Genomic DNA, 57,671 nt, shown 5'->3' with positions numbered 1-57,671 from the left:
GTGAACGTTTTAGTTCCAATCTGTAGTGGATCAACGTTCCACTCCTGATTCCTGTAAAAATGCCTTTGTTTTGGTTTAAACGGAAAATCAAAATTCACCTCATTAAGAGGAGGAAGATTATGCGGATTTGTGAATTATGCGGCAGTGAGCAGGAAATGGAAACAGAAGAAACTGAATCAAAAAGAATCAGAATTCTTCATGTTTGTGAAAACTGTCAGAATGACAGAGCTTTCGACTATTTTGACAATTAAAAGAAGACGTGAGAAAAGGGAATCCGATTGTGGAATTCCCTTTTTTATAGCAAGGCGGAGCAAGCAATTAGAAACACAACGATTTACGACTTTCTTTTACTTTCTGATAAGCACTTACAGCTCTCCAATTTTTTCTCGCAGTACAAAAGAAGGTGTCTTTCAGCTATGGATTCCGTTGGGTTTTATATTAGGTTTCTTTTACTTGTTACGCAGTAAAAGAAACCATCCATCTAAAATGAAAGCGTGTATTTTAGGACTTTGCATAGCCTTATATCAGTTAATTCTTCAATATGTTAGGTAGTTTTTGGTATTTCACTATCGGGTGCTTTAGCTGAAGATCGGAGTTGTCTTTAAGGCAGCTTTTTTGTATGAAAGCACATTAGTAAAAAAGCCATGCTAAAATAAACCCTCCATATTCTCATTTTTTTGATGGGGGTAAATGTACTAGTTCGTTATTTTAACTGGTTATGCAGTTTGTTGTTCAGATGGAGCGATTGTATAGCCTTACTTTTTTTGGTATTCGATCATTTTTAATTCTTTGTTATTTTGTTTTTCTTCAAGGTGATTTGAGCCTAGTTCATGATAAGGTTCTCCTGTTTTTAAGATGTTGTAAGCAATCGTTACTAGTAAATGGGCAGAAGCGATTCGTCCCTTCATTTTTCCTTGCCGTTTGGTAATCCTTTTTCGTTGTGAAGCCATTCGATTATTTTGCCTTGATGTCGCTAATACACATTCTATGGCCATCGTTTTTAAAGCTTTATTTCCTGGTGTGGTTTTACTCGTTTTTTTTTACCAGCACTTTCGTAATTTCCAGGACTCACACCAGCTCAAGAGGCAAGATGTTTAGCTGACTTAAATACGGACATATCTACACCCATCTCCGCAATAAAAGTAGCTGCGGCAGCTTTGATCACACCAGTATACCATCCCATAATTCTACTTCCTTGCGATAAGGGGACAGGAGTTGATCGATTTGTTTTTCCAATTCTTCTATGGTTTGTTCTAAATAACCTATATGCTCCCAATGGTAACGCGCAACATATCACGATGATGACGGCGAATACGGCCATTAATTGCATTGGTAATGTCAGTAATACTTGCTTTTGTTCGCCAATCCACCATTTTTCGAAGACCATCGGTCTCTATTTTTTCACCGTTTAGAATCGCTTCAAGGATACGGCGTCCCGATACACCGAAAATATCTGATAGAACGGATGTTAGCTTGATATTAAGCATCTTGAAGAATTTTGTGAATGCGATTCTGCTCTGAGGTGCGATGATGAATCAATTTTTTTAGATAACGAGTAAGATCTCGTAAATCACGAATATCCTCTGGTGGGACAAAATTGCTTTCAATAAGTCCGCATCTTAGAAGCTTGGCAAGCCATTCGGCATCTTTCACATCAGTTTTACGCCCTGGAACATTTTTGACATGTCTGGCATTGGCCAGAACAAGGTGAAAAGAACCTTCAAGTATATTCCATATTGGTCAACAGCCTAATCTTATATAGGAGTTGTTTTTATGTTTGGTATTGTCTTGATATTGCTTATAGCTTCTGCTGGGGGAGTTATTGCTATTACCGGCTTCTTCGTTATATTAGATTGTGGGGAGCATTAAAATTTAAACTCCATTCGATGATTTAAGAGAGCCTTTTGGCTCTTTTTATTTTGAAAAAGTTTTAACTTTGTAAATTTGTGTTTTGCTGTCCGAACCTACCCCTACAGGGATTATTTCTTTTAGGATCATGGTCCTTTGCTTACTCTAAGCTATATTTATATTATGTAAACTGGAGAGGATAAAGTTTTCACTTATTATAAAACGGATTTACATAAATATGGGGATGCCTTCACATAATATAGAAGGATTTAAATTCCTTAGTAATAGGGAGGTGATTAGATGTTCTTCAAAAAACGAAAGATTAGAAATAATAAAGACAAACAGGCCGTGACTGAGAATTCACAAGATATTGGCCAGCTGTTTGCTAAGGCTAAAAAATCCAGTGATTTTAAACAATTTCCACTTACGGATGAATCGGGACATTTAATCATTTCTTACTACAATACACTGGTCGATCAACAACAACTCCAACTGAAAATTTTACTGATTTTCCGAGAGACTCCTTTTAAACTAGACAGGCTAGAGAAAATTGATGACATAAAGAAAATCATCGCAATAGAAGATATTGTAATAACGGATAATGGGAACGAAGCTGAATCAAAGTTACTTAAAGGGTATGCGATACTTCAAATGAAGGAAAATGATCAAAGGGTTGCTTTAATTCTCTTATCTAATGATAAAGCTGGATTGCGTGAACAAAATAACGTTGAAAATGAGTTTAGTGTGGTGGGTCCACAAATTGGGTTTCTAGAGAATATTGATGTAAATATACATTTATTAAGACAACAAATAAATACAACTGATCTAATTACGAAGGAAGTAAACATTGGTTCTACTTCAAATACTCGAGTTATTATTGCTCATATTGATGGGATTACGAGTGAGCAGCATGTTAATACCATGACCCAACGGCTTCAAGATATTGATTTTGATGTCATTTTTGATACTTCTCAGCTGCATCAATTTATAGAAGATAATTCCCTTACACCGTTTCCTTTGCTTCTTCCAACTGAACGTGTGGATAGGGCGGTTCAATCTCTTATTAACGGACAAGTAGCTGTTTTAAGTAGTGGGTCGCCATATGTCATTACAGGTCCTTCTACGATCATTGATTATTTTATTTCACCTGAAGATTACTTTCTCCCATGGATTCTTGGATCTTTTTTTCGTTTAATACGGATATGCAGTGTCCTTTTCTCCATTTTTGGAACATCTATTTATATAGCCGTTATCACTTACCATTACGAGATGATTCCAAACGATTTATTCGGTTCACTTAGTGTTTCTCGTTATAATGTCCCGTTTCCACCGGTATTAGAGGTGATTTTTCTGGAATTCACGATTGAACTATTACGTGAAGCGGGAGTCCGGTTACCTACAAAAGTAGGACAAACATTGGGAATAGTGGGCGGTATTGTTATCGGCCAAGCGTCAGTTGAGGCGGCCCTTACAAGTAATGTCTTACTCATTATAGTCGCCTTATCTGCCTTAGCTTCCTTTACTACCCCCATTTATAAAATGTCGAACACTATACGTTTTTTACGTTTTCCTTTAATTCTCTTCGCATCTATTTGGGGGGGACTAGGTATCGTTATCGGGATTGCCTTTTTAATCACTCACCTTACACGGTTAGAATCTTTAGGAACACCCTATACCGTTCCATTTTATCCTTTTAGGCCAGAGGATTTAACGGACAGCCTGATCCGTTCCTCTTATAGTAAAACATCCAAAAGGCCAAATTATTTACGTCCTAAATCAATTTGGAGATACCACCCAGATAATCACAAAAAAAAGAAAAGTGATTTTGATGAATAATCAGGAAAGGGTCATAAAGGTGAAGTAAATGAAATTATGTTTTCTGTTAACTTTTAGCTTAACTTTCTTTTTATCAGGGTGTGGTATACATGAGAGGATCATTGATGAAGTTCAGATAATTGAAGCTCTAGGATATGATCGGGAAGAAGGCAAAGTTAAAGGAATTGCTCTTTACCCTACTTTCGCAGAACAGGGAAATATCAAATTGAAGATTTATAAAACGGTGTCTGATTCATATGAAGACATACTCCCGAGACTGAATGCAAAATCAGCCTATCCTATTGAGACAGGAAAATTAGATTTTGTATTGTTCGGCAAGGAATATGCCACACAAGGGATCGAAGATGTTATCACTAATTTTGCCCGAAATCCAAATACGGCGAGTCGAATGCAGTTGGGCATTGCTGAAAACACAGCCGAAGATATACTTCAATCCAGTAAACATGTGAATCTTTCATTCCATTTAAGTGAAAAAATCAATCAAAACATTGAAAGTGGTAATTTGCCAAAAATGAATCTGCACATGTTTTTGAACAATTTTCATCAAGAAGGGAGGGATCAAATTTTACCTTACTTTATCCTAGAGGAAAATCAAATTAAAATTGACGGGTTAGCCTTATTAAAAAACGGGAAGTACATAAATCATATTAATTTAAGACAGTCCTTAATTCTAAAAACATTAATTGATGGGTCTCAAAATGGACAATATAAAACCAAAATCACGCAAAATAAAAAGGAAGGTTTTATTCTCTTGAAAAACCTGGATGCAAAAACTACATATACGGTTGAGAAAAGCGAAGACATTCCGAGTATATTCATCGATTTAACCATCCATGCAGAGATTGAAAAAGCATCATCCTGGTTTGATTTGAAAAAAGATAAAGATATTGTAAAATTGGAACGAATTTTAAATGCACACTTTAAGGAAGAGGTCCAACGTTTAATTTCACTGGCACAAGGATACAATGTAGATCCCATTGGGTTGGGAGAAAAGGTTAGAGCCACCTCAAGAAATTGGGACTATCAACGGTTTATGGAGATATACCCAGAAGTAAAAACCACTGTACACACAAATATTGACATCCTAAATACAGGTATTGAAGAGTAAGTCTGCATGATAAGAGGAGGAACCACGTGAAATCATTACTAGACGAACGACATTTAGTATCTTCCTTTTACGTTTTCTTTCTGATCTACACGAATATTATTGGCATAGGAATCATGAGTTTTCAACGAGAAATAACGAAGGACGCAGGTTATGATGCATGGATTTCCATCATTTTATCAAGTATAAGCATTCATATACTAGTTTGGATGGTCTATCGTATTCTTGGAATTGCTAAAAATGATGTCATACATGTTCACAAATTTTGCTTTGGAAAATGGATTGGCGGACTGTTCAACATTTTTGTGATTTTCTACTTTCTTATATTAGCGTTAATTGTTTTCCGTGTTTATGTTGAAGTTGTTCAAGTTTGGCTGTTTCCCTTAATGAAGACCTGGCAAATAAGCCTCATTCTTCTAGTCCTCATTTATTACGTTGTATCCGGTGGATTCCGCGTGATTACTGGAATGTGTTTCTGGGGAACTATCATACCCTTTATTATCCTGTTTCCCCTTAATTTTTTTTCATTGGAATTTGCCAATTTTCACAATTTATTACCCGTCTTTAACCACTCTGTGAAGGAAATCGTATCATCCTCTAAAGCTATGTTGTTTCAGTATGTTGGCTTTGAGACCTTATTCATGTTCTACCCATTCATAAAAAATCCAGACAAATCACAAAAATGGGCCCATTTTGGACTTTTGTTCTCAAGCTTACTTTATCTAATAGTAGCACTCATCACATTTGTTTTCTTTAGTGAAGGACAATTAAACCATACAATATGGCCAACATTAGCTCAAATGAAAATTGCGAAATTCCCTCTAATAGAAAGAGTCGAATTTATCGTTGTTTCGATTTGGTTACTTCTCGTATTACCCAATATCAGTGTGAAAATATGGGCAGGTTGTCGTGCTATTAAGAAAGTAATAAATGTGAAACAACGTATAAGTCTGTTCATTGTACTGGTCCTATTCTTTATTATAGCTAATGTGCTCAAAGAGAGGAGTCAAATAGAGCGATTGAATGAAATGTATTCAAACATTGCTTTTTACTTTGTGTATCTATATATCCCTTTTCTCTTTTTGTACATTCATATTAAGCATAAAATAACTAAGTAGGATAGAAAGCTTCTAGAAACTTATAATACAATCTGGGCAGATCGTTTTGTAAGGATTCAACAGAAAAGGTCAGCAGTTACATTGGGGAAGGTGAACCATTCCAAATCACAGAAATTACAATGGATGATCCTAAACTAAGTGAGGTTTTAGTTCGCCTTATTGCGTCGGGGGTTTGTCACACTGATGTGGAGTTAGTATAGTTTCATGGACACATTTTAGTTAAGTCCTTACAATGATTTTTGAGAGGATGTGTCCGTCTTGGAACGTAAGAATACAGGTGAAAAATATAATAATGAATTCAAGAAGACTATTGTAGATCTTGGGTAATTCGGTCAAAGAATTAAGCGGCGAATATGGCGTATCAGAAGTTACCATTTATAAATGGGTTAAAGAATTTATCCCTATCGGTTTAGGGAAAGAGTCTATGACTCCAAAGGAATTAGCTGCCATACAGAAGGAAAACCTTCGGTTAAAGCAAGAAGTTGAAATCTTAAAAAAGGCTATGGCCATATTCGCGAAAAAGTAACCGAGACAGATCTTACCGAATTTATTGAGGAAGACAAGAAACAATATCCCATACAGAAGATGTGTGAAATACTAGAAATCCCAAGAAGCAGCCATTATCAGTCTCTTCAACTTGTCGTATCCAATCGCGAACAGGAAAACCAAGAGCTAACGCAGAAAATTCATCTCATCTACTTAGAAAGCAAGGGACGTTAGGGTGCTCCCAAGATACATAAAATCTTATTAACCAAAGGGTTTTCCCTAAGTCTAAAGCGTATTCAACGCCTAATGAACAAAGCGAGTATTCGTTCTATCAGGAAGAAAAAATACCGTCCTTATCCATCAAAAGAAAAGATTATTCAGTTAGATAATTTGCTTAAACGAGACTTTACTACCCAGACCATTAATGAGAAATGGGTAGCTGATATTACGTATATCCACACGTTAAAAGACGGATGGTGTTATTTAGCTTCTGTATTGGATCTTCATTCTAAGGAAATAGTAGGGTATTCCTTTTCACGTTCTATGGCGACAGAACTGGTCATAAAAGCTTTCGATAACGCTCACTCTTCACAAAAGCCATCGGAGGGCTTAGTTCTTCATACGAATCTTGGCTCACAATATACAAGCAGTGAGTTTACTCAACATACCCAGAATCATCATATTAAGCGAACCTTTAGCCAGAAGGGTTGCCCGTACGATAATGCAGTATTGAATCTTTTCATGCGATATTAAAGAAGGAAGAAGTCAACCATGTACAGTATCTAGACTACCAAACAGCTAAATTAGCGATATTCCAATTTATTGAAGGTTGGTAAACCGAAAAAGAATTCACAGCAGCTTAGGATATAAAACTCCACAAGCCATTGAAGATCAAATTACAAATACAGCTTAAGATTTAACTTTTTTGTGTCCAAAATATTGACTCAAATCCATGGCTTTGGTAAATCTTTAAAGTATTTAATAATTATTTATTAGGGATTTCTTAAGAATCAACTTGTCTAGCTTTTCACTATATTCAAGTGTTTCCTGATGATTTAGACCTTTCTTAACACCAGTTTCTATAAGTAATTTTCTTAGGCTCTTTATATTTAATTCTAACTCTCTATACATTTTTATTTCGCACATTTTGAATACTCCTTTGTGGGTAACTAATTTCTATTTTAGGATTATATTACAATTATGTAATTATTAAAATGTTTTTTCTTAAACTTGCTAATAAGTAGGGAAATCGACATAAAATTATACTGCAATACGTCACAGTAGAAACAAAGAAAATCGTGAATGGTTGCAAGGTCTTCGAAAGAATTTTTCCCTACAGCTTGAAGGTCATAACCTGTGTGAACGCAGATATAATCTACTCCAAGTTTATCCAGTTCTTTCGCACGACCTTCAATGTCTTTAACTGCGATCATATCAGCAAGGATTTGTTTACCTTGTTTTTTTGCTTCTTCTACAGCACCTTTAATGGACTCGTCTTCAGCTGTACCAAGAATGGTGATGATGTCAGCGCCTGCTGCAGATGCTTGGCTAACTTCATATCAGCTGCATCCATGATTTTAAGATCAGCTAAATGATAGCTATTTACTAACGGTACGATACTCAGTATACTGGGTATGTTACTAAATTGAAAGTATGCACTATTTTATCATATAGTAACAAAAAGTATACTATGGGACATAATAAGAGTTGGAGGTGAAATAAATGCCGAATCTTGGGGAAAAAGTGTTTAATTGTGAAAAAGAATTGACTCTTTCGATTATTGGCGGAAAATGGAAAATGTTGGTATTGTGGCATCTAGGAAAAGAAGGAACCAAACGTTTTGGTGAACTAAAGGCCCTCATGCCTGGTATCACTCAAAGAATGCTTGTTAATCAATTGCGTGAACTTGAAGACCATTTGATTGTTCATCGTGAAGTCTATCCTGTCGTTCCGCCAAAAGTTGAATATTCACTCACTGAGTATGGAAGAAGTCTGATGCCTATTCTGGATGCTATGTATGACTGGGGTAAAGATTATATTGAGAATGTATTAGAAAAAGAAACAGAAAACAAATCGTCTATTCAGTAAAAAAGAGTTTCTCCTAGGGGTTCGAAAAGTGTAAAAAAGTTCATATACTAACAAACCACGGTTAGCTATCTTAATAAAGATGCTGTCCGTGGTTTTTTTTGTATCTCTACGTATTTAAAAGGTTGAAAAAACACAACATATAATAAAGGAATCAGTTACTTGGTATTGGATTCATGTTTATAGTGTTATTTTTAACACTATATTATACCAATGTATCTATATGTTAATAAAGTACGTACTTTCAAAAGTATAACTTACGTAATATACTGATTTTGCTCAAGTAATAGCGAGCTTAAAGAATACTACCAAACCTTAAGAGAATACTACTACAAGCATGGTGAGATGAAGTGAAACTTCATTTAATAATTTATACATGTTGTTGCTTTTGACGAAAGGAGAGATCCGCATGGGAAAGTTCAAAACTAAGCAGCGAAAAGTTTGTGAAAGATGTCTAACCATCACCATAAATAATGAAACCTGTCCAAAATGTGGACATTCTCAATTAAGAGATATCATTATTACCGGACAAGCTGGGAGAAACAAACGAATCTTACATCCAAAAGTAGGATAACGCAATAGCGAAAACCCTTGTTGTTTTTGTAGGGAAAACGAAGAAAATCAGACATTTTTCTATTTGAAAATGTGGAGGAATGAAAAGTGGATTCTATGACGTTTGTCTTATTTGGGGCAACTGGGGATTTAGCTAAGCGGAAAATCTACCCTGCCTTGTTTAATTTATATTTGAATCAAAAATTACCAGATTCTTTTTTGATCATTGGTGTAGGAATAGACGAAATGTCTGATGTTGATTTTCAAAACCATGTAACAGACTCGCTATACACTTTTTCTAGACACTTGATAAATGATAAATCCGAAAAACAAGAATTTGTAAAGGCATTTCGTTATTGCCAGTTAGATTTCACGAATACTGAAGGGTATAAGAAGTTAGTTGAATTCGTTCAACAAAATGAAAAAGACCAGATTATTGAAGAGAATAGAATGTTCTATCTTTCTGTTGCTCCTGAATTCTTTGATGTAATTGCTTTAAACATAAAGAAGAGTGGCTTAGGTTCGACAAAGGGATGGAAACGATTGATTATCGAAAAACCATTTGGGTATGACTTAAAATCTGCTGAAGATTTAAACGAAAAATTAAGCAAAGCTTTTGAAGAAAACGAAATTTTTCGGATTGACCATTATCTCGGAAAACCAATGGTTCAAAACCTTGAAGCCTTGGAATTTGCCAATCCTGTTCTGCAATCACTTTGGAACAATCGGTTTATTGCCAATGTGCAAATTACGGCTAGTGAAACGGTTGGTGTAGAAGAGAGGGCTGGTTATTATGACCAAGCAGGCGCTATTCGTGATATGGTTCAAAATCATATGCTACAGCTGTTGATGATGACAGCCATGCATCTCCCAAAACAGATTAGTGCAAAAGATATCCGTAATGAGAAAAGAAAAGTTATGGAATCTCTGCGACCATTACAGAAAAATACTGTAGGTATCCACGTCGTTCGTGGCCAATATGGATCAGGTGAAATAAACAGTACACCAGTAGTCAGATACTTAGAAGAACCTGGCGTTGATGCTTCTTCTAAAAACGATACATTCATTGCCGCTCGTCTTTGGATTGATAATTCCTTCTGGGACGGGGTCCCATTCTATATCCGGACAGGAAAAAGAATGACGGAAAAATTAACGCGGATTGTGATTGAATTCAAAAACCCATTAAAGAATTTGTATACCAATGAAATCCAAAATGCTGAACCCAATCTATTAGTTATTAATGTAAGTCCTAATGAAGGTGTTTCGTTGCAGTTAAATAGTAAAAACCCGATAAATGGAAAGTTAGAACCTATTGTTGTTGATTTTTCAGCGAGTAAAAAAGACGTGCCCGAAGCATATGAACTCTTAATATTTGATGCTCTGCGTGGAGATTCTACCTTCTTTGCTCATTGGAACGAAGTGAAATTATCTTGGAAATGGGTACAGCCTATTTTAGAGACATTTGAGGAAAATATTGTTCCACTTCATTCATATCAATCTGGATCGATGGGACCAGAAGCTGCTCATCAATTATTGGAACAGGATGGTTATAGATGGTGGTAAAAGAAAGATTATGATTATACTTTGAATCCATTCTGCTATAGATGAAAAACTCAAAAAATATAGAAATACTCAAGGAGGATTAATGATGAAGGTCGGATTAATTGGATTAGGAAAAATGGGGCTAAACTTAGGAAAGAACCTAATTGACCATAAACATGATGTAGTAGCATTTGATCTAAATACAAATACTATTGAAGAAATTAAAAAATACGGAGTTGAAGGAGCATCCAGTTTACAAGATCTTGTTCAATCATTAGAAAAGCCACGAGTTGTTTGGATAATGGTCCCACACTCCGTCGTTGATTCAGTTATTAGTGAAATCACACCATTTCTAAGTGAAGGAGATGTCGTCATTGAAGCTGGTAATTCGCATTATAAGGAATCCATTCGTCGTTACGAACAGTTGAAGAAAGTTGGAGTTAGCTTTATGGATGCCGGTACTTCTGGGGGGATGGAAGGTGCCCGCTATGGTGCTTGTTATATGATTGGTGGAGATCCTGAAGCATGGAGCATTGTCGAGCCGATTTTTAGAGATACAGCTGTAGATAATGGGTATTTATATGCTGGGAAATCTGGTAGTGGCCACTTCTTAAAAATGGTCCACAATGGAATAGAATACGGAATGATGGCCGCCATTGGTGAAGGATTCGAAGTCCTGGAAAAAAGCGATTTCGATTTTGACTATGAAAAAGTGGCACGGGTGTGGAATAACGGTTCTGTCATCCGCTCATGGCTCATGGGATTGACAGAACGCGCATTTTCTAAAGATGCAAAATTAGATGAAATTAAGGGCATTATGCATTCTTCTGGGGAAGGGAAATGGACAGTTGAAACCGCTTTGGATCTTCAAACAGCTACCCCTGTTATCGCTATGTCTTTACTAATGCGTTACCGTTCATTAGACAATGATACATTTACAGGTAAAGTGGTAGCTTCCCTTCGTAATGAATTTGGCGGACATGCTGTGGAAAAATCATAAAGCCATCTGCTGTATATGTCTTTCGTTAAAATGAGCCGGAAATTCATTGGATTTTTAGTTTGGTATATCCCCAAAATTGGTATATTTACTTAAGTCGTTGATAGTGCTAACTATGTTAATTGAAGCGGAAGGAGCGAGACTCCTCGAAAATGCATTCACATTTTCTCGTGCGGTGCCTATTCACGGATGATGATTCAACGTCCTGCGGGAAAAACAGGACAAGGGAGACCCCGCAGCCGCACAGCGCCGAGGAGGCTCCCGGCTCGCCCGCGGAAAGCGAGCACCTGGAGCCAACAGACAAGTTTAACAGAGCCAAAAAAATAAAACAATAATATTGAGGTGTGACATCATGAACATATTTGATGCAAAAATCATTAACACACAATATGGTTTAGAAACCTATTTAGACATGGTGAAGAATATCGAAGTAAAAGAACTCCATTCTCCATCAGATAATGAGCCCTTTTATGAAATAGTATTAGGGATAGAGTATTTTCTTCTAAGGGACGGAAAATATTATGATAGTGAAAGGAATTATTTTCGGATTCAAATGAGCGAAGATTTTAATTCAATTACGTTAAGAGAGACAGATACCGAAAGTTTATTTGCTGTCAAAACCGAACACGAGAGAGACTCAACTAAGCTACTGGTTGGAGAATGGCTTATAAAAACCAATGCTTTCAAGCAAGTAATAAGTGAACTGATCCAACAAAAGAAAATGGAGAATGTTCAAAATGAGGGAGACACTCGAAAAGTATTAGGAACGATAAGATTCTTGGAAATATTACTTGAAATCAAAACAGAAGACATACTAAGTGCCAATGTAGTGAGGGACCATTGAGTTTTCTTAATACTAACTATCTTTTAATGTACGCTATTGATAATTACACGGTCCCACTAAGGATTTTTCAAAATTGAAAAGGGGGAGTTTAAATGTGTTTTTAAAAACTCCCTTATATACTGTAGAAAAGGAGAATGCACTAACATGAAACGTTTTACTATGCCGAGAGACCTTTTTTAGGGAAAAGGATCTCCGATTGAAGCAGCTAAGCTAAATTTGATTGAAAGGGGAAGTAATGTATGACTATTTCGTTTGATTACTCCAATGCATTAGCATTTATGAAAAAGAGTGAAGTAGATAATCTAAGTGAATTTGTAAAAGTGGCTCATAAAATGCTACATGAAAAAACAGGCCCCGGCTCTGATTATCTTGGTTGGGTCCATTTGCCACTAAACTATGATAAGAGTGAATTTGAAAGAATTAAACAAGCTGCTGAAAGAATCAAGAAACATTCAGACGCAATGGTTGTAATTGGTATTGGTGGTTCGTATTTGGGTGCAAGATCAGCTATAGAAGCTTTGTCCCATAGCTTTCATAACCAAATGAACGATAAGACAAAAGTGTATTTTGCCGGTCACAATATCAGTTCTACTTATATATCTCATTTATTTGAACTATTAGAGGGGAAAGATATCTCTGTTAACGTCATTTCCAAATCAGGAACAACGACAGAGCCAGCCCTTGCTTTCCGTATTTTTCGTGACTATATGGAGAAAAAATACGGAAAAGAAGAGGCGAGAAAACGTATTTTTGCCACTACAGATCAGGAAAAAGGAGTATTAAAAAAGCTCGCGGACAAAGAAGGATATGAAACGTTTGTTATTCCGGATGATGTAGGTGGAAGGTATTCTATGCTAACAGCAGTTGGTCTCTTACCAATTGCCGTAGCAGGACTTGATATTGATCATATGATGGAAGGGGCAGCAGCAGCAGCCCGTAAATACAACAATTCTGATTTATTGACAAATGAGAGCTATCAGTATGCTGCGGTCCGAAATGTACTCTACAATAAGGGAAAAGCAATTGAAGTGCTTGTTAACTATGAGCCCTCCCTTCACTACGTATCGGAATGGTGGAAGCAGCTGTTTGGGGAAAGTGAAGGAAAAGATCAAAAGGGGCTATTCCCTGCTTCCGTTGATTTTTCAACGGATTTGCATTCCATGGGGCAATATGTACAAGAAGGTCGACGAAACCTTTTAGAAACGGTTTTACAGATTAAGAAACCTCGAATTGAAGTGACTATTCAGGAGGATTCAGAAAATATTGATGGATTAAACTTCCTGGCAGGTAAGACGATGGATGAAGTCAACAAAAGTGCATTTCAGGGTACCCTTATGGCCCATATAGATGGAGAAGTACCTAATCTCGTGATTGAACTGGATGAAATGAATGAATACACTTACGGTGAGATGGTTTACTTTTTTGAGAAGGCATGTGGGATTAGTGGCCATCTATTAGGAGTTAACCCATTTGACCAGCCTGGAGTCGAAGCATACAAGAAGAATATGTTTGCTTTACTTGACAAACCTGGTTTTGAAGCAGAAAAAGCTACTCTCATGGAGCGTTTATCAAAATAATGATTGGTTTTGTATTATAAAAATATTGTTACCAAAAACCATATTTTTTGTAACAATATTTATGAGAAATACTGATGCTTGATTTTACTAATTTTATAGGTTACCAAAAATAATTACCAAAAGTTTTACCAAATACTTTGCAAAAATGATGTCTCTTGTACAATTAGATTATTAAATTGTGCAGGAAGCTTCTTTATGATAATCGGTTATGCTCGAGTTTCGACAGTTGACAAAATTTAGACCGACAAATTATATTACTTTCCGAGTGCGGCTGTAAAAAAATGGTTCAAGAGAAATTTACTAGGACTACAAAGGAGAGAGATGGACTTTACTCTTTGCTAGATGTAATAAGTCGTCTGGATGCTTGTTCCCCCTTTTAATCTCATGACTATGTATACTTTAAAAATTTGTGGTAAATCTTTTCGTATTGTTTCTCGCGTTACGTTTAACTCTCTGCTTAGTTCCAAAATTTTGACTGTTTTAAATTCATGTAGTTGTTTCATGATTTCACTTTGTCTATCTTGTGGAAGCATTTCTCCACCTCCAAATTTTAACCTTACTTTTCACTCGTGAAATTTGGTTCTGGTGCAAAAATAATGAAATAGAACATAATAGTAATATCCTGTTAACTTTGGGATTAAGCAGCTACTCCGAACAACTTATGAATGAATTCAACCTCATTTTGGGCAGAATTTGCCCGTTGATGAGGTTGATCCTTTTTTAACCATATGCATAGCTTCGATACCACTCAAAATATAGGTGGCTGTTCGAAACGATTTCAATCTCAACATGGAACGGACCCGTTTTTTTATAAAACGATGATCTTGTTCCACAATGTTGTTCAGATACCGTATTTGTCGTACTCGTATGCCTTCTGGCATACTTTTTTCTTCTTTTAACTCTTGAATCGCTACAGGATAAACTGGGTTCTTATCAACCGTAATCACACGTGGAGTTGTAGAATGGCAAGTAGCCAAGGCTTTCTTAAAAAAGCGCTTGGATGCTTGTTTATCTCTTAATTCACTTAGATAAAAATCAATCGTATTCCCTTCTGAATCAACTGCACGATACAAATACATCCATTTTCCTTTTACTTTTTTGTATGTTTCATCTACTCTCCACGAGTCATTGGTCTGCTTGAGATGCCGACGAATTCTCTTATCTAAATCAGGGCCATATTGATGTACCCAACGCATAATCGTTGCACCAGGGTTTTTTGGATCTGTATTCTAATGAGGTTATGTAATTAAGCTTTTGACCATTTCGATTTAAGTTCAACCCCAGCAGCCTTCAAGGTTGTATAAAGCGGACAGCGGGAATCGGTAATTCTCTGTAATTCAGCTATCCTTTCTTCAGTTTCACTTGTTTGTACTTTGGTATCAATAGTCACCTTTTCGAAATAAGGCTTAACGTTTGGATCCCCCATAAATCCCCTTCGATCGACAACGCCACGAATATCAAATTCAATTCCTTGAAGGTCAAACTTTAGTTCCTTAGCCACTACATTTGCAACGACATTTTCACAGCCAGACAAAGCGCATAGGAAAGTAGTTAATGGGTCGGGACCTGTATCCTCCCCTCCCATTGCAGGTGGCTCATCAATAGTGATTGTATGTTGGTCAGATTTTGCAATAGTTTGCATTCCCTTAGATTTTCCAGTTACATGAAAGTTTAATTTATTTTCCAAAAAAATCATCCTTCCTTTACGCTCATTTTGGAACAGACTTATTCTGTCCCAAATAGAATATAGATATTCACGTATAGGAAAAAAAGATGACCTCAATAAGAGAGTCCTGTAAAAAGTCCCGATTTCTCAAAGGCAGTATTAAAAAGAGCACCCAATGAATGTTTTTATATTTATTATGTGCTCTTTTTTCTTATTTTACTTTCAAAGCCTCCTCCAGGTTACTGGGAGGCCTTTTTCACATTGACCGTGATGCAGTCAGGCAAGTTTGTATTCGCATGCCAAATAAACTTTGCCCTGGTTAAACCATGAACCCTTTTCATTTCCGCATTCTTATGTTCAATTAGCAAGCGCACCTTTTTCCGTTCCTTGTAGTCATCCGATTCAAGGAATTTCATCTGCCTTTTATGTTCTTCGGATTTAATTGAAATCGAATAGGTTTTGCTTTTTCCCCGTTCTTGCCTTTCTGGTGGTCCACTGTCCGGCTGGACATTGAACCTGGTCTTTTTCCTTATCGTACCTAAAAGAGGCCTCTTCACGTGTTCCATAAACAGATAGATTCAATGGGATATAGGCTTTTATCTTTTCCTGAATAGGCTGTATCTGCCGAATACATTTTCAATTTCAAGGGAATGTTTCTGGCTTGCTTCTACCAGGGATTTGAACTATTTCCCATCATCTTCTATTTCCAGGCGTTCAGTTACACCCCGTAATCATTTCTTCTTCAGTCAAAGCGAGATGGCTTTTATATCCCGTGAAATTTTTGGTGGTGGATTTCCAGGCAAAGCGGGCATCGGGATCCACGGCAGACTGAATTCCCTTTTTCGCTAATAGGCATTCGTCTTCCACAATTTGTTTGGCAATTGTCATCTTTTCGTTTATGGCGCCTTTGGCGTAAGGAATTTTTTCTTCGACCATTTCGACGAGTTCAGCCAGATAATGAAGCATTTCTTTGGCAAGTGTTTCATCGGAAGCTTCTTCGAGCTTGGGTAAAGTAGGCAATTCCTGATATACCTTTTTATTTTTCTTTTTAACAGCTCGTATTAACCTGTTCGCTGCTTCGTCAATACTTTGATTCGCTTTTGCTTGGATGCATTCATAAGAATGGGTGGAATCTAGGATGATAGACTTTGATTTAATCAGCCCTTTATCAATACATTGATTTATTATGGCGTCTACAACCTTTACTACATTATCGGCTCCAAGCCGGTGATTTCTAAACCGGCTTAATTGGGAAGGGTCGGAGGACATCCTCCGGATTTAATCTAAGAAACCATTTATAAGCAAGATTAACCCGGGCGTTCTCTATCACTGTATCATCAGACAGTCTATAAAGCGCCTGAAGAAAGAGCAGGATAAAAAGTAGTTCATGAAATAGAACAAAAAAACACATTTATTTTGTATGAAAGATGGTAGTATTAGAATGGCAAACCCCTTTATAAATCATTACTTGCATAGGGTATACTGTTTAGGAAAGGATGTGGTTTATCATGGATACAATGAAGGCGGTAGGACTTACCCGGTACCTTCCAATTGGAAATCCAAAAAGCCTGGTAGACGTAGTTATAGAGAAACCAAGAGCGACGGGTCGTGACATTTTGGTTAAAGTAGTCGCCATATCGGTCAATCCGGTTGACACCAAGGTGCGGGCGCCTAAAGACAAAGTTGAAGAAGTTTCTAAAATTTTAGGTTGGGATGTAGCAGGAATTGTTGAAGAGGCGGGACCGGATTGCTCGTTGTTCCGTCCAGGTGATGAAGTTTTTTATGCTGGTAGTATTGCACGACAAGGCGGAAACAGTGAATATCATCTGGTTGACGAACGAATCGTTGGACGCAAGCCCGCTTCCTTGAATTTCGCGGAAGCAGCAGCCCTTCCTCTAACCTCTATCACAGCTTGGGAAGCGTTATTTACCCGAATGTTAATTTCCCAAGATCCGCGTGCCAATGAAGGAAAGTCCCTGCTGATCATTGGGGCAGCCGGGGGTGTAGGGTCCATTGCCACTCAGCTTGCAAAACAAGCGGGGCTTACTGTAATCGGGACTGCTTCCCGGCCGGAAACTGTCAATTGGGTTAGATCAATGGGCGCCGACTATACCATCGATCACCATGACCCGCTACTTCCGCAGCTTCAAGCAATTGGGTTTCCAAACGTACCGTACATTTTCTGCCTGAATGCTTTGGAGAAACACTGGGCCGGCATCAGCGAAGCCGTTTCTCCCCAAGGGGTTGTATGCGCAATTGATGATCCGACCTCTCCGCTTGACCTCAAACTGCTCAAGCAAAAAAGCGTCACCTTCGTGTGGGAGTTTATGTTTACGCGCTCGCTTTATGAAACGGACGATATGATTGAGCAGCACCTGTTGCTTAATCGGATCGCTGATGCAGTGGACCATCAAAAATTGAAGACAACGCTCGCCGAAGTGCTTGAACCCATTTCAGCAGAGAATCTTCGTAAAGCCCACAAGTTATTGGAGAGCAATAGGACGATTGGCAAAGTTGTTCTAGAGGGTTTTGTTTAAAAACCTGTTCGTGGAAAGTACAAAATAATAGAATTCCGTTGCCCGATAAATCGGTGATACGATTATAAGCAATGGGAAATAAATAAAAGGCCGACTGCTGTGAACTACACCCCAATTGCTAGACTTAACTAACAATTGGAGGTGCAGTTCACAGCTAAGTGGAAAGCACCGGCAAGAATTTTATCAAAAGTATTTTTAGTTACAAAAGTAACGCCAAGCAGCGTTGCTTTTGTAACTCTTGCACCCGTTCGTAATATAAGGTTAGCCAGATTTTTCTGGTTGACCTTTTTTCATATGGTCTTAATATAACGGTAGTCGGGGTAGAACGTCGCACCCGTGGGATTTAATCCCGTCAGCTAAACTGTTTACCCCCTACTTGTATAACCATGTTTCAGGCTGGTTGGGACAACGATCCCGTTTAACAAGCGAACCTATGACATTACAAAAAGCCCTAGGGGATACAGACTAATATTGTATTTCTAGGAGGAGATAAAGTATGAATTCAGTCATTGGTCTGGATGTATCAAAAGGAGAAAGTCAGGTACAGGATTTTTATATAAGGGTAAACCATATCGTAAGAGCATTAGTATTAAACACGATCTTGAAGGTTTAGGGACATGAGGTGGAGAGAGCAGCTGGCGGTTATCAACCTTCGGTTGTTTTAGAATCAACTGGGCACTATCATACTCCCGTTATTCAGTTTTTAGAGGAACAAAAATATGTTTATATTATTGTTAATCCCCTTATCTCACACAGGGGTAGCGTCAGGAAAATGCGGATTTACAACGTTAAGCCGATTTTCCTGACAATTACCTGGTTTTTAACAACGTTAAGTAATTATTAATGGTCTTAATGAATCTGCCGAGACAAATTTTTCTGATTTAAAATGGTATTCTCCTAGTAAATTTATGTGTTCCCATCCTAAAGGAGACATTTGGTGTAACAAGTCTTCATTAAAATCTCCTAATTCCTTTTTATGTTCCACTGCTTTAGTAAGGTGTAGGGTATTCCAAACACTTATAGCATTGATAATAATATTTAACGCACTGGCTCTTTGTAGTTGATGCTGTATCGTTCGGTCCCTAAGTTCCCTTTGTTTTCCAAAGAAAATAGCTCTTGCGAGTCTATTCATAGCTTCTCCTTTGTTTAAGCCTTTTTGAATCTTTCGTCTTAAAGATTCACTAGTTAGGTAATTAAGAATAAAAATCGTCTTTTCGATCCTTCCCATCTCAAGTAAGGCTGTAGCTAAACTGTTTTGCCTCGAGTAAGAGCCTAACTTTCCCATAATAAGTGATGCTGAAACAGTTCCTTCTCTTATAGAATGAGCTAATCGTAAAACATCCTCATAATTTTCTTTAATAATTTTTATATTGATTTGACCGCGTAAAAAGGACTCTAATTTTGGATACTCGTTTGCCTTTTCTAATGTAAAAAGTTTTGAATCTGAAAAATCTCGTATTCTTGGGGCGAATTTAAAGCCTAATAGGTGCGTTAATCCAAAAATTTGATCTGTATAGCCAGCTGTGTCAGTGAATTGCTCTTCTATATTTAAGTCGGTCTCATGATGCAATAAACCATCTAGAACATGAATAGCATCTCTTGAATTGGTATGAATAATTTTTGTGTAATACGATGAGAACTGGTCACTGGTAAATCGATAAATTGTAGTTCCTTTTCCTGTTCCGTAATGAGGATTTGCGTCTGCGTGCAAGGATGAAACTCCAACCTGCATTCTCATTCCATCTGACGAAGAAGTTGTACCGTCACCCCAATAGGAAGACAAATTTAGCTTGTGATGAAAATTCACTAATACGGCTTGCGCCTTATTCATGGCATCTTCATGCATTCTCCATTGAGATACATATCCCTCACATAACAATTGGTCCTGATGGTCAATGGCTAAATATAGTTGAATATTGAATCATTTCTTAATGAACTACCATGAAAATAGATTTCTGGAATTTAGGGGAAAAGGCAATACTTAAGAAGACGCGAAGGGGCTTGGTAAGGGCAGACCAAGAACAGCTCCGAAGGATCCAGAAGAAAAAATCAGACGTTTAGAGGCGGAGAACGACATGCTAAAAAAGCTCTTAAAGATGTAAAAGGGGGAATGAAGGCAGTAACGACAAGGAAAAAGTATGAGGTAATTAGGGAAATGTCCAAGGAACACTATCCTATTCAGTTATTATGCGAAATTGCACATATATCAAGAAGCGGATATTACAAATGGTTAAAACGTAAAATATCCCCTTCTGAAAAGCAACTGGATGATGTAGAGATTAAGAAAAAAATTATAGGATGCTACAATAAACTCAAAGGAATCTATGGGTATCGAAGAGGAAAATGTATGGCTGGATTAAACCTACGGTTTAAACCTGAACCACAAGCGTGTCCAGCGTCTTATGCGGGAGCTAGAGTTAAAGTCCCTTTTCCGAAAAGGAAACCTTATTACGGGAAGAAAGAAGCATATGTCATTTCTAAAAACCTTTTAATAGGGATTTTCATGCATCCAGATTTAATGAGAAATGGGTAACTGACATTACATATTTGATTTTTAATAGACAGAGACTTTTCCTATCCACCATAAAAGACCTCTATAACAATGAAATCATTTCTTACCAAGTCAGCCGGAGAAACGACTTAAAACTTGTAATAGTAACAATAAAAAAAGCAAAGAAAAAACGGAATGTTAAAGGAACTCTTCCGCATTGCGACCAGGGGTACCAATACACTTCCCACCAATACAATAACCTATTTGAAAAAATATAAAATGCAATCCAGTATGTCAAGAAAGGGAAACTGCTGGGATAACGCTTGTATGGAGAATTTCTTCAGCCACTTTAAATCGGAGTGTTTCTATATGAACTCTTTCGGTACCTCTGAAGAGGTTCGAGGTGCTGTAAGTATGTATATTCGATTCTATAACCATCATCGCTTCCAGAAAAAATTAAACAACCTGAGTCCATATCAATATAGAACACAGGTTGCTTAATTGGTCTTTTTTATTTCTGTCTATTTGACTGGGGTCTCTCCACAATACAGAGATCATCTTCTTTAGGCTGCCTAATCCCTTTTTTAAAAATGTCCTTTACAAAGGGTACACTTTACAACTAGCCTACTTCTTAACCAATATAGACAAGAAGAGACGATCGCTTCTCAATTAAGGATTAGTTGACCATAATCCTGAAGTCTTTACTAGGACTCTTGGATGAAGCTTTAACCCGGCTACAAGCAGCTCTGCTAAATCCTCTGGTTGCATAACATTTTCAGGATTTCCACTAATAAGATTGGTTTCAATGGCCAAATCAGTTGCAACTGTACTTGGTGTTAATGCCGTTACACGGATATTATGCTTTCTTACCTCTAGCATGAGTGATTCCGTTAGTCCTAAAACAGCAAATTTAGAAGCGCTGTAAGCACTTGTAACAGGTGCTCCTTTTTGGCCCGCAGTAGAGGAGATATTCACAATATCTCCTGATTTTCTTTCAATCATATCAGGTAAAACGGCTCTTGTTACATTATATACACCCATCAAGTTTACTCGGATGATGTTTTCCCATTCTTCAGGAGTTAAATCAAGAAAACCGCCAAATTTAGCTATACCTGCATTGTTGATTAAAATATCAATAGAACCTAGGTCTGATTTGATGTGTTCAACAGCTTGATGAACTGCTTCAAGATCGGCTACATCTGCTGTTGCTGCTGAAACGTTCACATCATATTGCTCTAGTTCCGCGGTTACCTTTTCAAGATTTGACATCGTTAATCCAATCAATCCTAAATGAACTCCTTCTTTTGCTAAAGCAATCGCAGTAGCACGCCCGATTCCTCTGCCTGCCCCAGTAATTAAAGCAGTTTTTCCTTTTAATGAAATCATGCTATCATTCCTTTTTAAAAAATTTTAGAATAATTGTTAATAATAACAAAATAATGTTTTAAAGACTAACCAAAAGACCGCAAAGTTTCTTTAGTATGTCTGCGGTCTTTTGGTTATTACATTCTTAGGACTATGTTTTATTCAAGATTGGCATGTCTGCCATACATCTTATTGGTATCTAATCCCTTTTTCTCCATGAATCTCAAGATGACGGCATCATAAAAAAGTAAAAGGGTCTGCTCAAATAGTGAGCCCATTGGTTGGATGGTTTTATAATCGCCCTCTGATTGGTCTTTCGGGGATCCAGGCAATTTAATGGTGATATCTGCAAACTGTCCAATAGTGGAATCAGGGAATATCGTGACAGTTGCAATTTTACCACCAATGCTTTTTGCTTTTTCAGCCATGGAGACTAAGCTTTTCGTTTCCCCGGATCCGGATCCGATGATTAAGATATCCTCTTTTTCAAAGTTGGGAGTTACAGTTTCACCGATTACATAAGAATCAATTCCCATATGCATCATCCGCATGGCGAAGGATTTGGCCATGAATCCTGATCTGCCTGCACCGGCGACAAAAACCTTTTTCGATTCAAGTATCCCGTTGACGAGTTTTTCAGCTTCTTCATCTGCGATTAAGTCAGCTGAATGATTAAGCTCTTTTAAGATTTCTGCTAAATATTGAGTCGTCTGCATTTTAGGATTGACCTGCTGTAACCGTTTGTTCTTTGATCATTTGTTGCATTTTGGCAGCAGCAGCTTTTTTATCAGCTTGTCCAGTAATCCCGCCGCCTACAATGACAAGGTCTGGATTTACTTTAATGACTTCTGGAAGTGTTTCTAATTTAATGCCGCCTGCGATGGCCGTTTTAGCATTTTTAACCACACTTTTGATGGTTTGTAGATCTTCAAAAGAATTTTTTCCGACTGCTTGAAGATCGTAGCCCGTGTGAACACAAATATAATCCACGCCCATAGTATCCACTTCTTTAGCACGTCCAGCAAGGTCTTTTACCGCAATCATATCGACAAGGACTTTTTTACCCTGTTTTTTCGCTTCTTCTACAGCACCTTTAATCGACATATCTTCAGCCGTTCCAAGAATAGTGATGATATCAGCACCTGCTTCGGAAGCTTTCATCACTTCATATCCAGCAGCATCCATAATTTTCAGGTCTGCTAATACTTTTAAGTTAGGGAATGCTTCTTTTACTGCCTTTACAGCATGGAGACCTTCGTTGATCACAACCGGTGTTCCGATTTCTACGATATCAATATGCTCCTCTACTTCTTTTATCAATTCGATTGCTTCTGGAATGTTGACTAAATCTAATGCTAATTGTAATTCCATCTATGTTTCACTCCTCATAATTTTTTAAGTTTGTTGCACAGTAGTAATTATGCCCATTACTCACTTTCATTTCTCCTGGCAACCGTAACCAATGCTCTTGTTAACAATGGTACAGTGTAAGTATAATGTGTATATTAAAAGTGTGAAAGTACGCACTTTTAATATACATAGTGTTAAAAAGTATACTATTAGTTATTCTATATAGAAGTGGAGGTGAAACAAATGTCACGTATTCAGGAAAAAATGTTTAACTGTGAAAAAGAATTAACGCTTTATGTTATTGGTAGTAAATGGAAAATATTGATTTTGTGGCATTTAAGAAAAGAGGGAACGAAGCGATTTGGTGAGCTGAAGGCTCTTATGCCGGGCATTACTCAACGATGCTTGTTAACCAATTACGCGAGCTAGAAGAAACCTCATTGTTGAACGAAAAGTCTATCCTGTTGTTCCGCAAAAAAGTGGAATATTCATTGACCGAACAAGGAAAAAGCTTAATGCCAATACTCAATTCCATGTATGAATGGGGTAAAAATTATATGGAGAATGTGATGGATACTCCTGCCAATAAAAGTGCGTCTATTAAATAGCAATCGTTCTAAAAAGAGGGGATTTAAAAAAAACCACAAGTAGACTTTTAATAAGTCAAGACTTGTGGTCTTTTTATTTGCAATGATCCAGTGCATAAAGGAAATAAAGGAATACAATCTGGAAAAAGGTAAATAATAATCCTGTAAAGGATTTTAGCTGAACTGTTTTATAGTAAGGAAACATGAATAATACATATTTTCAGGTGAGATGATGAAACAATTTGTTGAGTATGTTTTTTTAACTTTGGGGGCGTCAATCGTTGCTATGGGATTAGAAACGATGTTAGCACCAAACGGGCTAGTAGATGGTGGTGTAACAGCGTTATCGATTATGGCCAATGCTTTATGGGGAATCCCAATTTATGTTGTATTTTTGGGCTTAAATATTCCTATCTTAATTTTTACAGCTAAAGAAGTGGGTAAAACCTTTGTAATTAGAACTCTATATGCAAATATCATTACTACCGTTGGTTTAGTACTATTTAAATCGATTCCTCCTATTACTAAATCTGAAGTTCTAATTGTTTTATACGGTGGGGTAATCTTAGGAGTTGGGATAGGAATCGTTGTAAAATTTGGCGGTGCAATAGATGGCACTGAAATGCTGGCGATTTGGTTTAACCAACACTATCGATTTCCGATTGCCTCATTTTTATTAGTCGTAAATGCTTTCATATTTACGATTGCGGCGGTTGTCTATACATTGGAACAGGCCATGCTTTCTCTAGCAGTTTTTTATATAGTGACGAAAATGATTAATTATGTTTTAGATGGATTAAATCATGGAAAATCTGTCATGATCATTTCAGAAAAACCTGATGAAGTTGGAGATAGTATTATCAATCATTTAAATATCAGCATCACATTTTTATATGGAGAAGGCGGTTTTTTAGGGGAAAGAAAGAAGGTTATTTATTGTATTACGAACAGGTTTCTTTTTTCCAAATTAAAAAGTGTCGTTTTAGCAGCAGATCCATCAGCTATTATGGAGGCGTCCTATGTTTGTGAAACATCTGGTATAGATAGGTCGCTTATACAACCGAAAGCAAATCCTTCTAAATAATAAAGCTTAATATTTGCTTATATTAATTAGCCTCATGTCGATACTTGTGTATATCGCCCGTTATAAACCAATCCTCAAAGCTTTGATAAATGAATGTGCAAACGACAAGGGCAAAGAGTCAGCAGTAAGCAAAACATTACAACGAGTCGTGAACCCAAGGATATTCCTTTATTTATCATGAGTCGATAAAACTATTATTTAAATAATGACTCCAAGGTAATTTTGAAAGATCTTCGTAAATAACGAAGATTTTTTTATTTTAAATCCTCTAATTGAAAATCTCACAACACCATATGGTATATAAAAGTATACTAAGTATATTTTTAAACATTATATAATAAAAAAGTGCGTACTTTTAATTATTTGTTGTAGATATTATACTAATATCAATGCAGCAACCAATCTTTTTTAAGCGGCAATTGTTAAGATGAAAAGGGACATATACCATTAGGCCTTTTAACAGGGGAATGAAGAATTCTCCTTTGTATTTTGAAAATAAAATCGGATTTAGGATAAATCTAATCTTTCTAAACTGTAACAACTTCCAATACAGTTGTTAGGTGGAAGTTATACGCATTATTAATGAATGCAGAAAGGAATGAAACGATAAGTGGAAGGAAAAAAGCAAAACATCGAAAAGTTTGCGAAAGATGTTTAACGATCACTACAAATGATTAATGTCCTCAATGTGGCTATGACCATTTCCGGAAAGTCATTTTCATGGTGCAAGTTGGGTGAAATAATCAAGTGTATAAAGCGGATGCAGGGTAGCGAAAGTCTTCAAACATTTAGATCGTAAAAAATTTGATGTGCCTTATATGGTTACCATAACCAACAATTAATCAAGTATTAGAGTAGGTACCTACCTTTTCTATTGCAAAATGTTTTGAAAAATGGAGGAATGAAAAGTGGATTCTATGACCTTTGTTTTGTTTGGAGCAACGGGTGATTTGGCCAAAAGAAAAATTTATCCGGCTCTTTTTAATTTGTTTTTAGATAAAAAGATGCCCCAGTCATTTTCAATTATTGGGTTAGGCAGGAGAGAACTATCGGATGGTACATTTCAAACAAATGTAGAACATTCATTAAGAACATTTTCTAGACGCTTTATCGAAGATAAAGCTAAATTAAAAGAATTTATCGACGCGTTTCGTTACAGCCAATTAGATGTAACGGATGTGGAAGGGTATCAAGAACTGCTTAATTTGGTTCAGAGGCGTGAACGGGAGTTAAACATTCCTGAAAATCGATTATTCTATCTGTCTGTTGCACCCGAGTTTTTCGATGTAATCGCCTCTAATATTAAAGAAAGCGGATTGGGAACGACCAATGGATGGAAACGCCTGATTATTGAAAAGCCGTTTGGGCATGATATGGTTTCCGCCCAAGATTTAAATCAAAGGCTACGCAAATCTTTTAGCGAAGAGGAAATTTACCGGATAGACCATTATCTTGGCAAAACAATGGTTCAAAACCTCGAAGCATTGGCATTTACCAATCCTGTACTTCAATCCTTATGGAATAATCAGCACATAGCCAATATACAAATAACGGCTAGTGAAACGGTTGGAGTAGAAGATAGAGCGGGCTACTATGATCAAGCCGGAGCCATCCGGGATATGTTCCAGAATCATATGCTGCAAATGTTGATGATGACGGCCATGCATTTACCAAAAACGACAAGTGCGGCAGATATCCGGAATGAAAAGAGAAAGGTGATGGAATCATTGCGGCCTTTGCAGAAAGAGGATGTCGGTTCTCAAGTTGTCCGTGGCCAATATAGTGCCGGAGAAATGAATCATGAGCCAGTGGTTGGATACAGGGAGGAACCTGGGATTGATTCTTCCTCTGTCAATGATACTTTTGTTTCCGCCCGTTTATGGATTGATAATGATTTTTGGGGTGGAGTTCCTTTCTATATCCGTACAGGAAAGAGAATGAAGGAAAAGTCGACACGTATCGTCATAGAGTTTAAAAATCCAGTGAAGGAATTGTATGGATCCAATCAACAAACGGAACCAAATCTATTAATTGTCAATATCAATCCCAATGAAGGGATATCGTTGCAATTAAATAGTAAGAATCCGCTAAAAAACGGGAAAATTGAGCCTATTTCAATTGACTTCTCAACAGGAGCAAAAGACATACCCGAAGCTTATGAACTCTTAATCTTTGATGCATTACGCGGTGACTCGACATTCTTTGCCCACTGGAATGAAGTGGAATTATCGTGGAATTGGGTGCAGCCAGTTTTAGAAGCGTTTGAGGAAAACACAGTCCCCTTACATTTGTATCGTTCAGGTTCGATGGGGCCGGGTGCTTCGGATGAACTTTTAAAAGAGGATGGGTTTTATTGGTGGGAATACCAAGGGTCTAAGTATAAGATGATTTCAAAAGATCAATCAGTAAAAGCATTAAAAATACCATAACAACACGAATAGTACAGGAGGACAAGAGGATGCAAGTTGGATTAATCGGCTTAGGGAAAATGGGGTTAAACTTAGGGAAAAATCTAATTGACCACAACTACGAAGTAGCCGCCTTCGATTTAAATGTTAATGCTGTAGAAGAAATCAGTAAGTACGGTGCTATAGAAACATCGAGTTTTACGGAACTTATTAAAATCCTGGACGGACCCAGAATTATCTGGATCATGGTTCCGCACGCTGTTGTCGATTCAGTTATAAATGAGATCACTCCATACTTGAGTAAAGGCGATATCATAATCGAAGCTGGTAATTCTCATTATAAGGACTCCATTCGCCGCTACGGCCAGCTAAAGCAAGTTGGTGTAAGCTTTATGGATGTTGGTACATCCGGGGGAATGGAAGGAGCGCGTAACGGAGCTTGTTACATGGTCGGCGGGGATGCAGAAGTTTGGAGTATGGTTGAACCCATATTTCGAGACACAGCGGTAGAAAAAGGATATTTATATGCTGGTCCAGCAGGCAGCGGCCATTTCTTAAAAATGGTCCACAACGGAATCGAGTATGGGATGATGGCTGCGATTGGCGAAGGATTTGAAGTACTGGAGAAAAGTGAGTTTGATTTTGACTATGAAAAAGTGGCAAGAGTATGGAATAACGGTTCAGTCATTCGTTCATGGCTCATCGACTTAACAGAACGTGCATTTTCTAAAGATGCAAACTTAGAACAAATCAAAGGAACCATGCATTCTTCAGGAGAAGGAAAGTGGACAGTGGAGACGGCCTTGGATCTGCAGGCAGCTACTCCAGTGATCGCCATGTCTCTTTTGATGCGCTACCGTTCTTTAGATCATGACACCTTTACAGGGAAAGTGGTTGCTGCCCTTCGGAACGAGTTTGGTGGCCATGCAGTTGAAAAAAGCAATTAGGTTAATATGGGATGGATTTTAGTAAACAAGATGATTATATATTAAAACAATCCGCAAGGTGAAAAAGGGAGTGAAATCATGAACGTAATGGATGCAAAAATCATTAGTACCAAATATGGTTTGGAGACGTATTTAGACGTTGTCAAAAGTGTTGATGTAAGAGAACTACATTATCCTACAGAGACAGAACCCTTTTTTGAAATCACAGTAGGGATAGAGTATTTTCTATTAAAAGAAGAAAGATATTATGACAGTAGAAAGAATTATTTTCGCATCCGTATGGATTCCGATTTTGGTTCCGTAACGCTCGTAGAAACAAAAACGGAAAGTTTATTTGCAGTGAAAAATGCAGGCGAGAAAGACGCAACAAAGAACCTTGTTGGAGAATGGCTTATAAAGACCCAGGCTTTCAAACAAGTTATAAATGAACTGATTGTTCAAAAGAAAATGGAAGACGTACAAACAGAGGGGGATATTCAAGCAGTATTAGGGACCATAAGGTTCTTGGAGAAATTACTCGAAATCGAAGCAGAAGATATAGTAAGCACCATTGTTGAGGGAGAACCTGAGTTTGTTCATTAGTAACACTTAAGATGATGGGAAACACTTATGACGTACTCAATTTTTAAAAAATGGATAAGGGAATCTTAAAGTTGCTAATTTCACCACAGAAAAGGAGAATTTACACATATGAATCGATTTACTATTCCGAGAGATGTTTATTTTGGAGAAGGATCCCTAGAAGTTTTAAAAACCCTTGAAGGGAAAAAAGCGACGGTTGTTATTGGCGGTCAATCGATTAAAAAATCCGGTTATCTCGATAAAATCCAAACTTATTTACGAGAGGCAGGCATTGAGACGCAACTAATCGATGGTGTTGAAAACGATCCATCTATTACAACCGCTCAAAACGGCGGCAAGAAGATGGAAGAATTCCAGCCGGATTGGATCATTGCTGCCGGCGGCGGATCTCCGCTTGATGCGGCTAAGCTGATGTGGATTTTTTATGAAAACCCCGAACTGCCATTTGACCAAATCAAGGCTCCAAATGTACTGCCAACATTGCGTGAAAAAGCTCGCTTTATTGCCATTTCAACTACTAGCGGAACAGGCAGTGATGTATCTCCATTCTCCGTTATTACGGACTATGATAAGGGAGTGAAGTATCCGGTTTTTGGATATGAAATTACGCCTGACATTGCAATCGTTGATCCTGAACTGACGTATTCCATGCCTGCTTCGATTGTAGCCTATACGGGGATGGATGCATTGACACATGGCATTGAGGCATATGTATCCACCCTGCACAACTCTTTTACTGATCCGCTGGCCATGCAGTCGATAAGGCAAGTGGTAGAAAATATTGAAAAATCCGCAGTAGGTGACAAACAGGCAAGGGCAGAAATGCATTATGCCCAGGCCATAGCCGGCATGGCCTTTTCCAATGGATTTTTAGGAATTGTCCACAGCTTAGCCCATAAGAGCGGAGCCATTTTTGAAATTCCGCACGGTACAGCAAATGCACTCTACTTGCCATATGTGATTGATTATAATAGAAAGGTGGAAAGCTCAAGATATGCGGATATTGCAAGGATGCTTGGTTTAACCGGAAATACGGATGACGAATTGATTGACTCGTTAACAGACCTCATCCGTCGTTTAAACAAATCTTTGGATCTGCCATTAACACTAAAGGAATTTGGTGTGGGAGAAGCAGAATTTGAAAAACACCTGAACCAGATGGCAGCAGGAGCGGTTGAGGATCCTTGTACTCCATCCAATCCACGAGAAGTATCGGTGGAGGATATGAAAAAAATCTATATTGCGGCTTACAACGGAGATAAAATCAACTTCTAATGAAGATAATCAGAACATGGCACAGAAATGAATATTTTTACTTCTGTTTGTCATCGAAAGGAAGTGAATGAGCATGAGTAAAAAAATTGCTACACTTATAACAAACCTATTTGAAGATGTGGAGTACACTGAACCAGCACAAGCCTTTAAAGAAGCTGGTCATGAAGTTATCACGATTGACAAACAATCAGGTAACGAAGTAACTGGTAAAAAAGGCACAACCGTAAAAATTGATAAATCCATTGATGAAGTTCATCCTGCAGACTTTGATGCGTTGCTTATCCCTGGTGGATTCTCTCCCGATTTATTGCGTGAAGACGATCGTTTTGGTGAATTTGCAAAAGCATTTATCCAAGATGGAAAACCTGTTTTTGCCATTTGTCATGGACCACAAGTGTTAATCGATACAGACCTTTTAAAAGGTGTCGACATCACTGGCTATAAATCCATTCGTAACGATTTGAAAAATGCTGGTGCAAATTTTAAAGACGAAGAAGTTGTCATCAGCAAAAATATTGTAACAAGTCGAGAACCAAAAGATATTCCAGCATTCAATCGTGAATCACTAAAACTTTTAGCTAAATAACAATGGTGATGTAAAAACTTAAATATATCTAACTTGCGGATTCTTTAATCAGAATCCGTAAGTTGGTTAAACAAACGTATGAATAAAGGAGGAATTGCGTTGTAATTAAAAGGAAAAAGAGTGGTTGTTTTAGGAGGTACATCTGGTATTGGTTTAGCCGCTGCTAAGGCGTTTATCGATGAATCCGCTCAAGTCATTATTGCTAGCCGTTCTGCTTCAAAATTATCTGACGCAAAAGTGAAGCTTGGTGGTAACGTAGAGGGCTATGAAATCGACTTTCGCAGCGAGGAAAAGGTTGCTGGCTTTTTCAAGAAGGTTGGAAAATTTGATCACCTAGTGGTTACTGCAGGTGAAGGCGCAATGGGTCACTTTAGCGAACTGCCTGTTGCAACAGTAAGAGAGGCTTTTGATAGTAAGTTCTGGGGGCAGAATATTTCGGTTCTTGCTGCTCTTCCATACTTGAATAATGAAAGTTCTATTACATTAACTTCTGGTGTATATGGTGTGCGTCCTCCTCAAGGTGCAACGACTCTAGCTTCCATTAATTCAGCAATCGATGGATTAGTACGAGGACTTTCAGTAGACCTGGCACCTATCAGAGTAAACGTGGTATCACCTGGTATCGTTGACACTCCTCTTTACGGCGGAATGCCAGAAGATGAAAGACAAATTATGTACCATGGGATTGCTAAGCAATTACCTGTTGGACGTGTTGCTAAACCTAAAGATATAGCTGAAACCTATGTTTACTTAGCGAAAAATGGGTTTACAACTGGCACATCGGTTCTTATCGATGGAGGAGCTCATTTGATCTAATCCATTGATATCAAAGTCGATTGATAAATTGATTTAGAATAGAAGTGGTGAGGTTGACTCAAAGTGTCAGACACTTACAGACCATCCTCACTTTCTTTGTTTTTTTGCACAGACGGAAGCAGAAATGGCCATATCATGCAATAAAGAATGGCTTTGTTGGTTACGGAAATTCTAAATATATGCGTAGTTTATACGAAGAGACGTTAACATTCTACTTCTATGATACCCAAATACATAAAAGAAAGGGTCGAGCCTAATGGATGAAAAGAAAAGAGCGGAAATTAAAAATGCATTAGCCAAACACGTGGTAACCCTACCTGACGGCACTTCTTTACCTAGTTTAGGACAAGGAACATGGTACATGGGGGAAAATCCCCAAGTGAGAGACAAAGAAATAAAAGCCTTGCAGCTCGGCGTAGAATTGGGCATGACACTTATTGACACTGCTGAAATGTACGGAAATGGCGATTCTGAACGCTTAGTTGGCGAAGCCATTAAAGGACGCAGAAATGAAGTCTTTTTAGTCTCAAAAGTGTATCCCCATCATGCAGGTTTAGATATGATTTCAAAAGCATGTGAAAACAGCTTAAAACGACTCGGAACAGACCACTTGGACTTATATCTTCTCCACTGGAGAGGACGTGTTCCTTTAGAGGAAACAATTGAAGGAATGGAAAAGCTACGTGAAGAAGGGAAAATTTTAAGATGGGGCGTCTCTAATTTTGACACGGTTAATATGGAAGAGCTATGGAATACCACAAATGGAAAAAATTGTGTAACGAACCAAGTGCTATACCATTTAGGTTCAAGAGGAATCGACTTCGATCTCTTACCATGGCAGCGTGAACATAACATGCCAATCATGGCCTACAGTCCCCTTGCTCAAGGAGGCTCTTTAATAAGACAGCTTTTAAACGATCCAGCTATTCATGATATTGCTGACAAATACAATGTCCAACCATTACAAATCGCTCTTGCTTGGACCATCCGTTCGAATAACGTCATCTCTATTCCAAAAGCGGTTCAAGATGAACATGTTTTAGCAAATGCTGAAGCAGCAACAATTGAGTTTACTGAAGAAGATCTCAGTAGAATTGATCAAGTATTTCCTAAACCTACTAGGAAAATGCCATTGGATATTATTTGAAAATTCACTTTAAAGAGGGAATATTGTTGGAGTTGCTGACAATCTAATAGGAATTTCAAAAAAACTGTGTAGAATTTATTCCATACAGTTTTTTTATCGGGGAAATTTAATACCCTTTTGGACGGCAAAGCCTAATCGGTTGTAGTCCCGCGATGATAATGAATGATTTCCAAATCATGTTGCGAGAAGGTGTAGTAAGTAGCAAGTTCTCTTTCACCATTGGGAGGTACCATCCATTCTAATCGTTGGTCTGTTGTAAGAAGTTCTTTTCCTCGCAAGGTATTTGCCCCTTTCTTTGATTTTCATACTCTTTACACGTCGATAAAAGGTATTTGGCTTTAAATCAAGACGCTTCATTAATTCTGTCGAAGTAATAAATCCAGATTTCCACTCATCATAAACCTGCATGAAATCAGCATTGATCTCGTACTTACGTCTCCCGAATTCACTCCCTTATTCTTAGCTACTTCAATTCCTTCAGCCTGCCGTTGTCTATTTTTAATTTAGGATTAAAAATTCGGAAAATATTTAAATTTTGGTCAATATCGACGATGTGATTTGTAAATAACTACTTTTTGTACCGATTGGTAGGTACAAATTAAAACGTAAAAAATGTTCTTCTTGTCTTTTAACGAAGTGTTTGCGATACCCATCGAGTAAAAGCATACGTGAATAGGCAAGATATATATGCAATTAATATATTGAAGGAGTGTTAATTATGGCTGATATGAAAATAAATGTGAATGCAATTTGGGATGGTGGGGTAACAGGGGATGGAACCCTTAAAGCGGAGTATCTTGATACAAAAATCGCTATTCCAACATCATTAGGAGGTAGTGGTAACGGAGCAAATCCAAAAGAGGTTCTCGTTGCTTCTGTAACAACTTGTTATGCAGCAACACTAACATTTGTGCTTGAAAGCAGAAAACTTCCTGTGGCGGAACTTACAGTGAACTCTGAGGCAAGTATATCTGATAATGAGTTTAAAATTATCCATTATCCTCACATCGTTTTAACTGCTGGCGCGACAGAAGAACAAATTCAATCTGCACAAAGAGCGACAGAAGCAGCAGATAAAGGGTGCGATGTCGGAAATATATTGAAAAAAGCAGATGTTAAAATTGAAGTTCAAGGTAAAGTTTCTGTGAAATGATATGATTCACCCAAAGATGTAGAAATAATCACTTTTTTGTTCAAATTTATCGATCTTCCACAATCGAGGCATTATCTACAGTATGGAAAAAAGCCCAATTTCTCAATTTAATGCTGAGAAATTGGGCATTTTAATATTAGTATTTCCTTAACGTTGTAAATTTGCGTTTTGCTGGTGGTCCCCTTTATAAAAAATAAAAAGGAGCTAGTGTTATGCAGTTACCTGAAGACTTTAAAAATTTTTTAGGCATAAACTTAGCTACTATCCCCATGTGCATCATTCGCATGGCAAAGGATTTACCCATAAGCACGGATCTTCCTGCACCCGCTACAAAAACTTTCTTTGATTCAAGAATCCCATTAACCAGTTTTTCAGCTACTTCGTTAGCTATTAAGTCTACTGAACGATTTTGCTCTTTTATGATTTCAGCTAAATATTGAGAAGTCTGCATGATGGATATTAGCCTTGTTTTACTAATTTTTGTATTTGGGCAGCTGTCCCTTTAATATCAGCTTGTCCAGTGATACCTCCACCAACAATGACAAGGTCAGGTTGTGCTTTAATGACTTCCGGAAGTGTATCTAATTTTATGCCGCCTGCTACAGCAGTTTTTGCATTTTTTACAACACGTTTAATGGTTTGAAGGTCCTCAAAAGAATTTTTTCCAACAGCTTGAAGATCGTAGCCAGTGTGCACACAGATGTAGTCGACGCCAAATGCATCCACTTCTTTAGCACGAGTTTCAAGATCTTTCACAGCGATCATATCAACAAGGATTTTTTTGCCTTGATTTCTAGCTTCTTCAACAGCCCCTTTGATGGACATATCTTCAGCTGCACCAAGAATCGTGATGATATCAGCGCCGGCTTCAGATGCTTTCATCACTTCATAACCGGCTGCATCCATAATTTTTAGGTCGGCTAATACTTTCAAAGAAGGGAAAGCTTCTTTCATTTCTTTAACAGCCCTAAGCCCTTCATTAATAACCACTGGTGTACCGATTTCTACGATATCAACATATTCCTCCACTTGTTTAACCAATTCAATACCTTCTTGAATGTTTACTAAATCCAGTGCCAATTGTAATTCCATTTATCCTTCACTCCTAATAGTATGTTTTAGTTTGTTGCACAGTAAGTATGTCCCTCTGGCACTCAATCATTGCACAGCAAGAAATTCATATCTACTGTACAATGTATCGTATACTAAGTATAATATTTTTGTAAGTACGCACTTTAATTTTACATAGTGTTAAAAAGTATACTATGTGATTTAGGATTTATATTTGGAGGTGATTTGAATGACAAGGCTACAGAATAAAACATTCAATTGTGAGAAGGAATTGACCCTTTCTGTTATTGGGGGGAAATGGAAGATGCTTGTTTTATGGCACCTAGGCAAGCAGGGGACCAAGCGTTTTGGTGAACTGAAGGCTCTTATGCCGGGCATCACTCAAAGAATGCTCGTTAACCAGCTTCGAGAGCTGGAAGAAGATCTTATTGTTCATCGCGAAGTCTATCCAATTGTACCTCCCAAAGTGGAATACTCTCTGACAGAACAAGGAGAAAGCCTGATGCCGATTCTTGATTCGATGTATAATTGGGGTAAAAATTATATGGAGAATGTCGATGGGGGCCAAGTAAAAAGAAAAGAGGATATCAAGTAGAAAAACTATCCCTTCTTTCTTATTCAAAGATGTTTTCTCCTTTTTCTTTACCTTGATATGGTCACGTATCAAATTAAGGTAGAGAAAAGCACAACATTTAATAATCAGTTATTAAAAGCCAAGGTTAGCGATTTTTGTATAGTCGCTGACCTTGGCTTTTTCACATGCACCCGGCATTGGTGCAATTCTCTAGCCATGGTGGTGTACGGTTAGCTTAATGAAGGAGTGTCTACTCAGAGGGGAAAACCTTTTCGTTTTTGGGGATATTATACAAAGACCCGGTAATTAGTATACTTTATTACACTATGTATTTTATTGATACTATTTAATTATAAAGTGCGTACTTACACAAAAAATATACGTAATATACTAATTTAGCACAAAGAATTGTAAGTTAAGGGAAGGCTATAACAAGCATGAAAAACAAACTCATGAGAACATCAAAAGTCTGTCAATGGTGATAGATCTTTAAATAAATCAGTATCTCCATAATTAACTTCTATAATGAAATGAAAATAGATGAATCTTAATAAAAGGGCTTGGAGCAAAAGGTACTGTTACATGAAGTGATTAATTTTCATGTACTTAATTTTGTATGCTGTTGCGTTAACAAAACTTATAAAGAAAGGAGGTACCCATGGAAATGTTCAAAACAAATCAACGAAGGGTTTGTGAAAGATGTTTAACAATCACTACAGATTAATGAAAAATGTCCAAAATGTGGCCATGCTCAATTAAGGGCTGTCATCTTTACCCTACAAGCTGGGAGAATTAAACTAGTCTTACATTCAAAAGTAGGATAATGCATATAGGGGTTCCGGTAGCAAAACGCGGAAAACATACCCTAAGCAAAATTCGACATCAAAAAAGCCGATTTTCCTACTCTAAGGAAGTTCGGCTGTTACTTTTGGATTTACCGTTATATATTGCTTGATATAATCTGGTTACGCCTTCTTTTATTTCTTCATTTTTTGATGCCCAAACCCTAAAATAATTCGATTAGGATGTTTCCCTTTTTCTATAGTATGATTTTCTACTGGATAAATTTTAACTCCAAACTTTTCGATTTCTTCTAGTAACTCTTTTAAAAAATGGGAATCTTTCCATTCAACAATTAGGTGTAAACCTGTTATATAACCGAAAATATTAACCTTATTCGAAAACGTTGTTTTTAAACAGTGAATAAGGAAGTTTCTTCGTTTTTTATAAATCTTCTTCATCTTTGTAATATGTCGCTCCAAATAACCTTCATCAATAAAACGGGTAAGTGTAAGCTGGTCCAAGGAGGGGGTATATAGATCCGAAAACCATTTTAGCCTGCGACATTTTTCAATAAGGTGTGAAGGAAGAATTAAATACCCCATTTTGAGGGCTGGTGATAGGATTTTACTAAACGAACCAATATATATAACACACGTTCTGGCTCTAATCCCTGTAATGAACTAACAGGTGGACCTTCATAAACCCACTGTCACAATCATCCTCAACAAGATAGCAATTTTTTTCGTGAGTAGTTAATCAATTGAATCCGTCGTTGAATCGGTAACGTTCCTCCTAACGGGAACTGATGGGAAGGGGTAAACTTCGGATTTTTATTTAATGGCAGCTGAGATGTCTTTAGGAAAATATAACCTTTTTACTTTTCTTGTTCGTTATAAATCCGTACTTACCTGACGGTACCCCAACATGAAAAGCTTTTGCCCTAGACTCCTGCTAAACCCGAAATTACTCATATCACTAATGAACGATAATTTTGTACAGAAAGTCAATACTTTTTTCCTGCCCTGTTCCAGCACATAATTTATGTGGAACCTCATCACTTTCCTCTATAAATTCCTGTGCACTTCTACACTTGTTAATCTATTTTACAATATCATCCTGAGAGGGTTTACTCTTTGACTCAATAAAGACTGCTTCAAAACGTTGTTTACAAGGATCCCAAACGAAGCAACAGAATCCATCTACATTGTATCGTCATCTATAACATCATTTTCATCAGAAGTTTCTTCACCTATCCTTTTAAAGTCTTGATTTTCAAAGCTATATACCAACCCAAACCATTTAAAAGATGGGCAAAATAATCCTCATCTCTTTGCCACCTGTTCTCTAAGCTAATTTGTGTAGTTCCTTTAAAGCCGTTTCCTAGCCCTGTCTAAAGCATAAAATTTGATTTTGGGTATAAAAGAAAATAATATAGAGATATCGCAAATTATCAATTTCCTTTTGTTCGATTAGTTTATACGCATTCCAAGCAAAATAGATTTTAATAAGATCAGAAAGGGGCGGGCACCGTTGAATCGGGAATCAAATATGATAAATGACGAACAGGCAGTTGAAATTTTCAAGGCTTTGTCAAATCAAATAAGAGTAAATATTCTGCAAATGTTGAAAGAACCTGATAATAACTTTTCCCCGCAGGCCCATGTCATCAAAGAAAAAAGCTTTGATGGCGGGGTTTGTGTTAGTGATATTCGCAGCAAAGTAGGACTATCACAGTCCACTACCTCCCAGTATTTATCTATCCTATTGCAAAGCGGTCTGGTGGAAATGAAACGAATCGGACAATGGACTTATTATCGACGCAATGAGGAAACCATTAAACAGTTTGAAAAGTATATAGGCTTAAAAATATAACCTTTTAAGGAGGACCAAGAGTGAGTTTTCAAAATCATCGTGCCTATAACAGCATGTACCAGAAAGACAAAATGACACTCGGATTTATCCTCCCGACTGCCAGGATGTCTAAAAATCCGATTATGGAGAATCAGCTGGAGCTTGCCCGTAAAATTGAGGAATATGGCTTTGCTTCATTATGGCTCCGTGATATTACGATGCAGAATTTGAATATTGATGATAACGGCCAAAAGTTCGATTTATGGATTTATTTGACGTATCTTGCTGCCTATACGAAGCACATTGCGTTAGTGACAGGAAGTGTAGTTCTCCCTTTGCGCCACCCCGTCAGGGTAGCCAAGGAAGCTGCATCAATCGATCAATTGTTTCCAGGTCGATTGATTATGGGAGTGGCATCAGGGGACAGGGAAAAAGACTTTACAGCTTTAGGGATATCTAAGCAAGAAAGCGGTCCGTTATTTAAAGAAAATTTCGAAATTCTCGACCGGCTGTTAAAAGAGGATCAGCCGACAATCCACAGCAACGCCGGGCTGATCGATGGTACAGATATGAGGTTAATCCCAAAGCCTGTATCTCCAATTCCGACCATGGTGACTGGATTTAGCAATCAGTCTATCAATTGGATAGCCAGGAATGGGGATGGGTGGCTTCAATACCCAAGAAGCTTTATTCAACAGGCGCAGCTTATCCAGGATTATCGTGCTTTAACTGAAGTTCATGCTCCAGGAGATTTTAAACCCTTCTCTCAAAGCTTGTTCATCAATTTATTGGAAAATCCCGATGAAATGCCTGTACCCATACCCTTAGGCTATTCCGTGGGAAGAAACCGTTTAGTTGATCTACTTCATCAATTTCAAGCGATTGGTGTCAACCATTTGGCGTTTGTTCTGTATTTTTCCAAGCGCCCTCCAGAGGAAGTAATCCAGGAACTTGGAGAATTTGTTTTACCTTACTTTCCAACCCATAAAGGTACAGGCCAGCTTTAAAAAATTTAATTGTATAAAAGGAGGAAGAATTATGACAAAGAAAATAGAACTTTCAGTGCTAGATCCCTCCCCAATTGTCGAGGGAGGATCAGCCGAACTTTCCCTTCAAAACACGCTTGATCTAGCAAAGAAAACAGAGCAGTGGGGATATAAACGGTTTTGGCTTGCTGAACATCATAATTGGGCAGGAATGGCGAGTTCAGCATCCCCGATCGTAATTGGACGAGTAGCCTCTGTCACGGAAAAAATGCGTATTGGATCAGGCGCAATGCTACTTTCCCATTATTCTCCTCTTTCCGTGTCTGAGCAATTTGGAACATTAGAAACCTTCTTCCCTGGCCGAATCGACCTTGGATTGGGGCGGGCACCTGGCACCGACCAATATACAGCAAATGTATTGCGGCAGCGGGTTGCTGGTGAACCTGAATTTGATGCCCGGCTTGAGGAGCTTATCGCATATCTTTATGGTACAGGAACAGCCACTAAGAATGGTTCATTTAGCATTCACGCCATTCCCGGCGAAAAAAAAAATGTGCCAATTTGGCTGTTAGGTTCAGGGTTTTATAGTGCACAATTGTCTGGAATACTTGGGTTACCATTCTCTTTCGCGGGACATTTTGCTCCAGGTAACATGATGGAGGCCATAAAACTGTACCGGGATTATTTTCGTCCGTCTCAATTTTTGGAGGAGCCTTATGTACTGTTAGCCGTACAAGTGGTGGCTGCTGATGAGAAACAGGAGGCACAAAGGCTTGCCACTTCGATGTATCAAAAATTTCTTTTGTTAACCCGTGGACAGCCTTCGCCCATTTTGCCACCAGTTGATAATATGGACAAGCTTTGGAACGATAATGAACGCAGGGCGGTTGAAGAACAGCTTTTCACTTCCATCATCGGGGACCCTGCAGGTGTGAAGCAGCAGCTCCATGAGTTAATAGAAAAGACTGACGCTGATGAAATTATGGCTCATACAGAGATTTTTGATCATAAGGCACGGCTGCGCTCTTATGAAATTTTGGCTCAGGCTGCAGTAAATTAAACATTGTCTAGTCTAATAAAGGATGTATTTTCTGCAGATATTAAATCAGTTAAATTAATGTGATTTAGATTGAAGCAGTAAAAGAAGACAAAGAATACAACCTGTAAATTCTTTTATAGGTTTGAAACGAAATTTTTAAAGAAAGAAGATGAGCATATGCCTGAAAATGATACAAAACAAATTACGGATATTCCATTCTCGGTCCTGGATCTCTCTCCAATTGCAGATGGAAGGACGCCGGCTGATTCTTTTCGCAATACTTTGGAGCTGGCCCGGCTCGCTGAAAAGCTGGGGTATAACCGATATTGGCTCGCTGAGCATCATAATATGCCATTTATCGCCAGCTCTGCAACATCGGTAGTCATTTCCCATGTTGCAGCAGGTACATCAAAAATCCGGGTAGGTTCAGGCGGCATTATGCTGCCGAATCATGCACCCCTTGTTATTGCTGAGCAATTTGGTACTCTGGAATCATTATATCCAGGACGTATTGATCTTGGCTTGGGCCGTGCACCAGGCACTGATCAGCTTACCGCACGTGCATTAAGACGTGACTTGAGAAGTTCAGGGGAAGATTTCCCTGAGCAGCTGGCTGAGCTCCGGAATTACTTTGACCCTTCCCTGGCACAAGGATATAGTCATGTTAAAGCAATTCCGGGTGAGGGATTAAACATACCTATTTGGCTGTTAGGTTCGAGCGGATACAGTGCCCAGCTGGCAGGAGAGCTTGGACTGCCGTTTGCATTTGCGAGCCATTTCTCGCCGCATAACACACTGCCGGCTATCCAGCTGTACCGCCGTTCCTTTAAGCCTTCTAAAGTACTGGACAAGCCGCATGCAATGGTAGGGCTAAACATCATTGCGGCCGATACAGATCAAGAAGCTGAGCGGCTCGCTACAACATTGCAGCAGCAGTTCTTGAATTTGATGCGCGGGAAGGAAGTCCCATTGCAGCCGCCAGTGGATAATATTAATGATATAGCGAGCGACTATGAAATAGCTGCCCTTGAGAATCAATTAGGAACTTCGATTGTCGGCAGTCCTCAAATCGTAAAAGAAAAGCTGGAAAAGGTTCTGGATGAAAGTCAAGCCGATGAAATTATGGCAATCGCCCAGGTTTACGATCATAAGGCCCGCCTCCATTCCTATGAAATATTGGCAGAAATTACTCAGCTAAAATAGGTCAAAACTGGCATCACCATGGAAGAAACGTTGCAATTAGTGGACAAGTTAGCGGACCAGGACCTGGATTATCTCCATATTTCTGTCGGCGGCTTTTGGAACGGATCAATCTGTGATGATAACAATCAGACATCCCGAGTTGTTATGATCCATGAGCGTGTCGGCGATCGTGTTCCTGTGATTGGTGTTGGGATGCTGCGGACACCCGATGAAGTGATGAAAGCATTTGAAATAGGTGTACCTTTAATCGCTTTAGGGAGGGAATTGATAATGGAACCTCAGTGGGTACAAAAATACAAGCCGGTGAAGAAGACAAAATCCGTACAACATTATCTAAAAAAGATCAAAAAGAACTGGCTATTTCTGATAAAATGTGGGAGTACTATACTGGCATCCCTGGCTGGCTTCCTATTGTATAAGGAGTTCACTTATCTCATTCCATCTCTGCTTCCTTGAATTGTTCAACAAAAAATGGGAATCGTGATGATAATTGTCCTTGCTCAGCAAGTATAAGAATATACCTTATACTAACTAAACAAGACGGAACATTTTAGAGGGAAACCATCTTAGTGGTTTCCCTCCTTTATTGAGTATTAGAGCAAAAAATCAGCCATAGTCCATTTGTTTATGACTAGAAATTATTGTTAATATATAATCAACAATAGACGCCCATAGAAAGGATTGGATCTAAAGTGAACCTGGGATTAAAAGATAAAAAAGCACTCGTGACAGGCGGCAGTAAAGGTATTGGAAAAGCAATTGCTGTCGCGTTTGCCAAGGAAAGCACCAACCAATGTTGTAATTTGTGGCCGTGGTGAAGAAGCATTAAAAGAAGCAGCAGCAGAAATTGAAAAGCTGGGAGGCAATAGGTTTTAATATGGAGAATGGGTGAATCTTTCGATTCCAAGCGATCAAAGGCTTTATCCAGCATTTTGGAAACGAGGATAAACATGCCGAGATTCGATATTATAGGCGATGATTTCTCCATTAAACAGGTCAAGAATAGTCGATAAGTATAGTTTTTCCCCAGCTAGATGGAATTCCGTGACGTCTGTCACCCATTTTTCATTGGACTTTGCCGCCTTGAAATCACGTGCTAGAATGTTGGGCGCAATCTTGGCGAGTTTCCCTTTGTACGAACGGTATTTCTTCATGCGAAACCAATGACTTCAATCCTAGTTCATTCATTAATCGGAGAACTATTTTATGATTGATGTGAGCACCTCGGTTACGTAATTCTAGGGTAATACGCCGATACCCATAACGCCCTTTATGCGTATGGAAAATCTCTTTGATAAGGGATTTAATTTCTGTGTATTTATCCTCACGCTCGAAGGCGTTTACCCAATAATAGTACGTACTCCGTGCCATTTTAGAAATGGATAGAAGCAGACTTAAATCAAATTGTTTCCTTAGTTCATGGACTACTTTCGCGCTTTTTCAGGCTTCCTTTTCTTGAACTAAGGCATTCAACTTTTTTAGATAGGCATTCTCCGCACATAAGTATTCTAATTCAGCAATAAGTGCTTCTTGAGAACCATTAGCTGGTGATTTTTTCTTAGTATCTTTTTTCATGGATAGACGCCCCTTTTTCTTTGGTTTAAGGGCGTCTATACCTCCTTCCTTAAACTGATTTGCCCAGTTCAAAAGTGTAGAATCGGAAGGTAGGTTATAGTGTACAGCGGTCTCGTTGATTGATGTACCATATTCGTTCATATATTTTAGTACCTCTAGTTTAAAGGGCAGAGTGTAATTTGTATAGGATGAAACAAGTCCTTCCATCCCATTTTTTAGATAGCGACCCATCTTTTCAAAGGGGATAAAACCTACATTTCTTTCTTGAGCAATGGATTTATACGTTTTTCCCCTTCTAAGTACTCTAAAACTGCATTTGATTTTTAATCTATCGTATATTTAATCAAAAAAACTGCACCTCCAATTGTTCGATGTTGTCTAACAATTGGGGTGCAGTTCAGTATCATGGTGCTCTTTGAAGTGGAAATTCTACAGTTCATCATTTACTTCAGAAAATATATATAATTTTTTCCCTTTAAGAAATAGTGTTAACTATACTGATAATTTTTAATTATCAGATCATTTGTGAAATAAGGAATAAAAACGGCAGAACTTATAATTTTCCCAATAAACACACTGAAATCAAGAAAGGATATCCAGGCTTTTCATTATCCATTGTTATTAGATAAACCTTCATTTTTAGTATTCCGCCCGAGCTTTCTATAAATTGTGCTTCTATGAATGCCTAGTTTTTTAGCAGCCGCTGTAACATTGCCATTTGCCTCATTAAGTACCATAAGAATCATATGCAATTCTTGCTGCTTTAAAGAGGTTGGATAATTCACTGATTCTTCGTGGGATGAGGATGGATTAGTAAGTATTAATGGCTGTTCTTTATTATTCAATTTTTGATGTGAATGATCTGTCGCTGAATAATTTATTATCCTTTTAGATAGTCCGATTTCTTTTGGGAAATCACTGTTTGTGATTACATTGCCATTTGCCTTTATGGCCACTTTGTAGGCAAAATTCCTTAATTCACGTACATTCCCAGGCCATTCATACTGCTCTAAGACAAACAAGTCTTGGTCGCCTATTTTAAGTGGTGGTCTCCTAATTTCTTCACAGGTTTTTGTCAAAAAATGATTTAATAGTAAGGGGACATCCCCTGTTCTTTCGCGCAGTGGGGGGACTTGCAAGGAAAGGATATTAAGCCTGTAGTAAAGGTCTTTACGAAAAGTGCCTTCCTCGCAGGCTTTTTTTAAATTACAATTTGTTGCCGCAATTACCCGTACATTTAATTTTATCGGTTCTCTTCCACCCATTCGCACAATTTCTCCTTCTTCAAGCACGCGCAAAAACATGGTCTGTATATCTAGTGGCATCTCGCCAACTTCATCTAAAAAAATTGTTCCTCCTTCAGCCTGTTGGAATTTTCCGGCACGGCCACCTTTTATACTTCCTGTAAATGTGCCTTCCTCATAACCGAATAATTCGCTTGCTGCGAGTTCTTTTGGAATTGCCCCGCAATTAACAGCTACAAAAGCAGCTTCAGATCGATGGCTATAAGCGTGTATGGATTGGGCGAATAACTCTTTGCCAGTACCGCTCTCTCCCTCAATTAAAACGGGTAAATCCAGATTGGCCATTGTATGCGCCTCATCGATAACAGATTGGAATTCTGGAGATTTCCCAATCATATTTATGAAGGAGTACTTTGTACTAAATCTCGTTTTATTCAAAGGTTTGACTTTTGAAATCGCATGTATCATAAAACCAATAGGGAATCCTTGATTATAGAAAGGGACTGACTCAAAAATCCAGCCGTCTTTCATGCCTTCTGTGCCACTGCAATCTGATAACGAAATTATTAATCGGTTATTGTAATCAATCCAACCTTTGTCATACCATTGGGTGGAGGCTTTGATGACTTGATGTCCACGATCGAGCACAGCCACTATTTTACTGGGGGTTTTACGAGTTGTTTCAATATAATGTTCAAGTAGCAAAAAGTGCTCAAATTTGAGCTGGCTTTGGAGCTTTTCTTCGATTGTTTGAGTGATAGAAACAACAGCGGATAGAGAGAGGGGATGTACCACGTCCCAAATACCCGTTAAGTTGACCGCTCCAAGAACCTTTTGTGTTGCAGGATCTTTAATCGGCGAGGCTGAGCATACCCAATTGTGAACAGGTTGGCAAAAATGTTCTCCCGCGAAGACTTGCATGGGGACTCCTGTAGCCAAAGAAGTGCCCATAGCATTTGTCCCTACATAGCTCTCTGACCATGAAGTCCCTGCTGTAAAATTCATATTTTCGGCTTTCCTTTTGAGAGAGGCATCTCCATCTAGATATAATAATTCTCCTTTATGATTACAAATCACAATTAAGTGACCTGAATCTATTGCTGATTCTTTAAGTTTTGGTAGAAGGGATTCTGAAATAGAAAAGAACGTGTGGGTTGTTTGATATTCTTGTATTTCATCTTGTGACAGAACCAGTGGGGCTCTCCCTTTGGTGGGGTGTACTCCATGACGAATAGAGCGCTCCCAAGATTGATAAGTTAAGGATCTCACTTCAGATACTAAATTTTGGCCTGATATAAAATTCTCCCAGGCTCTTTCGATTCTATCTTTTTCAGTCTTCGGTGAAGAGGAAATATCCAACGAAATATATGGGTTCTTCATACCGGTACCTTCCTTTTAATGTAAGTACGTGCCATGTTTCTGAAATCACCCTGACCTTTCAGTAAACGCTTACAATATTTTTAAGTGATTGATAATAAAAAGTTCTCTATCACGTTGGAAATATAGTTACACATATTATATACCAATTATCTGAATTATCAATATTGTTAATCTCCTCTATGCTGTCCCACTCTCAAATATAATCTACTATTCTATATTTAATCAAACTTATAAGTTAGGTGTGTCGCACTTTGCTTAATTACGATCGTCACTTTTAGATACAGTGTCGCTTTATGCACCATATATCATTAGAATTAAAAATACAGAACTTTCAATATTTTTATTTAAATCTATAGTTATCATTCCAAATTTCCAATTATATAGAGCCTGATAAATATCGGAATAGAGGCACTCTTGCTTGTATTAAAGAAACCTTTAATAATTTTTGATAGTAAAGAAGGAAGTTTTGGCACAGTATTTGCAATGAAGTAAAGAGAAAGGCGAAACTTGAAGGGGTGATAATGTTGTATAAAACGAAAAGCGGGGAAGAAATTTTTGTTATTGATTCTCATGTGGCAATTTGGGATGGAAGCAAGGAAAACCAGCTAAACATACATGGAGAACAGTTTATTAGTTGTTTCTATGATTATCATAAAAACTTGAGTCCTGAAGAATATTTTTGGCCAAGGGAAAAATTCGAGAAATATGGCTCGGAAACGTTGGTACAGGATGTCATTGTAAAAGGATATGCTGATATGGCTATTTTTCAACCGGTATATCTTAAGGAGTTTTACAAAAACGGGTTTGGAGATTTTGATGTGAATGATGCCCTTTCAAAAAAATATCCAAATCGTTTTATATGTAATGGGACGCTTGATCCTCGACATGGTGAGCGCGGGTTAGAAAATCTAGAAGCGATGAAATTGAAATACGGTTGGCAAGGTATAAAACTTTATACTGCTGATTGGTATGGCGATTCTAAAGGGTATAAGCTGTCTGATCCGTGGTCTCAGCGTTATCTGCAAAAATGCCTTGATCTGGGAATAAAAAATATTCATATCCATAAAGGTCCAACGGTCACACCGCTTAATCGCGACGCTTTTGATGTAGCTGACGTTGATGATGCTGCAAGTACTTTTCCAGAACTGAATTTTATCGTAGAGCATGTTGGGTTGCCTAGACTGGAAGATTTTTGTTGGATTGCAACACAAGAGAAAAATGTATACGGGGGATTAGCTGTAGCCATATCACTTATCCATCAACGTCCTCGTTATTTTGCAGAAATCATAAGTGAGTTATTGTACTGGCTGGATGAGGATCGCATCCTTTTCGGGAGTGATTATGGAATATGGGAACCAAAATGGCTTATCGAAAAATTCGTAGATTTTGAGCTTCCTGAAGATATCCAACAGGAGACAGGCGTAACTTTTGATTTGAATGTAAAAAAGAAAATTTTAGGTGGTAATGCAGCCAGACTCTATAATATTGATATCGAGGCTCAAAAAGCGAAGTTGCAAAAGTGCGAATTAGCTTCACATATAATGGTTTAATCTCAATCAATAGATTGTTGAGTCGTGTTAAAGTTTTGTATCAATCATTGAAAAAGAGAGGTGCATCGAACTTTATGAACAAAGAAAAACAGGTTTATAGCATGCTTGATAAAGTTTATGATCCAGAATTGGATCAGCCTTTAACTGAATTAGGATTTATCGATCACACGGTAATAAAAGAAAACGATGTCGAAGTAGTTTTTCGATTACCAACTTACTGGTGTTCACCTAACTTCGCATATATCATGGCCGAAGATATACTGAAGTATGTGGCTGAATTAGACTGGGTAAATGAAGTTAAAGTAACTTTATTAGATCACTGTGCTTCGGATGAAATCAACCAAGGAGCAACTTCAGGTAAATCCTTTAGCGAATCCTTTAGGGGTTTATCTGATGGAGATCTTGATGAATTACGTAAGGCTTTCCAGATAAAAGCTTTCTATGCAAGGCAAGAGAAACTTATAAGATATTTACTTCAAAATGGCATGTCAAAGAAAGAAATCATCAGTTTATCTCTCCAAGAGCTATATGAACTGCCTTTATCTGTAGAAGGGAAGTTACTTAGAGAAAAATACCTGGAAAAGAAAAAAACGTCGAATCACTTAAATCTATTAGCCATAACAACTCCTGAAGATAAAGAGATAACTGAAGAAGGGTTTGCAGATTATCTGCGAGGTGCCAAAGGATCACGAATGAATATGGAGTTTAATGCTCATTATTGTCGCGGTTTATTAGAGGCTCGATATAATTTGCCTTCCGCTGATGAAAGTACATTGATGAAAATATAATTTTAAGGATGCTTATGAATTTTAAAAAAATTTCAGAAAAGGAATGTGATGAAAAATGAGTAAAAACGTTCTTATTATAACTGGTGACGCTGTAGAGGCATTGGAAGTATTTTATCCATATTATAGATGTATCGAAGAAAATATTAATTGCACAATTGCCTCACCTGTGAAAAAAAGTCTCCAGACAGTTGTTCATGATTTTTTGCCTGAAATGGAAACGTTTACAGAGAAATGGGGATATAAAATTGAATCTCATGCCTCGGTTGATGAGATTGAACCTACTGATTATGACGCACTTATTATTCCTGGGGGCCGTGCTCCTGAATATATTCGTATGAATAAAAAAGTACAAGATATAACCGCCCATTTTTTAAAAGAAAATAAACCACTTGGAGTTATCTGTCACGGACAACTGGTATTAACAACGATAAGAGAATATATAAAGGGCAGGGAGATGACAGCTTATACGGCATGTAGACCCGAAATAGAAGCTGCAGGAGCTATATACGTGGAAGAAATGCTTCATGTTGATGGCAATATCGTGTCAGGGCATGCTTGGCCAGATCTCCCAGGTTTTATGAAAGAATTCTTTAAAGTGCTAAATGTTAAAAAAGAAGCTTCTGTTTAAATAAGTCAAAAGGACTGAAACATTTCCTCCATTATTTTCAAGCTAATATGAGTAAGAATACTAATATTGAGAAAAAAGGGTTGCCACTGGCAATCCTTTTTATCTTTTTGAATTTATCATTATCATTCATTTTATTAACTGGTTATTAGATGTTCAAGAAGTTTTTCATTGATAAAATTACCATGGCTCAAATTCCTTAGTGAGTATATATTAAAAAATGACATAATAGAAATCCTATTTTGTTTTGAACATACAGATATGAGGAGAAATATCTTTTTTTAATCTGGACAATTTTTCATATCTTCAATCTTTAAACCATTTTCGAAATGGATCTTTTAAGAGAGCGCCATTCAATTGAGCCCAAAATTTAGCAAAACCTTCTCTAATTATGACGACTTTCTTCTATTATATATACTCCCCGAACACATCTGATTTCCACAAATGAATCGCATGGCGTTCTTTTTCAAAAACCTTCTCCAAATAAATTTCTGTAGTGGAGAGCTGCTCGTGGCCCAGACTCTTCATAATCTGATAAACATCCACTCCATTTAAGTGAGAAATGATGGCAAAAGCATGCCTGAAAGTATGAGGACCAATGGAAGAGGAACGAAACTTCAAAAAAGGCAATCCACTCTCCTTAATGGCTTTTGTTATGTATTGAGACAAATATGAGGGAGAGTAGGCACGGCCGGTATTGGTCGTAAAGAGCGGGTCTTCTCCTTCTGCTGCATCTATATCGTCGAGCCCTCTAGCTGAACGGAACATGCGAATGCTATTCATTCCTTTTTCTTTCAGTGGGATTTGCCTTCTTTTATTTCCTTTACCTAGTACCTCTAAAAAATACGTGCTGGTAATGGAATCGTATTGAAGATCCTTGACTCGGAGTCTTGTAAACTCTTCATTGCGCATGCCTGTCATCGTGAGGATATGAATGATCGAAAAAACGATGGGGTGGTTGATTTCCCTGAAGTAATCAAGTAGATGAATGACTTCCTTTGGTCCCAAATCACGGTTCGGCCGATCATCTTTACGAATATTGATCTTAAAGAACCCTTCATGAATGGGTTCCGTGATATAGCCTGATTCGAACAGGAATTTCAAAAAACTCTTAATGATGGTTGTCTTTCTGGATAATGTGGAAACGGAATACGCTCCTTTTGTTACGACATAGGGGCTTTTTTCTGATAACCATTCCTGATATCTTCGAATGTGCCGGGTAGATAAAGATTTAAGGAGGGAACTGCCCACAACTTTTTCCAAGTCTACATTGATTTCCACCGAATAAGTGAGCATTTGTTCAATAAATTGAAGAAGTTCCCGCTCATAGGCTTGGACGGTGCGGGTTGCCTTTTCATGTTGCCGATTTAAATGTTCTCGTCGTTGAAGAAACCACTGAAGCATGTCTACATCGCTAAAATCAGAAAAAGGATGATGTCCATTCTTTTCTGTCGTATCTAATCGTTCTTGTAACGTGTGGATCGAAATGTCTGAAAGACTTTTTTTCCATGCGCTGCTCTGAATCTCTTTCGTTTTATCTATCAGTTCATGCATACCTGTATCCCTCACTTTTATAATCCACCTACCAATAATATAAAGTATATATTTATTATTTTTCTTTTTTATAGTTACTTATTTGATTATATCAAACAACAAGAGTTAATTAATTATGGAAAACCTAAATAAATCTACCATTTATTTATGTCACCTGAAATTCGTCTATAATTAGATTCTATAATTATAATAATATTGTCGGATTCAAATATTAAATCTATAATGGTTATAGAAGAGTAATTTATATTTATACTTATTTAAATCAATATTATATATTATGATAGATAGATGAAATTAATAGTTAATCCTGAGGTAGATAGATATATAACAATAAAAGATAAAAGGTGAATAGACAAATAATGAATAAACTAAACCATGAAAAAAACACGCAGACTGCAACTTATGAAATGGGGGAAACGGTTTATGTTCTCCAAACATGTACGGAAGAAGAAGACCCAGAGAGTTTTTACTACTTTAAACAATTTGAAAAAAAAGAAGGCGTGATCTTGGAAGTGATCGAACACCCACGTCTCCAATATCGTGTAATATTTGGCCAAGCGGAAGCAGTCTTGTATCATGAGGAATTGACAAATGGGAACCGGCGGGATCTTCCAATAACAGTAACGGATAATCAAGAAGGATGGGAGGGGAATAAAGTGGAATGGTATACACAAAAAGAAGTAGCTGATTTATTAGGAGTATCCAAGGCAACTGTCTACCATTATGGAAAGCAGAAGAAAATCATTAAAATTCTGGACCCACATCGATTACATAAAGAGGCACGTTATGAAAAAGCGGAAGTGGATCGATTAGTGTATGAAAAGCAAGCTTTACCTACAGGTATGAGCCCAAATGATGTTGCAAAGAAATTGGGATTATCTGTTCAAAGTATTTATAAGTATATCCAAGATGGATCAATAAAAGCTGAGGCTGTCCCTTATGGTGATGAGAGGACAATCTATGTCATATCAGAAACAGCATATGAGGAAGCCGCCGGATTACTGAAACCAGCTGAATCTCAACGCCCAAAACGATTTGAGTATTATTATCCTAGTCACGATATTGTCTTATTTCAGAAATTTCATTCAAGCAAGGTTCCTGAAGCACGTGTTATACGGAACAAGGACAATGAATGGTTTTTTTACTTAGCCAATATTCAAAAATGGTTGTCATTTGAAGAAGGGATAAGGGAGTATCAGTTAAAGCCGGTCTATCCCATTCATCAATCCACTTTGGAGTATAAAGGCTATGTACAGCTAGAAATTCCGAAGGATGCCGTTGTATTTTATCCATTCCTGGACTATTTATATGAAACATGGGGAATGGAAAACATGAGATTGAGGGAACAGGATCAAACGGTAGTACTCTTCATCCGGGCAGGGGATAGACCATTAACGACAAAGAGTTTCTTTGCAGCTGATATCCTGCCATTTTTAATAAAAGGAGACATCTACAATGAAGAGGGTCACCTGATTTTACGAAGTTCTTATAGAAAAACTAGTTTGGAATTACCTATTGAGCTATTAGAAAGTATAACAGCGTTAGCTGAACAAGAAGGAATCAGTATGAGTAAGTGGGTAGAGCAAAAACTATCATCCATACTAAAATGATTTAAAGAAATGATTTGATTGAGGTCTTTATACCATACATCCAATATCATTTGCCCATTCATTATATTCAGAGCTACTCAGAGGCCTCAGTAAATTTTTTATTGAATACAAACTATTTCTTTGCATACATCGAAATACACTAAAAAAGAGACCATTTCATATCCTGGAAAGGAGCATGAAATGGTCTCTTTGATTATTATTTATTTGGCTGTTGCTGAAGTTAAACAAATTTTCTGAATTCCAATAAATTTATTATCGGAACTTAGACTTTATGTAAATAACTTAAAGTCCGAGATGCAGATTTATGAGATATGCAATAGGATATCTCGTAAAAAAGTGTGTTTCTTAAAGCTTCTATATTAAAACGAATGAACCATTAACCATTAAACAGAAGTTAATTTCGCTGTAGAGCGAATCTCAGCCTTGAAAAATCATACCTATCGTTTCAAAAGCAATGCTTCCTTAGCTCCCCTTTTCAGTGTATGAATATTTACTTTAAAATTGGGGTATGTTATCCTTATATTAACATAAACTAAAAACACCCCCATGCTGGTAACATGAGGGTGACAACTAGCAAGAGTGGTTGGTCACAACTAATAACTCTTAATCAGAAGAATCAGAAGAAGAACCATTTCCATCTTGGAGGGCGGAGTGGTTCTTTTTCTTTTTCTTACTGAACGCAGATATGATGAGACTGGTTGCTACAGCAACTATAATGTCTTTACCAATATCTGTTACAATGTTCAATAGGAAATGTATCATGCGGTCACCTCCCTTCCCATCTATCATTAGATGGCAAAGGTGAAACTGTGACCTCCCACTCTATCCTCAGTTGTTCCTCTATTTTATCATATCTTTCCCATTCTAGTAATTATATGCAGAAAAAGTCTAATAAATAATTTTCATATAAAAAAGAAGGCGTATTCGCCCTCTTCTACTAACTTAACTTAATTCCCTTTGTTTACAAGAGTACCTAATAGGTCAACAATATCTCCTAACCCCCATATCATCTTGTGCGTAAAACTGAAATTTTACGCAAAGATAAGTTGTTTACCATCACCCCACTCCTCATAATGAAATCTAGACAGAATCAAGAAAATTTTTGATGACTGTTTTTAAGCCTTTTTAAATATTTAAGCTTAATTGCGGCAAATGCCCATAGTAGTACAGCTCCGACTAATAGTTGACTCCCAATTATTTGTCCAATGGTAAACCCTTTTAGCTATCAAACCGTAGCTAGCAGATCCAACAAGTATGAGTAAAATTGATTGCCAACGTGTCTTCTTACCACTATATACAAATAAATGCATAACTATACAGTCGTTACTTCTACATTCAATTGTAATGGAGGAGAAGCAGTCAGGAATCTAAGCATTCCTGACTGCTTCTTATATTATTTATTAATCAAGAGTGTTGATAATGATTAGCTAAGGGTTCCCTGAAGTTTTCCCCAATCTTTCATAAATGTTTCAATTCCAGACGTTGTCAGTGGGTGGCTCCATAACGATGGCAAGATGTTTCCAGGAATGGTTGCGATATGTGCTCCAGCTACTGCAGATTGCACAAGATGATCCAAGTTTCGAATACTTGCGGCAATGATTTCTGTTTCATATTGATAAGTGGATAAAATTGTTTTCAGATTTTTCACTAGTCCTAAACCATCTGCTCCGATGTCATCCAATCTTCCGATGAACGGGCTAATATAAGTCGCTCCTGCTTTTGCTGCCATTAATCCTTGAGCTTCTGTAAAGATCAGGGTTACATTTGTTTTAATGCCTTCTTTAGTCAACTGATAAGTCGCTTCTAAACCTGCTTCTGTCATAGGAATTTTGACAACAATATTCTCTGCCCATGAAGCAATCTCACGGCCTTCATTAATCATTTCTTCTGCCGTAAGCCCAATTACTTCTGCACTTACCGGTCCACTTACAAGTGCGCAAATATCTTGAATGCGTGTTTTAAAATCTGCTCCTTCTTTGGCTATAATGGAAGGATTGGTTGTGATTCCATTCACTAAACCGAGTTTTACAATACGTTTAATTTCTTCTATGTTCGCTGTATCTAAAAAGAATTTCATTTCTTTTTCCTCATTTCATTAGATGGATGTAAATCTTTAGGATAAACTGTTTTAATTTGATGCACGATATTCTCTATTGTAAATCCGAATTCTTTAGCGATATGATTACCAGGAGCAGATGCACCGAACGTGGATATTCCAATGATCAACCCTTCCCGGCCGACGTAATTTGCCCAACCTTGAGGTGAACCTAGTTCCACCGCTACATTTAGATTAATAGCGCGGGGAAGAATGCTTTCCTGATAAGCGCGTGGTTGTTTTTCAAATAACTCCCATGAAGGCATGCTTACTACTCGTGCAGGGATACCCTCTTTGCTAAGCTGTTCTTTTACTTGTACAGCTAACGCTACTTCCGAACCTGTAGCAAGCAACTGAACTTCCGGAACCTCCTGATTGGTTGAAGCCACCACATAAGCGCCTTTTTCTAATTGCTTACATGCCGTATCACAATCCACTGTGACTGGGATGTTTTGACGACTTAAAACCAGAGCTACCGGTCCAGCTTGGTTATTCACTGCGTACCTCCATGCTGCTAAGGTTTCATTTGCATCCGCAGGACGAAGGACGGTTAAGTTTGGAATAACCCGTAATGCAGCTAGTTGTTCAATTGGTTCGTGAGTAGGTCCATCTTCGCCGACAAAAATACTGTCATGAGTAAAGACGTAAGTAACGGGTAAATTCATTAAAGCAGCTAGTCGAATAGCTGGACGCAGATAATCAGAAAAGATAAAAAATGTTGATCCAAATGACTTTATCCCACCGTGCAATGTCAATCCATTTAGGATGGCGCCCATCGCAAATTCTCGTACACCAAAGTATAAGTTACGGTCTCCATATTGCCCTGGAGCAAACCTGCCTTCACCATTCAAATGGGTCATTGTAGACGATTCTAAATCCGCAGAACCACCCACTAAACTTGGAATTCGCTGGGCTAATGCATTTAGAATTTGTCCAGAAGCAACTCGTGTGGAAACCGCTGTTCCTAATTCGTAACTTGGTAATTCCTCATCCCAACCGACCTCTAATTCACCATTTATGTCTTTTTCAAGATTGGCAGCAAGTGCCGGATGCTTTTCTTGGTATTGAGCAAATAATGATTCCCACTGTCGATTAGAATGGATACCCTTTTCTTTTATATCCTGGTAATGTGATCTAACTTCTTGGGGAACAAAAAAGTCTTCATGAGGCCATTGATAAAACTCTTTTGTAAGTTTTACTTCTTCTTTTCCTAATGGAGAACCATGTGTCCCTTGATGTCCTCCCTTACCGCCTTTATTTGGGCTCCCGTACCCTAATGTTGTTTTTACTTCAATTAATGTTGGTTTTTTCAGCTCTTTCTTTGCTTCCAGCAATGCACATTCAATAGTGTGTAGGTCATTTTGATCTGATACTTGAATGACTTGCCAGCCATACGCTTCAAAACGTTTCCCGACATCTTCCGAAAAAGATAAATCAGATTCGCCATCAAGTGTAATGTTGTTTGAATCATACATCATAACTAATTTCCCTAATTGCAAGTGACCTGCAAGGGAAGCGGCTTCCGCTGAAACACCTTCCATTAAGTCCCCATCGCCACAAATAACATAGGTATAATGATCGATTATTGGAAACTGTTCTTGATTATATTTAGCGGCAAGATGTGCTTCTGCCATGGCCATTCCTACACCCATTGCAACACCTTGTCCAAGAGGTCCTGTTGTGGCATCCACACCAGGAGTATGTCCGTATTCTGGGTGTCCTGGTGTTTTACTGCCCCATTGTCTAAATTGTTTGATGTCATCCAAGGACAAGTCATATCCGCATAGATGCAATAAACTGTATAAAAGCATTGATCCATGCCCTGCAGACAAAACAAAACGATCTCGATTAAACCAATGAGGATTTTCCGGGTTATGGTTCATTACTTTTGCCCATAGTGTATAAGCCATCGACGCAGCCCCCATTGGCATACCAGGGTGCCCTGATTTCGCTTTTTCCACGGCATCTATGGATAAAGTCCGAATCGTATGGATAGCTAATTGTTCAACGGAAATAGATTTGGTGTTCATATTGACACTCCTTTTCGTAAGAATCAAACTTCTTCCGTACTTTTTGATTTATCCCCAATGAGATTCGCTACTCCTCCCTCGAACAAATAACCAATCGTACAGAAATGGCCTAATACGATGTCATCCGTTCCAGTAATCTACGCGGAATTGGTTGTGCAATTGCTGGCATCATAACTGACATTAACCCCGCTATAATTCCGCCGATAATGATCAATGTCACTCCGTGTAAACCGCTCATTATCCAATTTTGTTTTAACTAATTCAATAACAAAAAAACGACAATCGTATATTTCCACTTAAAATAGGGTCAGAATTATATTCATGATAATCGCTCGTTTCATCTTTAGATAGAATTATCCCGGCGAGTTTTGATATTCTGAGAAATGGACTTCTGACTCCTCATTATTGGTTGAACCTTTTGCCAATTGATATTAGTAAATAAAATACCTATTAACATTAGAGTTATTCCTAGTAATTGAGTTTGACCAAGAAAATCATGAAGTAAAAATGAACTTAACATTAAAGTGAAGACCGGTTCAAAAATACTCAACTGTGCAGCCTTTGAACTTCCTATATACTTTATTCCAATAGAAAAAGTAAGAATAGCTAAAAAAGTTGAAAAAAAAGCTATTCCAAATATAGCAAACCACCCCGAAGAGTTGATTTCTATTGTGAAATCTTGTCTATAGATCGAAAATATAAATAGCGCTAATGTTGCAAAGCTTGTAACGTAAGCAGATATGAGGAATGTATTCATGTAACTTTGTATTTTTTCGGTTTGGACGATATAAAAGGCGTACAATATTGCACATCCCAATGCGCATAACAGACCAACCAAATTAAGTTTGCTTATATCCGCACCAAGCATAAAATAAAGTCCGATTAATAAAAACAAAATAGCAACAAGTTTGGATACTTCAAGTGCTTGTTTAGACAAAAAGCTCGTCAAAATAATAACAAAAACAGGATACAAGTAAAAAACTGTTGTCGACAATGATAAAGGTAATAAGGAATATGATGTGAACAAGAAAATAGCCATTAGAGCATAGCCGCCTGTTCCCATTATAAATAGAGTGATAATTTCCTTAATTGGTAACTTAAATGGAGTTTTTTTATATAATATCCAGGACCAAAATAGGATTGCGGCAAAGAAAAATCTGAAGAATAATAGCGTACCTATACTAACATCTGCTGCATAAGCATACTTTGCAAGTATACCCATTACACCAAAACAAGACGCTGAGAGTAAAACAAGAAATGAGCCGTAAATATTTTTTTTCATTAAGCATCACCATCATTGGAATAAAATTGGGTTTTTTCTTCTCCTAATACGGTCAACTCCCACATCGAATGTGTGAAACCAAAAAGTCTAGGTTTATATTTTCTCTTCTTTTTCAACCTTATTTTTATCCCTACATGCAATCTTACAAAAAAGACACAGAATAGCTTCCTGACAAAGGGCGACAAATATGGTCAGGTTAACTATCTGTGTCTATAACAGAGGGTGAGGGGAAGTTATGATTTACAAAAACATATATAGATTCTCAACTAAAAAGAATGAACGAGTACTTCAAAGGTTCAGTTCATCTATTTGTTTGATGAAACTATGAAACTATATGGTTCTTAGACATTTTCATAATAAGTCATACAGGTTAAAAATTAATCAACATACAAGAAACGGTTGAATGTATGAAGCGGTTCCAATCCATTCTTACGAACGACCACTTGA

53 protein-coding genes and 13 pseudogenes are annotated in these 57,671 nt (G+C 37.7%); 38 read left to right on the top strand and 28 right to left on the bottom strand.

The features are described 5' to 3' along the window. The first annotated feature begins 119 nt into the window (after positions 1–119). Entirely contained in the window at positions 120–251 is a 132-nt protein-coding gene (locus QUF86_RS28225) for a hypothetical protein (protein ID WP_289318567.1), read from the top strand. A gap of 504 nt (positions 252–755) precedes the next feature. Here the strand turns inward: QUF86_RS28225 and QUF86_RS28220 are convergent. Both QUF86_RS28220 and QUF86_RS28215 read right to left on the bottom strand, forming a co-directional pair. Further along, positions 756–950 (bottom strand): hypothetical protein, encoded by a 195-nt coding sequence (locus tag QUF86_RS28220; RefSeq protein ID WP_289336459.1) that lies wholly within the window; start codon positions 948–950, stop codon positions 756–758. 529 nt (positions 951–1,479) lie between these two features. After that, positions 1,480–1,728 (bottom strand): IS110 family transposase, encoded by a 249-nt coding sequence (locus QUF86_RS28215; RefSeq protein WP_289336506.1) that lies wholly within the window; start codon positions 1,726–1,728, stop codon positions 1,480–1,482. Positions 1,729–2,148: 420 nt separating this feature from the next. On the opposite strand from QUF86_RS28215, the gene QUF86_RS28210 reads away from it, so the two are divergent. The 4 genes and pseudogenes from QUF86_RS28210 to QUF86_RS28195 all read left to right on the top strand — a co-directional run bounded on the left by QUF86_RS28210 (position 2,149) and on the right by QUF86_RS28195 (position 7,306). Next, complete coding sequence (locus tag QUF86_RS28210) at positions 2,149–3,684, top strand: spore germination protein (RefSeq protein WP_289318564.1); 1,536 nt, start codon at positions 2,149–2,151, stop codon at positions 3,682–3,684. A gap of 28 nt (positions 3,685–3,712) precedes the next feature. Then, positions 3,713–4,792, top strand: a complete 1,080-nt coding sequence (locus tag QUF86_RS28205; protein ID WP_289318563.1) for a Ger(x)C family spore germination protein — start codon at positions 3,713–3,715, stop codon at positions 4,790–4,792. A gap of 26 nt (positions 4,793–4,818) precedes the next feature. Beyond that, the gene (locus QUF86_RS28200) at positions 4,819–5,907 is read left to right on the top strand and encodes a GerAB/ArcD/ProY family transporter (RefSeq protein WP_289318562.1); all 1,089 of its coding nucleotides are present in this window, start codon (positions 4,819–4,821) and stop codon (positions 5,905–5,907) included. A gap of 258 nt (positions 5,908–6,165) precedes the next feature. Continuing rightward, positions 6,166–7,306: pseudogene (locus QUF86_RS28195) on the top strand (IS3 family transposase). A 65-nt stretch (positions 7,307–7,371) separates the two neighbouring features. Here QUF86_RS28195 and QUF86_RS28190 read toward each other — a convergent pair. Both QUF86_RS28190 and QUF86_RS28185 read right to left on the bottom strand, forming a co-directional pair. Then, a complete protein-coding gene (locus QUF86_RS28190) occupies positions 7,372–7,524 on the bottom strand; it encodes an aspartyl-phosphate phosphatase Spo0E family protein (RefSeq protein WP_226990407.1) in 153 nt (50 codons plus the stop codon). Positions 7,525–7,694: 170 nt separating this feature from the next. Beyond that, positions 7,695–7,984: pseudogene (locus QUF86_RS28185) on the bottom strand (orotidine 5'-phosphate decarboxylase / HUMPS family protein); the annotation flags it as partial. Between the two features lie 131 nt (positions 7,985–8,115). Here QUF86_RS28185 and QUF86_RS28180 point away from each other — a divergent pair. The 7 genes and pseudogenes from QUF86_RS28180 to QUF86_RS28150 all read left to right on the top strand — a co-directional run. Further along, positions 8,116–8,481, top strand: a complete 366-nt coding sequence (locus tag QUF86_RS28180) for a winged helix-turn-helix transcriptional regulator (protein ID WP_031538335.1) — start codon at positions 8,116–8,118, stop codon at positions 8,479–8,481. Between the two features lie 406 nt (positions 8,482–8,887). Then, positions 8,888–9,052, top strand: coding sequence for a hypothetical protein (locus tag QUF86_RS28175; RefSeq protein WP_153246161.1), 165 nt, complete (start codon positions 8,888–8,890; stop codon positions 9,050–9,052). A gap of 86 nt (positions 9,053–9,138) precedes the next feature. Next, positions 9,139–10,593 (top strand): glucose-6-phosphate dehydrogenase, encoded by a 1,455-nt coding sequence (zwf, locus tag QUF86_RS28170; RefSeq protein ID WP_289318561.1) that lies wholly within the window; start codon positions 9,139–9,141, stop codon positions 10,591–10,593. A gap of 85 nt (positions 10,594–10,678) precedes the next feature. Further along, entirely contained in the window at positions 10,679–11,572 is an 894-nt protein-coding gene (gene gnd, locus QUF86_RS28165) for a phosphogluconate dehydrogenase (NAD(+)-dependent, decarboxylating) (protein ID WP_289318560.1), read from the top strand. 349 nt (positions 11,573–11,921) lie between these two features. Next, the gene (locus QUF86_RS28160) at positions 11,922–12,413 is read left to right on the top strand and encodes a hypothetical protein (protein WP_202187415.1); all 492 of its coding nucleotides are present in this window, start codon (positions 11,922–11,924) and stop codon (positions 12,411–12,413) included. A 239-nt stretch (positions 12,414–12,652) separates the two neighbouring features. Further along, entirely contained in the window at positions 12,653–13,990 is a 1,338-nt protein-coding gene (locus QUF86_RS28155; RefSeq protein WP_289336458.1) for a glucose-6-phosphate isomerase, read from the top strand. 195 nt (positions 13,991–14,185) lie between these two features. Beyond that, a pseudogene (locus QUF86_RS28150) lies at positions 14,186–14,352 on the top strand (recombinase family protein); the annotation flags it as partial. On the opposite strand, the gene QUF86_RS28145 reads toward QUF86_RS28150, so the two are convergent. The 6 genes and pseudogenes from QUF86_RS28145 to QUF86_RS28860 all read right to left on the bottom strand — a co-directional run bounded on the left by QUF86_RS28145 (position 14,329) and on the right by QUF86_RS28860 (position 17,067). Further along, positions 14,329–14,523 (bottom strand): DeoR family transcriptional regulator, encoded by a 195-nt coding sequence (locus QUF86_RS28145; RefSeq protein ID WP_289336457.1) that lies wholly within the window; start codon positions 14,521–14,523, stop codon positions 14,329–14,331. The pseudogene QUF86_RS28150 and the gene QUF86_RS28145 overlap by 24 nt on opposite strands. Positions 14,524–14,627: 104 nt before the next feature. Continuing rightward, positions 14,628–15,192, bottom strand: a pseudogene (locus tag QUF86_RS28140) (IS6 family transposase); the annotation flags it as partial. Positions 15,193–15,236: 44 nt separating this feature from the next. Continuing rightward, the gene (locus QUF86_RS28135; protein WP_483313700.1) at positions 15,237–15,686 is read right to left on the bottom strand and encodes an OsmC family protein; all 450 of its coding nucleotides are present in this window, start codon (positions 15,684–15,686) and stop codon (positions 15,237–15,239) included. 209 nt (positions 15,687–15,895) lie between these two features. Further along, a complete protein-coding gene (locus tag QUF86_RS28130; protein ID WP_289336456.1) occupies positions 15,896–16,222 on the bottom strand; it encodes a hypothetical protein in 327 nt (108 codons plus the stop codon). A 148-nt stretch (positions 16,223–16,370) separates the two neighbouring features. Further along, positions 16,371–16,925, bottom strand: a complete 555-nt coding sequence (locus QUF86_RS28125; RefSeq protein WP_289318556.1) for a hypothetical protein — start codon at positions 16,923–16,925, stop codon at positions 16,371–16,373. Beyond that, the gene (locus QUF86_RS28860) at positions 16,891–17,067 is read right to left on the bottom strand and encodes a transposase (RefSeq protein WP_353957724.1); all 177 of its coding nucleotides are present in this window, start codon (positions 17,065–17,067) and stop codon (positions 16,891–16,893) included. The genes QUF86_RS28125 and QUF86_RS28860 overlap by 35 nt, the downstream gene beginning before the upstream one ends. A gap of 97 nt (positions 17,068–17,164) precedes the next feature. On the opposite strand from QUF86_RS28860, the gene QUF86_RS28120 reads away from it, so the two are divergent. Both QUF86_RS28120 and QUF86_RS28115 read left to right on the top strand, forming a co-directional pair. Then, complete coding sequence (locus QUF86_RS28120) at positions 17,165–18,193, top strand: zinc-binding alcohol dehydrogenase family protein (RefSeq protein WP_289318555.1); 1,029 nt, start codon at positions 17,165–17,167, stop codon at positions 18,191–18,193. Positions 18,194–18,689: 496 nt separating this feature from the next. After that, a pseudogene (locus QUF86_RS28115) lies at positions 18,690–18,971 on the top strand (IS110 family transposase); the annotation flags it as partial. 51 nt (positions 18,972–19,022) lie between these two features. Here QUF86_RS28115 and QUF86_RS28110 read toward each other — a convergent pair. Next, positions 19,023–20,054 (bottom strand): annotated as a pseudogene (locus QUF86_RS28110) (transposase); the annotation flags it as partial. Between the two features lie 249 nt (positions 20,055–20,303). On the opposite strand from QUF86_RS28110, the gene QUF86_RS29035 reads away from it, so the two are divergent. The 3 genes from QUF86_RS29035 to QUF86_RS28845 are packed head-to-tail and all read left to right on the top strand — an operon-like array spanning position 20,304 to position 21,185. After that, positions 20,304–20,726, top strand: a complete 423-nt coding sequence (locus QUF86_RS29035) for a hypothetical protein (protein ID WP_289318554.1) — start codon at positions 20,304–20,306, stop codon at positions 20,724–20,726. A gap of 14 nt (positions 20,727–20,740) precedes the next feature. Next, entirely contained in the window at positions 20,741–20,962 is a 222-nt protein-coding gene (locus QUF86_RS28850; RefSeq protein ID WP_353957723.1) for a DDE-type integrase/transposase/recombinase, read from the top strand. Continuing rightward, positions 20,880–21,185 (top strand): IS3 family transposase, encoded by a 306-nt coding sequence (locus QUF86_RS28845; RefSeq protein WP_353957722.1) that lies wholly within the window; start codon positions 20,880–20,882, stop codon positions 21,183–21,185. Before QUF86_RS28850 ends, QUF86_RS28845 begins: the two co-directional genes overlap by 83 nt. Before the next feature lie 168 nt (positions 21,186–21,353). On the opposite strand, the gene QUF86_RS28100 is transcribed toward QUF86_RS28845, so the two are convergent. The 3 genes from QUF86_RS28100 to hxlA (QUF86_RS28090) all read right to left on the bottom strand — a co-directional run bounded on the left by QUF86_RS28100 (position 21,354) and on the right by hxlA (QUF86_RS28090) (position 23,420). After that, positions 21,354–22,070, bottom strand: coding sequence for a 3-ketoacyl-ACP reductase (locus tag QUF86_RS28100; protein ID WP_289318553.1), 717 nt, complete (start codon positions 22,068–22,070; stop codon positions 21,354–21,356). 137 nt (positions 22,071–22,207) lie between these two features. Next, entirely contained in the window at positions 22,208–22,765 is a 558-nt protein-coding gene (gene hxlB / locus QUF86_RS28095; RefSeq protein ID WP_289318552.1) for a 6-phospho-3-hexuloisomerase, read from the bottom strand. 1 nt (position 22,766) lies between these two features. Further along, a complete protein-coding gene (gene hxlA / locus QUF86_RS28090; RefSeq protein ID WP_289318551.1) occupies positions 22,767–23,420 on the bottom strand; it encodes a 3-hexulose-6-phosphate synthase in 654 nt (217 codons plus the stop codon). Between the two features lie 222 nt (positions 23,421–23,642). Here hxlA (QUF86_RS28090) and QUF86_RS28085 point away from each other — a divergent pair. The 9 genes and pseudogenes from QUF86_RS28085 to QUF86_RS28045 form a co-directional block, all read left to right on the top strand. Then, a pseudogene (locus QUF86_RS28085) lies at positions 23,643–23,905 on the top strand (winged helix-turn-helix transcriptional regulator); the annotation flags it as partial. A gap of 313 nt (positions 23,906–24,218) precedes the next feature. Further along, positions 24,219–25,070, top strand: coding sequence for a YitT family protein (locus QUF86_RS28080; RefSeq protein ID WP_289336455.1), 852 nt, complete (start codon positions 24,219–24,221; stop codon positions 25,068–25,070). A 908-nt stretch (positions 25,071–25,978) separates the two neighbouring features. Next, a complete protein-coding gene (gene zwf, locus QUF86_RS28075; RefSeq protein ID WP_289318549.1) occupies positions 25,979–27,499 on the top strand; it encodes a glucose-6-phosphate dehydrogenase in 1,521 nt (506 codons plus the stop codon). Between the two features lie 29 nt (positions 27,500–27,528). Then, entirely contained in the window at positions 27,529–28,425 is an 897-nt protein-coding gene (gene gnd, locus QUF86_RS28070; protein ID WP_289318548.1) for a phosphogluconate dehydrogenase (NAD(+)-dependent, decarboxylating), read from the top strand. Between the two features lie 78 nt (positions 28,426–28,503). Further along, positions 28,504–29,007 carry a hypothetical protein gene (locus QUF86_RS28065; protein ID WP_289318547.1) on the top strand — a complete coding sequence of 168 codons (504 nt, stop codon included), beginning with the start codon at positions 28,504–28,506 and terminating at the stop codon, positions 29,005–29,007. 108 nt (positions 29,008–29,115) lie between these two features. Then, complete coding sequence (locus tag QUF86_RS28060; RefSeq protein WP_289318546.1) at positions 29,116–30,282, top strand: iron-containing alcohol dehydrogenase; 1,167 nt, start codon at positions 29,116–29,118, stop codon at positions 30,280–30,282. Positions 30,283–30,355: 73 nt separating this feature from the next. Beyond that, complete coding sequence (locus QUF86_RS28055; RefSeq protein WP_251540064.1) at positions 30,356–30,868, top strand: type 1 glutamine amidotransferase domain-containing protein; 513 nt, start codon at positions 30,356–30,358, stop codon at positions 30,866–30,868. Between the two features lie 117 nt (positions 30,869–30,985). Continuing rightward, a pseudogene (locus tag QUF86_RS28050) lies at positions 30,986–31,684 on the top strand (SDR family oxidoreductase); the annotation flags it as partial. 256 nt (positions 31,685–31,940) lie between these two features. Beyond that, positions 31,941–32,831: an aldo/keto reductase gene (locus tag QUF86_RS28045; RefSeq protein ID WP_289318544.1), complete on the top strand. Its 891-nt coding sequence runs from the start codon at positions 31,941–31,943 to the stop codon at positions 32,829–32,831. A gap of 117 nt (positions 32,832–32,948) precedes the next feature. Here QUF86_RS28045 and QUF86_RS28040 read toward each other — a convergent pair. Beyond that, positions 32,949–33,109 (bottom strand): annotated as a pseudogene (locus QUF86_RS28040) (DUF4158 domain-containing protein); the annotation flags it as partial. A 440-nt stretch (positions 33,110–33,549) separates the two neighbouring features. On the opposite strand from QUF86_RS28040, the gene QUF86_RS28035 reads away from it, so the two are divergent. Then, the gene (locus QUF86_RS28035; protein WP_289318543.1) at positions 33,550–33,984 is read left to right on the top strand and encodes an OsmC family protein; all 435 of its coding nucleotides are present in this window, start codon (positions 33,550–33,552) and stop codon (positions 33,982–33,984) included. Between the two features lie 256 nt (positions 33,985–34,240). Here the strand turns inward: QUF86_RS28035 and QUF86_RS28030 are convergent. Beyond that, positions 34,241–34,435, bottom strand: a pseudogene (locus tag QUF86_RS28030) (6-phospho-3-hexuloisomerase); the annotation flags it as partial. A gap of 8 nt (positions 34,436–34,443) precedes the next feature. Next, positions 34,444–35,076, bottom strand: a complete 633-nt coding sequence (gene hxlA, locus QUF86_RS28025) for a 3-hexulose-6-phosphate synthase (protein WP_289318542.1) — start codon at positions 35,074–35,076, stop codon at positions 34,444–34,446. A gap of 208 nt (positions 35,077–35,284) precedes the next feature. Here hxlA (QUF86_RS28025) and hxlR point away from each other — a divergent pair, with 208 nt between their 5' ends. Then, the gene (gene hxlR, locus QUF86_RS28020; protein WP_252433468.1) at positions 35,285–35,650 is read left to right on the top strand and encodes a transcriptional activator HxlR; all 366 of its coding nucleotides are present in this window, start codon (positions 35,285–35,287) and stop codon (positions 35,648–35,650) included. An 879-nt stretch (positions 35,651–36,529) separates the two neighbouring features. On the opposite strand, the pseudogene QUF86_RS28015 reads toward hxlR, so the two are convergent. Then, positions 36,530–37,271 (bottom strand): annotated as a pseudogene (locus tag QUF86_RS28015) (aminotransferase-like domain-containing protein); the annotation flags it as partial. 689 nt (positions 37,272–37,960) lie between these two features. Between QUF86_RS28015 and QUF86_RS28010 the strand changes: the two are divergent. The 6 genes from QUF86_RS28010 (at position 37,961) to QUF86_RS27985 (ending at position 42,367) form a co-directional block, all read left to right on the top strand. Then, positions 37,961–38,284, top strand: coding sequence for an ArsR/SmtB family transcription factor (locus tag QUF86_RS28010; protein WP_289318621.1), 324 nt, complete (start codon positions 37,961–37,963; stop codon positions 38,282–38,284). A gap of 20 nt (positions 38,285–38,304) precedes the next feature. After that, on the top strand, positions 38,305–39,270 hold the full coding sequence (locus tag QUF86_RS28005) for a TIGR03571 family LLM class oxidoreductase (RefSeq protein WP_289318541.1): 966 nt from the start codon (positions 38,305–38,307) through the stop codon (positions 39,268–39,270). Positions 39,271–39,301: 31 nt separating this feature from the next. Next, complete coding sequence (locus QUF86_RS28000; protein ID WP_289336454.1) at positions 39,302–40,309, top strand: LLM class flavin-dependent oxidoreductase; 1,008 nt, start codon at positions 39,302–39,304, stop codon at positions 40,307–40,309. Between the two features lie 156 nt (positions 40,310–40,465). Beyond that, positions 40,466–41,491, top strand: a complete 1,026-nt coding sequence (locus QUF86_RS27995; protein WP_040375767.1) for an LLM class flavin-dependent oxidoreductase — start codon at positions 40,466–40,468, stop codon at positions 41,489–41,491. 18 nt (positions 41,492–41,509) lie between these two features. Further along, positions 41,510–41,947: a beta/alpha barrel domain-containing protein gene (locus tag QUF86_RS27990; RefSeq protein ID WP_289318539.1), complete on the top strand. Its 438-nt coding sequence runs from the start codon at positions 41,510–41,512 to the stop codon at positions 41,945–41,947. Positions 41,948–42,238: 291 nt separating this feature from the next. Then, entirely contained in the window at positions 42,239–42,367 is a 129-nt protein-coding gene (locus tag QUF86_RS27985; RefSeq protein ID WP_289318538.1) for a hypothetical protein, read from the top strand. On the opposite strand, the pseudogene QUF86_RS29030 reads toward QUF86_RS27985, so the two are convergent. The 4 genes and pseudogenes from QUF86_RS29030 to QUF86_RS27970 form a co-directional block, all read right to left on the bottom strand. Next, positions 42,330–42,742: pseudogene (locus QUF86_RS29030) on the bottom strand (DDE-type integrase/transposase/recombinase); the annotation flags it as partial. The gene QUF86_RS27985 and the pseudogene QUF86_RS29030 overlap by 38 nt on opposite strands. Before the next feature lie 189 nt (positions 42,743–42,931). Continuing rightward, complete coding sequence (locus QUF86_RS27975) at positions 42,932–43,066, bottom strand: transposase (RefSeq protein ID WP_289336453.1); 135 nt, start codon at positions 43,064–43,066, stop codon at positions 42,932–42,934. An 18-nt stretch (positions 43,067–43,084) separates the two neighbouring features. Next, a pseudogene (locus QUF86_RS28835) lies at positions 43,085–43,273 on the bottom strand (helix-turn-helix domain-containing protein); the annotation flags it as partial. A 401-nt stretch (positions 43,274–43,674) separates the two neighbouring features. Beyond that, positions 43,675–45,690, bottom strand: a complete 2,016-nt coding sequence (locus QUF86_RS27970; protein WP_289336452.1) for a sigma-54-dependent Fis family transcriptional regulator — start codon at positions 45,688–45,690, stop codon at positions 43,675–43,677. A gap of 524 nt (positions 45,691–46,214) precedes the next feature. Here QUF86_RS27970 and QUF86_RS27965 point away from each other — a divergent pair. From QUF86_RS27965 to QUF86_RS27955, 3 genes are all read left to right on the top strand, one after another. Continuing rightward, positions 46,215–47,240, top strand: coding sequence for an amidohydrolase family protein (locus QUF86_RS27965; protein WP_048689574.1), 1,026 nt, complete (start codon positions 46,215–46,217; stop codon positions 47,238–47,240). A gap of 74 nt (positions 47,241–47,314) precedes the next feature. Next, the gene (locus tag QUF86_RS27960; RefSeq protein ID WP_289336451.1) at positions 47,315–48,028 is read left to right on the top strand and encodes an iron-sulfur cluster assembly protein; all 714 of its coding nucleotides are present in this window, start codon (positions 47,315–47,317) and stop codon (positions 48,026–48,028) included. A gap of 55 nt (positions 48,029–48,083) precedes the next feature. Beyond that, positions 48,084–48,656, top strand: a complete 573-nt coding sequence (locus tag QUF86_RS27955) for a DJ-1/PfpI family protein (protein WP_289336450.1) — start codon at positions 48,084–48,086, stop codon at positions 48,654–48,656. A gap of 405 nt (positions 48,657–49,061) precedes the next feature. Here the strand turns inward: QUF86_RS27955 and QUF86_RS27950 are convergent, their stop codons facing one another. Next, positions 49,062–50,222, bottom strand: coding sequence for a tyrosine-type recombinase/integrase (locus tag QUF86_RS27950; protein ID WP_289336449.1), 1,161 nt, complete (start codon positions 50,220–50,222; stop codon positions 49,062–49,064). Positions 50,223–50,566: 344 nt separating this feature from the next. Between QUF86_RS27950 and QUF86_RS27945 the strand changes: the two genes are divergently transcribed. Then, positions 50,567–51,817, top strand: coding sequence for a helix-turn-helix domain-containing protein (locus QUF86_RS27945; protein ID WP_289336448.1), 1,251 nt, complete (start codon positions 50,567–50,569; stop codon positions 51,815–51,817). A gap of 603 nt (positions 51,818–52,420) precedes the next feature. Here the strand turns inward: QUF86_RS27945 and QUF86_RS27940 are convergent. The 5 genes from QUF86_RS27940 to QUF86_RS27925 all read right to left on the bottom strand — a co-directional run bounded on the left by QUF86_RS27940 (position 52,421) and on the right by QUF86_RS27925 (position 57,224). Next, positions 52,421–52,579: a hypothetical protein gene (locus QUF86_RS27940; protein ID WP_289318507.1), complete on the bottom strand. Its 159-nt coding sequence runs from the start codon at positions 52,577–52,579 to the stop codon at positions 52,421–52,423. Between the two features lie 661 nt (positions 52,580–53,240). Continuing rightward, positions 53,241–53,894, bottom strand: a complete 654-nt coding sequence (gene fsa, locus QUF86_RS27935; protein ID WP_289336447.1) for a fructose-6-phosphate aldolase — start codon at positions 53,892–53,894, stop codon at positions 53,241–53,243. Further along, positions 53,891–55,942, bottom strand: a complete 2,052-nt coding sequence (gene tkt / locus QUF86_RS27930; RefSeq protein ID WP_289336446.1) for a transketolase — start codon at positions 55,940–55,942, stop codon at positions 53,891–53,893. The genes fsa and tkt overlap by 4 nt, the downstream gene beginning before the upstream one ends. Before the next feature lie 23 nt (positions 55,943–55,965). After that, positions 55,966–56,028 (bottom strand): hypothetical protein, encoded by a 63-nt coding sequence (locus QUF86_RS28830; protein ID WP_353957725.1) that lies wholly within the window; start codon positions 56,026–56,028, stop codon positions 55,966–55,968. A 257-nt stretch (positions 56,029–56,285) separates the two neighbouring features. Then, a complete protein-coding gene (locus tag QUF86_RS27925) occupies positions 56,286–57,224 on the bottom strand; it encodes a DMT family transporter (protein WP_289336445.1) in 939 nt (312 codons plus the stop codon). Positions 57,225–57,671: the final 447 nt, after the last annotated feature.

Origin of the sequence: Peribacillus sp. NJ11, assembly GCF_030348405.1 — a bacterium.
Taxonomy (GTDB): domain Bacteria; phylum Bacillota; class Bacilli; order Bacillales; family DSM-1321; genus Peribacillus.
This window is presented reverse-complemented; position numbering and strand designations above follow the sequence as displayed.

What these genes read in the sequence shown, in the direction of transcription:
- QUF86_RS27960 (WP_289336451.1), top strand. Translation starts at nt 47,315, where the DNA reads ATGAACAAAGAAAAACAGGTTTATAGCATGCTTGATAAAGTTTATGAT.
- QUF86_RS28175 (WP_153246161.1), top strand. Translation starts at nt 8,888, where the DNA reads ATGGGAAAGTTCAAAACTAAGCAGCGAAAAGTTTGTGAAAGATGTCTA.
- QUF86_RS28120 (WP_289318555.1), top strand. Translation starts at nt 17,165, where the DNA reads ATGGATACAATGAAGGCGGTAGGACTTACCCGGTACCTTCCAATTGGA.
- QUF86_RS28010 (WP_289318621.1), top strand. Translation starts at nt 37,961, where the DNA reads ATGATAAATGACGAACAGGCAGTTGAAATTTTCAAGGCTTTGTCAAAT.
- QUF86_RS29035 (WP_289318554.1), top strand. Translation starts at nt 20,304, where the DNA reads ATGAAGGCAGTAACGACAAGGAAAAAGTATGAGGTAATTAGGGAAATG.
- QUF86_RS28210 (WP_289318564.1), top strand. Translation starts at nt 2,149, where the DNA reads ATGTTCTTCAAAAAACGAAAGATTAGAAATAATAAAGACAAACAGGCC.
- QUF86_RS28180 (WP_031538335.1), top strand. Translation starts at nt 8,116, where the DNA reads ATGCCGAATCTTGGGGAAAAAGTGTTTAATTGTGAAAAAGAATTGACT.
- QUF86_RS28205 (WP_289318563.1), top strand. Translation starts at nt 3,713, where the DNA reads ATGAAATTATGTTTTCTGTTAACTTTTAGCTTAACTTTCTTTTTATCA.
- hxlA (WP_289318542.1), bottom strand. Translation starts at nt 35,076, where the DNA reads ATGGAATTACAATTGGCACTGGATTTAGTAAACATTCAAGAAGGTATT.
- gnd (WP_289318560.1), top strand. Translation starts at nt 10,679, where the DNA reads ATGAAGGTCGGATTAATTGGATTAGGAAAAATGGGGCTAAACTTAGGA.
- QUF86_RS27975 (WP_289336453.1), bottom strand. Translation starts at nt 43,066, where the DNA reads ATGAAAAAAGATACTAAGAAAAAATCACCAGCTAATGGTTCTCAAGAA.
- QUF86_RS28035 (WP_289318543.1), top strand. Translation starts at nt 33,550, where the DNA reads ATGGCTGATATGAAAATAAATGTGAATGCAATTTGGGATGGTGGGGTA.
- QUF86_RS28045 (WP_289318544.1), top strand. Translation starts at nt 31,941, where the DNA reads ATGGATGAAAAGAAAAGAGCGGAAATTAAAAATGCATTAGCCAAACAC.
- QUF86_RS27945 (WP_289336448.1), top strand. Translation starts at nt 50,567, where the DNA reads ATGAATAAACTAAACCATGAAAAAAACACGCAGACTGCAACTTATGAA.
- QUF86_RS28145 (WP_289336457.1), bottom strand. Translation starts at nt 14,523, where the DNA reads ATGCTTCCACAAGATAGACAAAGTGAAATCATGAAACAACTACATGAA.
- tkt (WP_289336446.1), bottom strand. Translation starts at nt 55,942, where the DNA reads ATGAACACCAAATCTATTTCCGTTGAACAATTAGCTATCCATACGATT.
- QUF86_RS28100 (WP_289318553.1), bottom strand. Translation starts at nt 22,070, where the DNA reads ATGATTTCATTAAAAGGAAAAACTGCTTTAATTACTGGGGCAGGCAGA.
- QUF86_RS28000 (WP_289336454.1), top strand. Translation starts at nt 39,302, where the DNA reads ATGACAAAGAAAATAGAACTTTCAGTGCTAGATCCCTCCCCAATTGTC.
- QUF86_RS28160 (WP_202187415.1), top strand. Translation starts at nt 11,922, where the DNA reads ATGAACATATTTGATGCAAAAATCATTAACACACAATATGGTTTAGAA.
- QUF86_RS28055 (WP_251540064.1), top strand. Translation starts at nt 30,356, where the DNA reads ATGAGTAAAAAAATTGCTACACTTATAACAAACCTATTTGAAGATGTG.
- QUF86_RS28125 (WP_289318556.1), bottom strand. Translation starts at nt 16,925, where the DNA reads ATGTCCTCCGACCCTTCCCAATTAAGCCGGTTTAGAAATCACCGGCTT.
- QUF86_RS27995 (WP_040375767.1), top strand. Translation starts at nt 40,466, where the DNA reads ATGCCTGAAAATGATACAAAACAAATTACGGATATTCCATTCTCGGTC.
- QUF86_RS28220 (WP_289336459.1), bottom strand. Translation starts at nt 950, where the DNA reads ATGGCTTCACAACGAAAAAGGATTACCAAACGGCAAGGAAAAATGAAG.
- QUF86_RS28225 (WP_289318567.1), top strand. Translation starts at nt 120, where the DNA reads ATGCGGATTTGTGAATTATGCGGCAGTGAGCAGGAAATGGAAACAGAA.
- QUF86_RS28155 (WP_289336458.1), top strand. Translation starts at nt 12,653, where the DNA reads ATGACTATTTCGTTTGATTACTCCAATGCATTAGCATTTATGAAAAAG.
- fsa (WP_289336447.1), bottom strand. Translation starts at nt 53,894, where the DNA reads ATGAAATTCTTTTTAGATACAGCGAACATAGAAGAAATTAAACGTATT.
- hxlB (WP_289318552.1), bottom strand. Translation starts at nt 22,765, where the DNA reads ATGCAGACGACTCAATATTTAGCAGAAATCTTAAAAGAGCTTAATCAT.
- QUF86_RS28065 (WP_289318547.1), top strand. Translation starts at nt 28,504, where the DNA reads ATGAACGTAATGGATGCAAAAATCATTAGTACCAAATATGGTTTGGAG.
- QUF86_RS28130 (WP_289336456.1), bottom strand. Translation starts at nt 16,222, where the DNA reads ATGGAACACGTGAAGAGGCCTCTTTTAGGTACGATAAGGAAAAAGACC.
- QUF86_RS28060 (WP_289318546.1), top strand. Translation starts at nt 29,116, where the DNA reads ATGAATCGATTTACTATTCCGAGAGATGTTTATTTTGGAGAAGGATCC.
- QUF86_RS27940 (WP_289318507.1), bottom strand. Translation starts at nt 52,579, where the DNA reads ATGATACATTTCCTATTGAACATTGTAACAGATATTGGTAAAGACATT.
- QUF86_RS27925 (WP_289336445.1), bottom strand. Translation starts at nt 57,224, where the DNA reads ATGAAAAAAAATATTTACGGCTCATTTCTTGTTTTACTCTCAGCGTCT.
- QUF86_RS27955 (WP_289336450.1), top strand. Translation starts at nt 48,084, where the DNA reads ATGAGTAAAAACGTTCTTATTATAACTGGTGACGCTGTAGAGGCATTG.
- hxlR (WP_252433468.1), top strand. Translation starts at nt 35,285, where the DNA reads ATGACAAGGCTACAGAATAAAACATTCAATTGTGAGAAGGAATTGACC.
- gnd (WP_289318548.1), top strand. Translation starts at nt 27,529, where the DNA reads ATGCAAGTTGGATTAATCGGCTTAGGGAAAATGGGGTTAAACTTAGGG.
- QUF86_RS28860 (WP_353957724.1), bottom strand. Translation starts at nt 17,067, where the DNA reads ATGTGTTTTTTTGTTCTATTTCATGAACTACTTTTTATCCTGCTCTTT.
- QUF86_RS27990 (WP_289318539.1), top strand. Translation starts at nt 41,510, where the DNA reads ATGGAAGAAACGTTGCAATTAGTGGACAAGTTAGCGGACCAGGACCTG.
- QUF86_RS28845 (WP_353957722.1), top strand. Translation starts at nt 20,880, where the DNA reads ATGTTAAAGGAACTCTTCCGCATTGCGACCAGGGGTACCAATACACTT.
- QUF86_RS27970 (WP_289336452.1), bottom strand. Translation starts at nt 45,690, where the DNA reads ATGAAGAACCCATATATTTCGTTGGATATTTCCTCTTCACCGAAGACT.
- QUF86_RS28080 (WP_289336455.1), top strand. Translation starts at nt 24,219, where the DNA reads ATGAAACAATTTGTTGAGTATGTTTTTTTAACTTTGGGGGCGTCAATC.
- QUF86_RS28190 (WP_226990407.1), bottom strand. Translation starts at nt 7,524, where the DNA reads ATGTATAGAGAGTTAGAATTAAATATAAAGAGCCTAAGAAAATTACTT.
- hxlA (WP_289318551.1), bottom strand. Translation starts at nt 23,420, where the DNA reads ATGGAATTACAATTAGCATTAGATTTAGTCAACATTCCAGAAGCAATC.
- QUF86_RS28135 (WP_483313700.1), bottom strand. Translation starts at nt 15,686, where the DNA reads ATGATTTTTTTGGAAAATAAATTAAACTTTCATGTAACTGGAAAATCT.